The following is a 57,671-nucleotide window of genomic DNA, read 5'->3' as shown; positions in this document are numbered from 1 at the left end:
AGGCCCCGGGGCGGCCCGGGGATCAGGAGACGGTTTCTTCTCCGCGCCACGAATTTTTCGCCTTGCTCCAATGAAGGCACTTAGTCTAAAGTGGCTCAAAAAGATCAGGCAGGTAACCCAAGCATGAAAACCTTCACTCTTGAACAGGTCTTCAACGAAGCAGCATATCCAGAGGTCACGTTTGTACCGCCGAGCAACTTCGCCCACATCCGATCCTCGTTCAAAACGAAGGGGAAGCATGTAACCATATCTGGTGCCTCTGGCACCGGGAAAACCACCCTCGTTACGCATGCTCTCCGGGAACTCGGAATATCCCCCAAAGACATCCTTTGGATCAATGGTCGCCAATTCGCAGGTGTAGATGCCGGCTTATCTGTCCTCGCACGCGCGCTGCGTAGCTCTGAGGATTTCGATGAAATCACCGACCTGCTGAAGCTTGTTTATTTCACCGTGATCGATGATTTCCATCACCTCTCCACTGGAGCTAAGCTCGAAATCGCAAAGCTCCTGAAGTTATGGCACGAGAAGGACGTCCGCTTCGTCGTGATCGGTATTGCATCTTCCGCAGCGGACCTCTACGGTGCGGATCCAGAACTCGGGATCCGGAATGACCCGTTTGAGATGAGGGAGCAAGACGAGGGGTTCGTGCGCACCTTGATCCGCCTCGGAGAAGAAGCCCTCAACGTCAAGTTCGGCGACAGCCTCTGCGGACAAATAATTGCCGCCTCCAATTGCGTTCCGTCCGTCATCCAGGTCATCTGCAAGACTTGCTGCATCGAGGCCGAAGTGGACGAAACCGTTGAAGGCGATCCCAAGGACATCCACTACGACCTGAAAGACCTGAGGGAGTCCGTACTTCGGGTCTTCCACGCGAAGTACATGAACAAGGTTGTGGGGCTGGCCCAAGGGAAGCGCCGAGCTCGAGCCGTTCACAACACGTACTTCGATATTGTCACTTGCATCGCCCGTGACCGTCGCTCCGAGATTCCAACGGCTAGCCTTTACCAGGACGTTGTCGGGGTTGTACCTGAGCGAGAGGAGCGGAAGCGGAAGGCTACATCCTTCTATAACTGCTTGAACAATCTTGAAGAGGTCATCTCTGAGCAAGGCCTGGACGACACGATTCACTTCGTGAAAGGCAAAGCCATTTCGATCGAAGATCCCACCTTCCGCTTCTACATGAACTTGGTGGACATCGAAGAGATCCGCAAGCGCATCACGATCCGGAACTCGCAATACCCCTATGATGTTGCTGTCTCCTTTGCCGGGGAAATCAGGCCGACGGTTGAGGAATTCGTCCGGGCTCTCGAGGATAGGGGTCTTTCCGTATTCTATGACTTCGACCAGCAAGCGCTCCTTTGGGGCCAGGACCTCCGGGTTTTGCTGGCACAAGTCTACTCTTCCGAGGCGTTGTATATGGTCGTGTTTCTGTCGGAAACCTACCCCGAGCGGGACTGGACAGAGTTCGAGGTCTCTATCGGAAAGAGCGCTGCGAAGAAGAGAACACAGGAATACCTCCTTCCGCTCCTTGTTGACGACGTGAAGGTCGTCGGCATTGCCGATACAGTCGGCCATGTCGACCTTCGTAAGGTAGAAATTGAACGTGCCGCTGATATTTTGGCCGAAAAGGTCCAGCTGGCAACGGAGGCGCCTAAGCCAGAGCCTGCACTTACACCTGCACCGGTTGCGGTCGCTGCGGTTGCAGCTGAATAAATGCAAGCCGGCGTGCGTTTACACGCTTAGCATTTAGTGGCAGCAGCCGAAGGTACGGGCCCCACGGCGCCATGATCCCGTAGGATTCTGCCACGGCCGCAACTCCAGGTACCGCTCTGCGGCTTGGTCCTCCAGGATCAGCACGATCTTCGGATCTCGGGGGGGGTGCCCCCTACCTACCCGAAAAGGCGCTGCATGGCCTGATGGACGCCGTCCCAGATGCTTGGCTGCGCTGCAGAGAGGCTAAGCTAAGGGTAGAGGCTAAGCTAAGGGTCGTGTCTGTACATTTTAAATTCCAACGCCTTCCTTACCGTCTCCGCCATCTCTCTCAACCTCGCATCGTCTTCCAACTGCACCGCGAAGCGGCGGCTTCCGGCAGTTATCGCCGCATCCTTTACTCCGAATAGTCCTGCTATCTCACGAAGCTTCGCCCCACTGAAACTGCTAAGGGTCGCGTCTGTACATTTTAAATTCCAGCGCCTTCCTTACCGTCTCCGCCATCTCCCTCAACCTCGCATCGTCTTCCAACTGCACCGCGAAGCGGCGGCTTCCGGCAGTAATCGCCGCATCCTTTACTCCGAATAGTCCTGCTATCTCACGAAGCTTCGCCCCACTGTACCTATGGCAAAAGTGCATCGCTGCCTGACGTGCTTTCTTCTTGCTGTCACCAAAAACTGCTTCAACCGTCCCAACGATTTCTTCAGGCGCAGGCCCTGCCGGTACCAATATCTGCCCCAGCGCAGGCACATTGACGTCTCTCTCGTCCTTATCTAGGTACGCGGCAATGACGGTCTCCGCGAAATCCTCCCTACCCAGTATCGACCCCGCTACCACTCCCGCTAACGGGCTTTCGCACTCACCGTTGAGCGCCTCCTCCACGAAACCGCGGTACTTCACCTGTGCTTCTTTGGTCTTTGTCCCGAAAAACTCCTCGATAAATTCCGTCCGCAACCACCTTGGAACTGGGCCTTCCCCAATGTAGCCTCGGTAACTCGACCACTGGTACTCTTCAGGGCGCTCCACTATGCCTGCCCGTACCGGATTCAGATGAATGTATCGGGAAATCTCAGTGGCATATTGACTTGCCTCGACAAGAATAGCCTTGTATCTCCCTTGGAAGAGATGACCGGACCTTTTTCTTTTGACGTTGAAGTAAGTGGTATAGGCTCCATTCACGTGGTGCATTATCTCTGACAGGTTGCCGCGAGGCGTCTCCAGAAGCAGGTGGTAGTGATTACTCATCTGACACCAGACATGGATGATCGCCCCATCGCGCTCCGTGGCACTCCCAAGATACTCCAGGAACTTCTCCCGATCCTTCTGCGTCTTGAATACCTCTTTCCGTTCATTTCCTCGTGAGGTCACATGATAAAAGGCACCGGGGTATTCCATCCGTAGCGCTCGGGACATAGGTCCTCCTACAGTTGATGAGATGACTACTCGCCATCCACCATACTAAAGGATTAGTTTTTGTAAATGTACAGACGCGACCCCTCGCTCCCCGCCCATGTGCTCTCCCGGTTTCCGTGCAAACAGCTTGCATGCATGCCCTGGCTCTCTGACTCCGCCGAGCCGATTCACCACTCGCGCTATCGCGGCGAACTATGTTGCCTTCCCCGCCGCCCTAATAGGTCGGCACTCGGATTGGGTGGTTTCGGAGCTCAATAGCCATGCGTACATGTCCCCCTGTGAACGCTTCCCTTCCCACCTTACGATGGGCCAACGCACCACTCGGGGCTATGGCTGATCGCTTCTCACTACTATATGGACGACTTGCACCTCCTACTCTTCGCCGGCTTTTACCGGCGCTTTCAGGGCGTCCCCCTCTTCCACAGGGTTGATATGTACCGGAGGGGTCTGGTATAGTCCTTCGCCACACCATGCTGGAGGACGAGGATGATTATCAAGAATAGTGACGACCGCGGAACCGATGTGATGGAATTGCATCGGCTGCTGCAATATCAAATCTCTGCTAAACAGCGGTTCCTGATAGAGCGAGAAGCCAAGTGCATCGGCTCCGGCGTCCGGGGGGAGGAAAGCTCCGCCTACTACATCAATTTCCGGTACCACGACAGCCCCAACTGGGCCATCATTCATGACTTGCGGCTGGAGTTCAAGGGCTTCGTGGCACAAATCGACCATCTGCTCATCAACCGCTTTCTCGATATCTACGTACTGGAATCGAAGAACTACTATTACGGCATTAAAATTTCCCCTGAAGGTGAGTTCCTCGCCTGGAACGGTAAGTCCTACGTCGGAATCGAATCCCCGATTGAACAGAACAAAAGGCATATCAGCCTGCTGGAGAAGGTTGTAAATCAGCGCGAGCTGCTGCCGACAAGACTGGGCATTACCATGCCTGCGGCGTATCACAATTACGTCCTGGTGGCGCCCAATTCCCGGATTGATCGCCCTGCCGCTGCCAAATTTGATGCGAGCATGGTTATCAAGGCTGATGCCCTGGTGGAATCGATCGGAAAGCGTGTCGATGCGATGGGAGTGGTCAATACCCTGGCAACGGCGGCGAAGATGGTGTCGACTGAAACGCTGGAAACCTTCGCCCGGTCCTTGGCTCGCCTCCATCGACCCGCGAAAATCAACTACGCGGACAAGTTCGGTGTGTGCGTCCAGAGTGGCAACGCGGCCGTAAAGGAGGAGCCGGTGACTTATGGGACCGCCAACCAGGCGAAGAACATGAGGTGTGAATCCTGCGGCGTTGAGGTCGAGAGCAAGGTCGTCTACTTCTGCAGGATTAACAAGGTGAGGTTTGGCGGGAAAGTCCTCTGCCAGACTTGCCAGAAGAAGCCGGTATCTGTCGAAGAGCCCGATATCATCGACCTGACGGATATGGCGGACACGGAAGAAAAAGGACACGGGAAATGTGACAGCTGCGGGACTTCAGTGGATAAGAAGGTTGCCTACTTCTGCCGAATGAACAAGAAGCGGTTCGGGGGAAAGGTTCTCTGCCGGACTTGCCAGTCTGCGTGATCATCAGTGCGTGCACTTGTCATCGTTATCGCTCATATCCCAAATGGTCCCCCCTCCAGTTGCTGATGATGCCCTTCTACTGACAGATGATGTTGATCTCGTTGTCAAAGCGCGCACCAGCAGCGTGAATCGAGCGAATGCTTGCATCCTCTCGAAGTGGTGCTCATTCTTTTCATTCACGACGAGCCTGTTTTGTGTTCTCCCTTGAAGGATGTCCAAAACACTCCGCGACCTTTCCAGCTTTTTCCTTCGACCGAGCCCTTTCCTCTGTTATTGCCTACTCTACATTTAATCTATCTAGTTTAGCCTGTGCGCTGCCATCAGTGCCTCTCGGACGCAAGTAAAAGGCAGCCCCAGCGGCTACCCTTGGTACAAGCTTGAGTAAAGGGCCCCCATATGCAGTTGCATCCTCATTACCATGTACTACCCTTTACAGGCGACGCGGGGACCACGGGAAATATCGGTCGAAAAGGAGGTACCCATGACGAAGGCGTTGTTGGGCTTCAGCGGGACGGATTCGGAATTTCTCGCGGAGGCCTTGGGGTGCTACTCGGCGCTGGCAACAATCGAGCTCGTGAAGAGCGCCCCGCCAGGTGTACCAACACTGGAGGAGATAAAGGAAGCTATCGACAACTTTCAGCGAGCTTTTGAGGAGTCAAAGTATCATGACTCGCGCCAGGTCGCCCTGCGGAACAAGTGGCGAGCGGAGTCGAAGAAGAGACTGGGCAAAGTCGCGCTCTTCCTCGAGGCGGTCTCAGATGATGACCTCACACACCTCAAAGAGGCCTTCCGGCTCAAGAAGACAAGGAGCCGCAAAGGGAAGAGTAAAGTGAGTGAAAAGGAGTAGCTGACGAGTATGATACGTTCCTTGCCAGAAGGCACGCCCCGTGGTCTCCATCGCAGGCCCGTCATTTCGCGTGCTCTTTGAAGTGGCGGGCCTTTTCAGGAGGTGGGCTCCCGCTACCTACCGCCGCTAACGGCCTCAACAATAACGAACATTACTCCCGCCGCTGATCCGCTCGTCTATGCCGCAGACCTCATTATGCACCCCGCCGGCACTGTGATCGGAGCCGCAACTATCATCGTCCAACCCGCAGACATCATCACCTACGCCGCAAATATTGCCCTCCATGCCGTAGACTTCATCATCCATTCTGCAGGCATCATTTATTCCACTCCAACGTCGTGTCTTCTACTCTGCATCCATGTAATGGGCGCGGCAGGCATCGTGATATGAGCCGCAGCCCTTGTCATCACAGCTGCAGCGGCGATGAAACCTCCCGCAGACATGATCATCCTTGTTGCAGACCTACGATAGGAGCCCGGAAATAAGCGTTGATCTGGAATCCGGTTAGCCATCTTATCCCAACAATGATGATTGGAGTTGCATGCATCATTATGCGTTCAGCGGTTGTGACTTATTGTGTCACGACCATCTGCTACCATGCGATCCTTAAGCAGCCGCGACTACGGAGGGGTACATGTTTGCACAACCTTTGGAACGACGCCTGGAGATCCTGGCTGACAGCGCCAAGTACGACGTTTCATGCTCCAGCAGCGGCAGCAGCCGCAAGGGAACTCCCGGCGGGGTCGGGGGAACGGCGGCGAGTGGGATCTGTCACAGCTGGACTGCTGACGGCCGCTGCGTCTCATTGCTGAAGATCCTCCTTACCAACAGCTGCATCTACGACTGCGCCTACTGCGTCAACCGCAGCAGCAACGACATCCCGCGCGCCGCGCTCACCCCGGACGAGTTGGTGCGGCTCACGATGGAGTTCTACCGCCGCAACTATATCGAAGGTCTCTTCCTCAGCACCGGCGTGGCTCGATCTCCTGACTGGACCATGGAACAGCTGATTCTTGTGGTTCGCAAGCTGCGCGAGGACGAGAGGTTTAACGGCTACATCCACCTGAAGGTGGTGCCGGGGGCCGATCCCCTCCTGGTCGCGCAGGCGGGAAGCTACGCTGACCGCGTCAGCATAAACATGGAGCTTCCCAGCCAGCGGAGCCTGGCACTGCTAGCTCCTGACAAGCCGCAGGAACTGCTGCTGACCCCCATGCGCCAGATGAGTGAGCTGATTGCCGCCTCCCGTTTGGCGGCAAAGGAGTCCCCCAAGGCGCCGCAGTTCGCCCCCGCGGGACAGAGCACCCAGTTGATCGTGGGGGCGACACCTGAGCAGGACCGGGAGATCATCACGCTCAGCGAAGGTCTCTATAGCCGCCTCGGTCTGAAGCGGGTTTATTACTCGGCTTTCGTGCCCGGCTCGACGGACCGCCGGCTCCCCGAACTCCCCACGCCTCCGCTATTGCGGGAGCACAGGCTTTACCAGGCCGACTGGTTGCTCCGCTTTTACGGCTTCCGGGCCGATGAGCTCCTGGACGACGCGCACCCCAACCTTGACCCGCGTCTTGACCCCAAAAGCGACTGGGCTCTGCGTCACCTGGAAAATTTTCCGGTGGAGGTGAACCAGGCCGGCTACGATACGCTGTTGCGGGTGCCGGGAATCGGCGTCCGCTCAGCAAAGCGCATCGTGGCCGCACGGCGAGAGACCAGATTGGGCGAGGCCGAGTTAAAACGGCTGGGAGTGGTGCTCAAGCGGGCGCGCCACTTCCTGACCGCCGGCGGGCGCCATCTCGGCGGCCCCAAATTCTATGTCGACCGGGTGGCGCGTCTGCTGATGGCGGGGGGAGAGGGGGAAAGACTGAAGCAACTGGACCTTTTCAGCGGCGGGGCGGACCTCTCGATGCTCACGGGGGAGCTGTGACTACGCGCTATCTCTACGACGGCAGCTTCGCGGGGTTTATCTGTGCGGTCGCCCACTCCCTTGAGGGGGGTGTGGAGCCGGACGGCTTCGAGCGGGAAGGGGATCAATGCCAGGGAGGGCTCTTCGCGGAGCTGCGGCACCCGGTGGCGGCGGACGAGGATACTGTGCGCCGTTTCCGTAAGCGGTTCCAGAGTGCTGTTTCGCCGCAAGCGTATGAGACGGTTCGCTACGCCTTCCACAGCGAAAAGGGGGACGTTGAGATGCTCCTCTGGAGCTACCTGCGCCTGGGGCTGACGCTCGGCAGGCGGCTGGACGGCATGCTCGCGGAGGAACCGGTGTATTCGGTGCGCCGTCTGGCGCGTCAGGTGGCGCGTGAGGCCCACCGCTTCCTGGGGCTGCTCCGGTTCCGGGAGGTCATCTGCACCGGATGCACCTTTCTCTATGCCCGCTTCGAACCGGACGCTGACCTGCTGGAGTTCGTAGCTCCCCATTTCGCCGATCGCATCGGAGACCGTCCCTGGATGATCCACGACCTCAGGCGGAATAAGGCCGTCCTCTGGGATCCGGACCACGGGCTGCGCCCAGTGCGGGAGGTTTCGCTTGTGGCCGCACCGGTCACCAGCTCTGACGAGGAAAACATCGCCCGCTACTGGCGGGGCTACTTCCAGCACCTGGCGATTGAGGAGCGTTCCAACCTCTCCCTGCAGCAACAGCACGTGCCGCTGAAGTACCGCAAGCACCTGGTCGAGTTCGAGGCAGTCAAGAACTGCGAGAGCCGAGAGCCCTAAAGGACGCCCTCCATATCTTCACCTCGTCGGCAGATTTGTAACTATTCTGCCCTCTCCTCCTCGTTCCGTACCTTGGCTATTCCACTCTCACCTGGGCGCACCCATAGACTTGAACTGGTACAGCACCGTGGCGCTTCCAATGAAGATGTTGGGACGGCGGTCGCGGTCGGTGTCCTTCACCGCGATGCTGTTCGACCTGCCGAGGGAGGCGCCGAGGTATCCGCTGCGCCAGTAGAGTCCCTGCCCATCGAGGACGGTGAGGATCCCGCCGCTCGCCACCAGCCACTTTCCGGTGCCGCTGCCGTCCAGGTCCGCCACTTTTAGCGCGTCCACCGCCGAGGTGCTGTAGGTGGAGACGGTCCTCTCTATCGCGAAGCTCACGCCGTTGTACACATCGATCTTCCCATCGTCGCGCCCGACCAGGATCTCCTGGACGCCGTCGCCGTCCACGTCCGCCACCTCCAGGGCGCGGGCGGGACTCTCCGCCATGAGCTTCAGTACGTGCGTCGATCCGTCGTAGACGATCAGGCGGTTGTAGGTCGAGGCGATGATATCCATCCTGCCGTCCCCGTCCAGGTCCGCAAGCTTCACGTCATAGACGTGGCTTCCCAGGTCGATGCTCTTCCACTTCTGCCCGAAGGTGGTCCCGTCGAAGACCATCAGGTAAACCCCCGGCGCGCCGCTGTGGGCTCGCCCCTGTCCCGCGACAATCTCCATCTTGCCGTCGCCGTCTACGTCCCCCACCGCGAGGGTCGAGAAGTAGTTCCCGCTGTAGGCGGCGGTCTGCCCGAGCACCGTGCGACTCTGCCCGTCATAGATCCGTATGAAACCGTCGTAGGTGTTGGAGGTTGTCAGCACGAACTCGCTGCGGCCGTCTCCGTTGACGTCCGCTATGCGCACCGCGCGGTTCTCACCCATCCAGTCGGAAAGCCCCAGGTTCTGTTGGGCCAGAAGGTCGTGGCTCTGCGGATCGAAAACCTGGATGACCCCGCCGTCGTATCCGCTGTTGCTGGACTCGGTGATCATGAGGAGACGGTCCACGCCGTCATTGTCCAGGTCGCCGACGGCCAGGGGACTGAGGCCGGCTGAATCGAGGCTCTGCCACTTGATGACCTTGGTCGCCGGATCGGCAACAAAGAGGTGGTCCGCCCACGTAGTGGACCCGCCGCCGCCCCACACGAGCTCCTTCTTGCCGTCGAGGTCCACATCGGCGTAGGCCATACCGGAGACGCCGGCATAATAATTGTTGGACATCGACCACTTCTGCGCGTGGGTTGTGGTGTCTACCGCGTGAATCGTGCCCCCCTGCCGGTCACCATAGAGGATTTCTGGGGTTCCGTCCCCGTCGGCATCGGCCACCAGCACCGCGTCTATGTCCTGGTCCGTGGCGATCTCCCAAGCGGGGCTCCTGATATCGCCATCGAAGATGGTGATCTTGTACCATGCCGAGGCACCGACAATCTCGTCCATGCCGTCCCCGTCCAGATCCGCGAGCTTCACCTGGGCCCCGAAGCCGTTGACATACTCCCATTTCCCCGCGCCGGCGGTGCCGCTCAGGACGTACCCCTTGCCGCCGTACGAAGTGGTCACAATCTCCTTCTCCGGGCCGCCATCGATGTTGCCGACAGCCAGAGAGGTGCCGCCGAAGCTGCTTTTGCTCCACTTGAGGTCGCCACTGGCGGCACCGTACACCCGGAGGGACGACCCGTCCGTCGTCACGAGTTCCTTCTTGCCATCCCCCTCCAGGTCCGTCACCGCGAGATCCCTAAGCCCCGGAGCGAGCGTGTGCCGCGCAAACTCCTTCAGGGTGGGACCGTCATAGTATCGTATCGAGCCGTCGGTCAGGGCGACCACGACATCTTCCTTACCGTCGCCGTTCATGTCGGCGAGGAGTATCCTCGCAATGGAGACGCCATAGTCCTCGCTACGCCAGACCTGCTCGAAGCCGCCGCTCCCCTTCTTCTTCACCACATACCACAGCACGTTGCTACCGAAACCGCCGGCGGAGGCGGCGGCAATCACCTCGGGTGTACCGTCGCCGTCGAGATCTGTCGTGTACAAACCGGCCTGGCCGATGTACGAGCCGTAGTTGCCAAACTGCCAGGTCTGCTGCAGCGCCGACGGCTGGGCCTGGACGGCAGCGGTAACCGTCACCGTAACGGTGTCCTCGGCCGAGTAGTAGCCGTCATAGACCCGGAGTCTCAACTGGTAGGTCCCCGGCTTCTGGGGAACAAAGGATGGGGTGGCTGTGTTGTAGCCGGTGAGCCCGGGGTACCCGGTTCCGGACGGGAATGAGTCGAAGGACCAGTAGTAGGAAAGGATGTCGCCGTTGGGGTCGCTGCTCGCGCTGCCGTTCAACTGCACCTCTGTCTCCGCGACTGCGCTTGCGTCTGGACCCGCGTCGGCGCTGGGGGCCATGTTGATTGGGGGTGCGGTGTTGCCGGGTCGCTCTACCTGCCAGTCTACAACGCCATCTCCGTTAGTCTCCGCCTCGATCCCGTAGGTGGTAGGGTGGAAGGTCAAGCTCACCCACCTCCCGCCGGCCGAACTCATTCTCACCGCCCCCTCGAAGGGCCACTGGCTGTTGTAGGCAACCACCAGGGGAGTGGGTGTTACTATGTCGACGTAGCCGTGATCGTGGTCGTAGTAGCGGCCCGATATGGTCTGAGTTGCGCGGTCCGAACCGTATGCGGTGTCGACGTGGTAGTCGCTGTACCAGTACGTCTTGGAGCTGCTCCCGTCCCTCACCACCAGGTTCATGTTGAGGTCCTCGTTGGAGGAGGGATAGGAGAAGGTCCAGGAGGCCGATCCGGCCAGGGTGTACGCATTGCCCCCCGCCGTGACTGAGAGGGAGCTGAAGGAGAGGGATATCTGCGTGATTTCCTGCAGGTTGAGGTCGAAGGTCCCCAGCACCTCGCACGTCCCGTCTATTACGGTAGTGCTGGAAGTAAAGCCGCTGCAGGAAACGCTGCCGTAGAAATTACCGGTCTCGTCGTTTAGCTGCAGCGAGTACGATGCGGTGCCACCGCCGGGTCCGTTCACCACGAAGGAGTTGTTGCGAATCGCCTTCGCGCGGGCGCCGGTGGCAGTCTGCGGCCTCAGTTGGGCGGCATGCTTGGCGATGTCGAGGTGCCTCGCCAGCGTCTTGAGATCCTGGGCGAGCGGGAGGGCCGGGAGGCCCTTTACCGTGACGGGGGCCGCCGCCTTCCCTCTGCCGATGGAGGACATGGTGACTCCGAAGCCTTCTCCGGCAAGCCCCCCCATCGCCAGCGCCTCCGCATTATCGGCGGAGATAACCGCCTGCGCGCTGCTCCCTTGGTACTTGGCGGCGGGGTCGAACAAGGAGCCGGACTGGACCTTCCCGCCACCGCCGCCGCAGCCGTGGAGGAGGAGACTGAAAAGGAAGATTGCGGCGAGAAAGACGTGGCGGGTGATGTGCAGCGTGGACATTGCTTCCTCCCGGCTCCGGCGGAAGCTGCGCCCCCGGAGTACCATTGCATGACATTGAAGAACAACTCGGACATTTTAGCGTACGCAAACTAATGGGAGTTCATGTACAAGTCAAGCGGATAAGTTGGGTCCCGCGGTGTCTTTCGCCCTAAAGGCGTCGACGGGTCTGTTTGAGATGGTGAAGGAGGTAAGTAAGAGGGACAGAGGATTGACGGGGAGGAGGGTGATCTCCTCAACCCTGCTGCGGCGTTCCCGAGGCAGTTCTACAGCCTTGACTGTTGACCCACTCAGTACGATACTGTGGCGAGGTAGTAGAGCGCGAGGAGTTAGAAGGAAATCTCATCTACGATACAGGAGATGACTTATGGCCGTTGGATGGTCCCGCGATGGTGCCGTGCAGGAACAGATAGACGCTACGGTGGAATCGGAAATAGCCTCGGCGAGAAAGCGACTGCCCGTCGGCGAAAGCCTGACCCATTGTCAGGAATGCGATGCCTCTATACCAGAAGCGCGCCGAAAGGCGATGCCCGGAGTCCGCTACTGTGTCGCTTGTCAGTCGGAACTCGAAAAAAAGCAGAAAGCGGTAGCGCTTTATAATCGAAGAGGGAGCAAAGACAGTCAACTCAAGTGATGCGAGATTTACGGGGCTCAGCAATGAAGAGTTTCCCCGAATTCTCGACCCCCTCTCTATGGAATCATCCCCCTACTCAATTCTCGCTGTCGGTCATCTGGCAGATAACCTGCGGAGGGTGCACATCCTTCCCTTCATGAGTGCCGATGCACAGGTGGATCTTGCACGAAACGGGAAACGATGTGACACATCCAAAACATTGCCTGCGGGGGATTCATGGACGACAATAGCCGCCTGAAGTTGCTGGAGCACACGGATCCCGGCATCATCCTGTTCGACAATGACTATCGGGTGACCCATGTGAACGGGGCGCTGATGCGGATCTTTGCAGAGACTCCTGAAAACACAGTCTTCGAGCAGAGTCTACTGGAGATGCATCGTGCGGAATCTGCCAAACAATTGCAGGCGCTGGTAGCGATGATGCAGGATTCCTCCCGCCAGCAGTCCATCGCCGTCAGGCGCATGAGCGGGGCGCGTGAAATCTTCGTGCTCCTGAAGTTTGTACCGCTCCTCGGGCCACAAAAGACGAATACCCTTCATTGCTGCCTCCTTTTTGACATCACTGCCGACATCTCCACCCCCCAGAGCGGCTTCATCAGGGTGCCGGTCACTGCAGGTGGCGACATCCTGCTGGTCCCTCCGCCAGAAATCCTCTTCATCAAAGCTGACAACATCTACTCACAAGTGGTTACCGCCGAGGGGGAGTTCTTCTGTGACCTCTCCCTCGGTGTTCTTGAAACGGGGCTGAACCCTCAGAGCTTTTACCGCACCCACCGCAGCTATGTCGTCAACCTGGAGAAGGTGCACAAGGTGGTGCGGGACGGAAACGCCATCAGCGTGCAGATGGCAGGGAGCGACCGCCGCCTGCCGGTGAGCCGCACACGCTCGAAAGACTTTCTCGCCCGCGTCGGCCTCAAGTAACCTCCCCCAGTTACCTTTCACAAGCGTATACAACCGCTCACAAGGGTCGTGTTGCGCGCTCCCCTCTCGATCGGCTACCTTCCCCGTATCTTCATCCTGTCACTCAGACACCTCGTCATTGCACCCCGTCAGCACTGGCTTGGACGATGGGGCGAGGAACAGGAATCAACGACAAGAACCACAAGGAGAGCGAGAGATGAGCATCGAGATCAATGAGGAAATCAGCAGAAACTTCCACCTTTTCTGGGACAACTATCCCGCGCCCGTCATGCTGATACAGAAGGACAGGACCATCCTCGGAGTGAACAAGGCAGCCCTTGCCGCTGGCTATCCCGTTGGAGTGAGGTGCATCGACCTGGGGGAGAAGAAACACCACGAAGGTTGTGCAGCGGACCAGGCTCTGCAGGAAGGAAAAGCTGTGCGCGCGGTGGTTTACCTGGCGCACCTGGGGATCGTGGGGGCTGTGAACTGGATCCCGCTGGCAGGCTCCAGTGACCTCTTCCTCCATTTCATCGACGACCTCACCGAGCACGCCTCGGAGCGACTCTTTCCCGCCAAGGCCTAACGGGCGCCATCAGGGGAGCAACTCAGGTTCAAGGACAAGAAGCACAAAAAAGAGGGGGTCGGTTTTCTTCTCCGGAAAGCCCCTAAAGCAGCAAAGGCTGTAACCTCATCAGGTTACAGCCTTTTGCTTTACTGCAAGCTACCTACGCTGACAAACCATTACTTCAGTGGCGCCACCTATTCTTCACCAAGATGCTACAGCCACGTCGTCAGCGAATGACGTACCCCTGCGGCAGCGTTGAGGAGAAATCGACTTCTTTGGTAACCATCTTGTTGACCTGGTTGGTTTGTGCATCAATTTTCTTCACGAAGATCAGCAGCTTGCTGCGATTGTACTCGTAGGTCCCGACAATGACGTGACGTTCCGTGTAGGAATCCTTGTTGACCTCAGCAGCAGAGCGGGTGAGGGCCACAAATCCCTCCCCTGACAGCTTGAAGTATTTGGAAAATTCTCCCTGGATAATCCGACTGCCACAGACTTTCGACAGGCTTCCCCGCATCAGCTCCGCCATCGTCAATCCAGGCTGACCTGGCGTAAAAGACCGAAGGTCGACAAAATCGGTGACAACAACCTTTTCCCCCTCACAAGTGGCACACGTCTGGGTGCAGAGCTCCCCCGCGATCTGGTCGAACATGGTCTTGAGAGCAACCCGCTCCAGACGAGCGTCGAGCGTCTGATAGGCTACCGCCGGGTAGGAGTCATGAAACCCATTGTCGTAGACGCAGCCGGAGATGGTGAGCAGCAGGAGAAGAATGGCCGCAACTTTCACCGGTCGCCCACCACGCGCATGACCGGCATCTTCTCCGGGTTGTGCAACATTGACTCCGCAAAGTTCGACAGCGGGATGAAGGCTTGCGCTGAGGACTGCACCAGGCCGGAGTCGAGATCGATTGCCCGCGCATTGATGATGACGCCGCTTTCAGAGATCGAATATGTGCCGGTCACGACGCCGCCCACCTTATAAATGTCGCGGATCTTTTTGATGTCGCGGCTCAGAGAGAATTCCCCCGCGTCGTTCACCACGATGTCCCGCGTGAGGCGGACGTCCACCACGTTCCAGCGTCGAACCTGCAGCTCGTGGATGATGCTTTCGCCCAACAGTCGCCCGAGCGAGGTTGTTTCGCTAAGGCGGTCGAGGTTGGAAAAGGTAGAGACGATGACGGTGTTGCCCAAGACTTTCCGATCGAGGTTGCGCTCCAATTGGTCTGCCAGGTATATCACCATGCCGTTGAAGTTCCCCACGCTCGTACGCGAACGGTGTACCGGGAGCGGCTCATTGATGATGTAGCGATGCCCTTCGCCGAGGACATGCACCACTTCATCGGCGTAGGCGGCGCCAGCCAAAGTGGATGTAAAAAGGGCGGTTCCGCACAGAATAAGCGAAAGCTTCATTTCAGATCTCCTGATGATTACGGCAGCGTGACTTCGTTGACGGGAATGACGACTCTTTTCTGGTACACGTACTCCGTCCTCTGCGGCGTGATGGCGGTGATGCGAGACCTGAAATCAACGGGAAAGTCTCCGCATTCGAGGTAGTCGACATCATAGAGTCGCTGGCCGCCGCAAAGAGGATCGTTGTCGCAGGCATAGATAACCCTGCGGCCTCGATCATCGGTGTAAATGACCCTCTCCGATTGCACTGCACGATCAGTCGAAAAGACACGTGGTTGGGTTTGAGCCGGAGTGGTATCGGGCATGACATTTACCCCATGGGTCGCGCACCCCGCCAGCATGCCCATGAGTAAGAATAAACCCCAGCAATCCCTTTTTTTCACAAAGACCTCCGAAGATGAGAGTGTGCGGCAGAGGTAACGTCACCTCAGCCGACCTGGAATCGTATTCGGTTTCTTTGGTGATAACTTAAGAACATTGCGCGATCGCAATTAAAAATAACTGTGACATGCTTTGTATCCACAGAAAATCCGGCGGCGGGAAGATGGGATTGAGAAGGAGAAAGGGACGCCTATATACACAACCGGTAACTAGCTCGTGGTTTAATAACTTCCAGGGACCCAGGTTCAAGGACAAGAAAGCACAAGGCAAGGGGGCCACCTCTGTCCCCCATAGGCTCAGTGTAATCTGCAGCTGGTTCGCTGCCGCAGGTTCGCACTCTGCTCTTTCAGTGCGCTAGAGGATCGACGGACTTCGCGAGGCACCCTGCATCTACGATTCAATCACCGGATGCTGCGTTTCTACCTGCATTTGGTGGTGGAGTCGTAAAATGCGCCCGCCCGCTTCAGGTCATCGCAGTGTCCAGCAGGACGTTCTCCATCTGAGCCCCCTGAAAATCCGCCCCAACAAAATCTCACCGGGTGCATTCCTCCAGCAGCTTCGTGCGCTCCATCGCCATCGGATCAAAGGCATGGGCCTGCACACCTTGCCATAGCACCAACGAGACCATTACCGCCGTCCACCTTCTCATGTCCCCTCCTCTTTCTATTCAAGCCGCTCTTTATAAAGGAAAAGATCGAGAGCAGGCAAGCCCGAAACGGAACGAAGCAGGCCCCGGGTGCCGGCCTCCACGGCTGTGCCCCGACAGTCGAAGACCACAGTCCTCACCTCGGCGGCAGATGAGGGCTTTCCCCCTACTCACCCTTCAGGCGGTACCCCACGCCGGGCTCGGTGATGATGAGCCGTGGCCGAGAGGGGTTCTTCTCTATCTTCTGCCGCAGGTGGCTGATGTTCACCCTGAGGATGTTCTGCTGCTCCCCGTATGCCGCTCCCCATATCTTCCGCAGTATCTGGGTGTGGGTGACGACGTTGCCGGCATGGTTCACCAGGAGCCGCAGCAGTTCGTACTCTGTGGGGGTGAGCTGGACCTCCTCCCCCGAGACCGTGACCCGGCGGCGTGACACATCGACCTCGAGGTCGTCGCTTCGATACACCGCCTCGGGCGCCTGCTGCTGCGACCTGCGTAGCGATACCCTGATGCGCGCCTGGAGCTCCGCCACGCCAAACGGCTTGGTGAGGTAGTCGTCGGCGCCGGCATCAAGAGCCGCCACCTTCTCGCTTTCCGCTTCGCGCACCGAGAGGACGATGATCGGCACCTCGGACCACTCCCTTATCCTCTTGATCACCTCCACCCCGTCCAGGTCCGGCAGCCCGAGATCCAGAAGGATCACGTCCGGCCGCTTCGCGCTGGCGGCGGCAATTCCGGTATAGCCGGTCTGGGCCTCGTGCACAGAGAATTCCCCGGTGTCGAGGGCCGCGCGCAGGAAGCGCAGAATGGCCACCTCGTCATCAATGATCAGGATGACCGGCGCGGTTCTTTTCTCATCGGCGTTCATGGCCCCTCCTTGGTGGTATTTCCTTGCTGCAGTTGCGTCCTCAAGCGGTCGGCAGGGCAATGGTCATGGTGAGACCTCCCCCCTTCCTGTTCTCCGCCCTTATCGTCCCGCCGTGCACCTCGACGATCCCCTTGCTGATGGAGAGCCCAAGACCTGTTCCCCCCATACCCTCGGGGACCGGAATACGGTAGAACTTGTCGAAGATTCTGGAAAGATCGTGTTCCGGTATCCCGGGGCCGCGATCCGCTATCTCCAGCACCAGCATCGCGCCGTCGCTTCTGGCGCTGATTTCAATCTCCGACTTCGGGGGGGAGTATTTCAGCGAGTTGTCGAGGACGTTGACCAGCACCTGGGTCATCAGCACGAGATCGATGCGCAAGAGCGGCAGGTCCGGGGGGAGATCGGTGCTGATGCTGCGTCCCTCCAGCCGCGGCTCGAGTGCAGCCAGGGCGCATCCGACCAGATCCTGAACGTCGCACGGCTCCTCCTTCAGCTTCAGCGCTCCCGCCTCCAGGCGCGTCATGTCCAGAAGGTTTCCCACGAAACGGTTCAGTCGTTCCGCCTGCTCCCACGCGGTCTGGACGAGCTCCCGCATGCTGCGCACGGTGAGGTGGGGGTCGGGGGCGCGCAGGGTGTCGAGGACTCCGGAGATGGAGACGAGGGGGGTGCGCAGATCGTGGGAAATAGAGTTGAGCAGCGCCCGTTCGAGCGTCTCCCGCGCCGCGAGGAGCTGCGCCTCTTCCGCCTGCGACGTCAGGTGCACCCGCTCGACCGCCAGCGCCGCCTGGGTGGCGAAGGCTTGCAGCAACCTGCGGCAGTCGGGGGCGTGGTATCTCGCGTCGTCCGCCAGCCTGACTCCGAGGACTCCGCGGACTTCCGCTGCAGTCTCCAGTGGCACGCAGAGGAGGGGCGCCGAGCCCATCGTCTCCGTTCCACGACCGGCAGGGGTTCTGCTGCGAAAGACCCACTCCGCCACCGCCTGTTCCTTCTCGCCATGATACAGACCGGCGCTCACAGCCCGCACAGCCAGATGCTCCCCCTCGGACAAGAGGATCGCCACCCGGGCCTCCAGGCTCTCCTCCACATTCCTCAGCACCGCCTGAACGATTCCTTCGATGTCGGAGGCTCCCGCCAGATCCCGGGTCAGGTGGTATAGGCTCGCAGTCTGCGCCTCCCGCTCACGTATCGCCTCGGCGCGCTCGCGAGCCTGGTAGACCAGCGTGCTGATCACGGCGCCGACGGTGAAGAAAGCGACGAAGGTGACTACATATTCCGTGTCGGAAACCCTGAGGGTGAAGCGGGGCGGGATGAAGAAGAAGTCGAAGGCGACGACGCTCAGCGCGGAGGTGACGATGGACGGCCCCCGTCCGAGTTTCGTTGCCGCGAAGATCACCGCGAACAGGTAGACCATCATGAGGTTGGTCGGCGCCAGAAGCGGTCTCAGCAGCTGACAGAGCCCTGTTGTTCCCGCCACGAGAAAGAGGCTCTTCAGGTACCCTCTCCAGTCCGTGCCTACGGGATGCACCGTCGCTCCCTGCCGTGCGTCTCCTCCTGTGCCGTCGTCCCGGCGCCCTTCCTTCCGCCGCTGCGCGAGATTGAGGAGCGCTGCAGGGAAAGGTCGAGGCATATCTTTGTCGCGGTCGGGCACAGGCACACTCCTTTCCCTGACGAGAGCTTCTACAGGTATTCATCAACGGCACGTTATAGCTCTTCGGGTGGCGAAGTCAACGGGAGGCGAATGGCGCAGGGAATCACCGGTGAAAGGAATTCCCGCTCCGGCCGGCAAGCCGCAGCGCCGGGGCTCGCTCATTTTCCGGGGAGCAGTCCCCCAACGGCAGCATCGGCTTCGGCACAAGCAGGGGGGGAATGACGCTGCAGCGTCCACACTTTCCTCGTGGCGTCAAAGACCGGGACCTCGCCCGGACCTGCCTTGGGTGGCGCGACCGGGGTTGCATCGAGGGGGATGCAGCAGGTCTGCCCCCCTTCATCCGCGAAGTCTTCGCCGAGGTAACACCCTGTCTCAGGATTGAAGAGATAGACTTTCATCGCTTGCTCCGTTTGTGTCCGGGGGCGGTCGCTGGGGCCGGGAATCGCAGCCTTTCTATCTTCACGATACAGCCACACGGATAAAGATAGTGTTAAGATCGCCTCCCGGTCCGTTAACGAACCCTTAAGGACGGCACGACTCCCACGCGCGGCGACAGTGCGGTCAGGGAGCGCGGGGGCGTTACGAAAGTATTAAGGCAAGGGGGGCGGCATGGCCAAACCACTCGACAAGGGAGACACCGCGAGGGCAAATACTACTGTGTTTTCGAATGCTTGAAGCTGAAACCGTGCCGGAGGGGGCAGGTACTCCGGTGCCTTTTCCGGCTCGTATGCGTCGTTGACACCTCTCTGCTTCGGGACGTATAAGGAGAAAAGATGCAGCCGAGATCCGCGCCAGGTCGGGCGGATGCGGGGGACCCAGGTAACAGGGGCGTATTCCTTGAAGAGGATAGGGCACTTCCAGGCCCGAGCCCGTCAGCTAACCTCGCAGGCACTACCGGAAGAGCATGGTCTAGAAAAGCAGAATGCTGCTGTACGCGGGCGTCTTTTTCAGACTGTATCTTTTCCGTCACTTACCGGGGGAGCAATATGGAGTCTGTAAAGAACGTCAGCAACGGCGGTCCGGTACACGTCAACGGCGGGCACAACCAGGGACGCCGTTTCAGCCGCGCCCTTTTCGGCGCACCGAAGGTTCTCAAGGACCCCCGCATATTCCACAGCATGAGCCTCATCCCGATCCTCGCCTGGGTCGGGCTCGGCGCCGACGGGCTCTCCTCCTCGGCCTACGGTCCGGAGGAGGCGTTCCGGGCGCTGGGACAGCACACCTACCTGGCGCTCCTCCTGGCCGCCTTCACCGCCCTCACCGTCTTCATTATCTCCTACTCCTACTCCCGCATCATCGAGCACTTCCCCCACGGCGGGGGTGGCTACATCGTGGCGAGCCATCTCCTGGGGGAAAAGGCGGGGGTGGTGTCCGGCGCCGCGCTCCTCGTCGACTACGCCATGACCATCACCATCTCCATCGCCTCCTGCGTGGACGCGATGTTCAGCTACGTCCCGCAGCAGTTTCACGAGTACAAGGTGCCGCTGGCCTGCGTACTGACGGTGCTTCTCATCATCCTCAACGTGCGTGGGGTGAAGGAGTCGGTTACCCTCCTTGCGCCCATCTTCATGGTCTTTGTCCTCAGCCACCTCATCATGCTCACCTATGCGGTGGCGATCCACAGCGACAAACTGGTGCCGGTGGCGCACGACCTGGGTGCGGGACTGCACCGTGATGCATCCACTATCGGGATCGTGGGGATACTCCTTATCTTCCTGCGTGCCTACTCGCTGGGTGGGGGTACCTATACCGGGATTGAGGCGGTATCGAACGGGCTGCAAATCATGCGCGAGCCGCGGGTGCAGACCGGCAAGCGGACGATGGTGTACATGGCCACCTCCCTCGCCTTCACCGCAGGGGTGCTCCTTCTGAGCTATCTTCTCCTGGGGGTTCACCCGGTGAGCGGAAAGACCCTGAACGCGGTGGTGGCCGACACTCTCTTTTCCAACTGGCCGATGGGTAACAGTATCGCCTTCGTCACCATCTTCTCCGAAGGCGCTCTCCTCCTCGTGGCAGCCCAGGCAGGCTTCGTGGACGGCCCCCGCGTCATGAGCAACATGGCCATCGACTCCTGGTTCCCGCACCGCTTCGCCGCGCTCTCGGAGCGCCTCACCATGAGAAACGGTATCCTCCTCATGGGGGGCGCCGCGCTGGCGCTCCTCTTCTACACCGGTGGATCGGTCTCCGCGCTCGTCGTCATGTACTCCATCAACGTCTTCATCACCTTCTCCCTCTCCCAGCTCGGGATGTCCCGTTTCTTCATCCTGCGCAGGAACGAGGACCCGCAGTGGCGGCGCCACCTCTCGGTGCACCTGGTGGGGCTCGCACTCTGCGCCACTATCCTCGTGATCACGACGGTGGAGAAGTTTGCGGAGGGGGGGTGGGTGACCCTTGTCATCACCGGTGTGGTGATCGGGCTCTGCTATCTCATCAAGAGCCACTACGTCTCAGTGCGCAAGGGAATGGCGCAGTTGGACGATACCCTTCTCGACTTTCCCACCACCGGGAAATACAACGACCAGCAGCTGAACAGAAACGAGCCGACGGCTATCCAGCTGGTCTCGGCCTACAGCGGTTTCGGCGTGCACACCTTCCTCTCCATAATCACCACCTTCCCGAAGACGTACAAGAACATCGTCTTCGTCTCCGTTGCTGTCATCGACTCCGGCTCCTTCAAGGGGGCCGAGGAGATGGAGGCCCTGGAGGCGAACGCCAGGGCGGGGCTGGAGAAGTACGTGGATCTGGCGCGCCGGATGGGATTCGCCGCCGAGTATCGGCTGGCTACCGCCATCGAGGTGGTGGACAGCGTGATAGAGCTTTGCCAGGAGATCGGGGAGGAATTTCCCCGCTCCACCGTCTTCACGGGGCAGCTCACCTTCCGGCTGGAGAAGTTTTACCACAGGATGCTGCATAACGAGACTGCGTTCGCGATCCAGCGCCGTCTTCAGTGGGAGGGGATGACCACAGTGATCCTGCCTATCAGGGTGAGGATCTGATGGAATAGGAGGCCTTCGAGACGCCGGTTCGAAGGATGGTGGAGGGAGAGCAGAAAGAGATGCAGCCTGCGAGGTATTTCTACATTTCTTCTCCGGGATCCGGAAGCGCCTCAGCCGGGGGGCAGCTGTCGACTTCGATGGTGAACTCGGCTCCGCCATCGATGTTTCGCACGGTGAAGGAGCCGTTCATGTGCTTCTCGATGATCGTCTTGGCCATGAAGAGCCCGATGCCGGTCCCCTTCTCCGGCCCCTTGGTGGTGAAGTAGGGCTCGAAGATCTTGCCGATGATGACCTCGGGAATACCCCCGGCATTGTCGGCGATGGTGACAATGGTTCTGGAGCCTGCCGCGACGGCCCTGATGCGTATCACGCATGCCGTTTCTCTCCTGCACTCGAGGAACGCGTCGCGCGAGTTCAGGAGAATGTTGAGGAGCACCTGCGAGCACTCGCTGAGGTAGCCGTACATGGAAGGCTCGCCGATCTCCTCCAATTCCACCTTTATGCCGCACTTCTCCAGCGTCTCAGCAACCAGTGCGAGCGTCTTGTCCAGCAGATCCCTCACCCTGAACACCGCCTTTTCCATGCTCGGCCTGAAAAAGCTCCTGAAGTCCTCGATCGTCTGGGACATGTATGCGATGACTGCCTTCGCCTGGTCGACCCGGGCGTGCAGATACGTTTCCGTAAACTCACCCTGCTCGTACATCAGCGGCATTTCCTGGATGATGAGGCTGATGACGTTGAGCGGCTGGCGCCACTGATGCGCGATGTTGTTGATCATCTCCCCCATCGCGGCGAGCCGGCTCTGATGCACCAGCAACTGGTCCCTCTCCCGCAGAGCCTCCACAGTCTGCATCCGCTCCTCTATCTCCCTCGTCAGGGATTCCAGCGCCTCGTGCAACTCCGCCGTCCGCTCTTCTACCCGTTTTTCCAGCTCGTCGTGCGCCCTCTGCAGCTCCTGCTGCATCTTCTTGCGCTCCGTCACATCCAGGAACGCGCCGATCGCGCCGCGCACATTCCCTGCTTCATCGAGGAGCGGAACGGCGTCGCCGAAAATGTCACAGGAAGTCCCGTCGTTGTAGACCACGGTCATTTCAAAATCCCGCACCTCCTTCCCTTTGGCGGCAAGCTGGACCGGAAGTTCCTCCGGGGCCAGTTCCCTCCCGTCCTTCATGGCACGGAAGCTGTGCGGGCGCTCCTCCTCCGGGGCCGACGCAGACACGCTTCTCCCCTCCGGAATGCGCAGAAGCTGCCGTGACTTCTTGCTCCCCGACATCTGCCGACACTCGGGGTCGCGGGTGATAAAGGTAAAGGCGGGTACGGTGTCCATCAGCAGGGCGAACTCGTCGGCACGTGCACGGGCCTCCGCCTCGCGCCCCCGCAGCTCCTCTTCCATCAGCTTCTGGGAGGTGATGTCGTAGTTTACTCCCCGCATCCGCACCGGCTTCCCCTCCCTGTCCCGGGAAAGGCGCGCCCGCCCTGCCACCCACCGGACTTCGCCGTCGGGACGCACGATCCGGAAATCCTGCGAGAAGTAGGTTCCGCGCTCCAGTACCTCGGCAAGGGCCTCATTGAGCCGCGACTTGTCGTCCGGATGCACCTGCCTGAAGAAGTGCTCCGTCGGCTCATTCCCGTCCCCCCTGGGGAGGCCGAGGAGCTCGTATTCCTGATCGTTCCACTCCGAACGGTCGGAGGTGACGTCCCAGATCCACATCCCCATCCGCGCCCCTTCCAGGGCGAGCCTCAGTCGATGCTCGCTCTCCTTCAGGTTCTCGTCCGCCCTCTGCCGCTCTCTCGCGACGGTGTCTTCCGCTCCGGCAATGCGGGCCCGGCGGATCCGCTCGGCCGCATAGGTGATGATCAGCCCTTCGAGCACGAAAACCGCCACGTATACCTGGTCTTCCACGCGCTCGACGGCAAGCGCGTGTTGTGGCTCCATGAAATAGGCACCGAAGAGGGCAGAGAGGATTGTCGTCGTCACCCCCCCCTCCACTTCCAGATACATCGCCGCCAGGGCCACTACGGGGTAATAGACGAGGAAAGGGTGCCGCACCCCGATCGGCTTCAGGAAAGCTACGAGCACCACGCTCGCCACCGCGACCATAAGGACGGCGGCAACCCCGCGCAGTACACGCTGCTGAGCAACAGAGATCCTCGGCACAAGCTCCTCCCGGTGGTAAGCGAACGGTGTCCCACGCGCGACAGCTGCACGACCGCGTCGGTGGAGGTAATGGATTCACGGCGGCAGGCCGTGGCGGAGTATTCAAAACTGCCGCTTTTTGTCCCCAATCTGGACTGCACACCAAAGACGCCGCTATTTTTTAAGTACAAAGTGTGCAGAAATAAATATAATAATGCTTCCTTAATTTAACCAGCACTTTTCCTCTTTTACAGCATCACGACAGACAGTGGGGCCCGGACAAAATGCCTTCGCTCCTTCACTTCATAATGGCGGTATCGGTGGCGCTGCAATGTGTCGCCGTCTTCATGGCCATCCGCCTGATCCGCCTCACCGGCGCACTCTGCGCCTGGATCCTCTTGTCCTGCGCCTTTCTGATCCAGGCGGTGCGCAGGCTTCTGGCCCTTTTTCTGGTCATGGAAGGGTCCACCCGCGACAGCCTGGCAGTCGAAAGCATGGGGTTGCTCGTCTCTCTCCTCCTGGTGTGCGGCATATGGCGGATCGGGCCCCTCTTCACCCGATTGAAGGAGGCAAAGGAGGAAGTGGAAAGGGGTAGGGACGAACTGGCAAGGAGCCATCAGGAGCTGACGCAAAGCGAAACACGCTACCGCACCGTGGCCAACTTTACCTCCGACTGGGAATTCTGGATCGCGCCCGACAACACCCTGCAGTACATCTCCCCTTCCTGCCAGCAGATTTGCGGGTATTCCGCTGAAGAGTTCTACCGCGACCCCGGCCTAATCTGGAAGATCATTCACCCTGACGATCTCCCCCGCTACAATGCGCACACCCACACCCTCATGGCGAACGGCCAGCCGCAGCCGCTGGACTTCCGCATCACCACCCGCGACGGCGAGGAGCGCTGGATCTCACATCTCTGCCGATTCGTGGTCGATACGGACGGCGCGCCGCTCGGCTCGCGCGCCAGCAACAGGGACATCACGGAGCGAAAAAGGATCGAACAGGTCCTGCACGAGCGCACGGTGGCCCTCGAGGCGGAAGTCGCCGAGCGAAAAAAAGCGCAGGAGGCGCTGGCGGCGAAGCAAGCCCAGCTCGAGGCGCTGAACCTGACCCTCGAGGAGCGAGTGAGCGAGACTGTTGCGGAACTGCGCGAGAAGGACCAGATGCTGGTTGGGCAAAGCCGGCATGCAGCCATGGGGGAGATGATCAGCTACATCGCCCATCAGTGGAAACACCCTTTGAACAACCTCGGGCTGGTGATCCAGAGCATGGGCCACGAGTACCACTCCAAGGCGATGACTCCGGAGCAGATGTCGCTCTACGTCGACAGAGGGATGGAGCTCATCTCCTATATGTCCTGCACCATCAACGACTTCCGGGACTTCTTCCGCGAGGACAAGCGCAAGGTGCCTTTCAGCGTCAGGGAGAGCGTCTATAGGGCGATCTCTCTTGTGGAGGCGAGCCTCAAGGACAACGACATTGCCATTGTGGTCGAACCGGGGGAGGACCTGCAGATCGAGGGGCTGCGTAACGAGTACGCCCAGGCGCTTCTCAACGTTATCGGCAACGCCCGCGAGGCGCTCCTGGAGCGGCGCGTGCCGCAGCCGCTGATCAGGGTGAGGATCTTCGGGGAAAACGGGCGCGCCGTGGTGGCCATAAGCGACAATGCCGGCGGCATTCCGGAGGGGCTCCTGGAGCGGATCTTCGAGCCGTACTTCACCACAAAGGAGGAGGGGAAGGGAACCGGTATCGGCCTGTGGATGTCGAAGACCATAATCGAGAAGAATATGGGGGGGCGCGTGTCGGCACGCAACGCCGAAGAGGGTGCGCAGTTCAGGATCGAGGTGTGAAACCGTCCAATCCCGGTTGTCACAAGACAGAGGGACTATATACTCACTGGGTTCCGCCATCATGTGCACATCAATTGAGGAGGGTTCAGTATGAAGAAAATGTCTCTTTCCGCAGCGCTTTTTCTCTTTATCCTCGGGGTGGCAGGGATCTGCCACGCAGACCTCGCTGGGTTCATGAACAGCGTCAACGTCCAGGCCCATGCCGACATGCAGAACTTCGGCGTGAAGCTGAGCGCACAGTTCGGCGTCCCTCTACCCCAGGTCCAGACGATCATCCGGCAGGTCGACCAGCCGGCGGACGCCTTCATGACGCTCCAGCTGAGCCAGATGTCCCACCGGGCGCCGGACACGGTGCTGCATACGTACCAGACGAAGAAGGGTAAAGGGTGGGGTGTGATAGCGAAGGATTTGGGGATCAAGCCCGGCTCACCCGAGTTCCACGCCTTGAAGCGCGGCGACCTCTACTTCACGGGGGAGCCGGGCGGCGGCCAGGGCGGCCCCGGAAGCGGGCACGGCAAGGGAAAGGGGAAAGGAAAAGGGCACGGCCACAACAAGTGACCGAAAAGGCTCATCCGAGAATTCCGGCGAAGCCGTAGTATGTTTCAATGAAAGACCGCACGAGCCCTTGCGTCCCCCCCCTTTGCGAAGGTTCATCCGGGAATTCCGGGGAAGGCCGCTCTAATCTTTAGAAAGAAGTAGTCATGGTCCCGGAAGCCATAGGCCATTCTCTTGATCACTTTGATCTTGTTGTTGATGCCTTCGAGGATGCCGGTGTGCAGTTGATAAAGGCAGTGATTCAGGATGCCCTGGAGGTAGGGCTGCAACCGCTTTGCAAACGTCGTGAGCTGTTCAATATTGCTTTCCATCGCTCGTCGGTGCCACTGCTCCCAGAACAGCTTCGCTTCCTCGGTACACCTGAAACGCCATAACTGTTTGAGGTCCTCTTTCAGCAGATAAACCGTCAGGAGGTTCTGGTTTGCTTCCAATAGTTCCTGCAAACGAAGCATGTCGTCACCTTTGACATTCCGGCTATTCCGCAGCAACAACCACCGCGAGGTTCTGATTACCTTGCGGGCTTTCTTGTCATCTTTGAGGCGGTCCGCTTCAGCGTTGCGGACCTTGTCCAGGACCTCTCTGCTGTACTTTGCTACGACATGGAAAAGGTCATAGACGATTGCGGCCTGAGGGCAGTTAGCTTTCACCTCCGTCTCAAAGGCACCATTCATATCCATAGCAACGGCTTTGAGTCGTTTGCACCCCTCTTCCCCAAGTTGCTGAAAGAACGGACGAATGCTCTCGCGGCCCCTCCCCGTTGCCACGAACAGCACTTTCCTGCGGTGCGGCTCCACGATGACAGTTGCATAATCGTGCCCCTTTCGAAGGGCAAATTCGTCCATGCCGATTACCTCGACGTCCGAGAGATCAACGCTGCCGAATCCGTTTTGCAGAGACCGTTTGTCGATCTCCTTAACCTGATCCCAGGATAGCCCGTAGAACTCTGCCACCTGCTTTATTGGGAGAACGCAGCACAACTTCGCTACGCTCTCAGCAAGTCTGGCTGTGACGCGAGCGTACTTCTCCAACCATGGCAACGCCTCAAGGACAGGTCCGCATCGGGGACACCAGAGTCTGCGACGCCGAACCCTCAGATACGTTTGGGCATCCAGTATCGGCAGGTCGCGTATGAGTCGGACACTGGTGTCGTGAACCCCTGTGCAGCGCTTACCACAACTGGGGCACAGCAACTTCTCCTGAAACCTTGGAACCAGCACTATCTCGAACCGTTTCTGCTTGTCTGTGCCTGAAGTGGTGACCTTGGCAATACGATATCCTTCCCACCCTCCGAGATATGATATAAGATCGGTTTGCGACAACGGCAGCCTCCTGAGTATTTGATGTTGGGGAACCTCAAAATAACCCAGTGCTGTCGTTGTCGCTTTATTTTTTTTAACTTTCCCCAGAATTCCCAGAAGAACCTTTGCGAAGGGGGGACAGGGGGGATTTGACTTGGCCGGCACCGTCCTGCAAAGTCGCAACTGCTGTGGTCTCAAGCAATTCTTTTGATTCCAGGTTGTAAAAAACTGGTGGTGTCTATGTCGTTGTCTTTAGACTGCCGCAGCACTGAGGTCCGACGACCGAGATGTACTGTTAAAGGGTCTGCGGTTCTGGAGACTTGAAGATCAAATCCCCCCTGCCCCCAGCGTTGTCCGGTTAGGTTCTTGCTCTCTGAAATCTTTGATATTGCTGTACTTTTTGCTTGACATCTGTTGAAGGGTGGCGCGCGCCGCGTTCGTAACTACGTAATTCGGGAGTGGTTACGACATGCGTCCCTTCAGCAGACAAAAGCCGCAGAATCCTTATGAATTTAATAGACTTCTCGACCCAGTAAAGAGATCATGCACCCCTGTTTCTCCACTTACATCGAGAGGTTACCGACCGTTGCAACTGTCATTCGACGATCAGCTAAAGGCCCTTGTCTACTACCATCTCCAGGAATTCTCTTCTGGAAGAGAACTGATCCAGGCCCTGGAACAGGACAATTTCGCCAAGGAATGTGTTGCGCCACCTAAAGGCGTTAAAAAATCCGCCTTTTTTGAGGCTATCAACACACGTGGACTCGAACAACTCACTGAAATCTTTGGAGCACTGGCGAAAGAGGCTCGCAAAGTCATTCCCGCCCAACACGCAGAACTTGGCAACCTTGTTGGCATCGATGGATCTGTCATCGACGCTTTGATGTCCATGGATTGGGCGCAGTACTCAAGCACTCACAATAAAGCCAAAGCCCACGTAGGCCTTGATCTGAACCGTGGTGTGCCGACGAGTGTGGTCGTGACTGACGCTAACCAGGTGGAGCGGCAGTATGTAGACCGTATCCTCCAGCCTGGCGAAACTGCTGTCCTTGATCGAGGGTACCAATGCAACGCCGACTTCGATCAGTGGCAAGAAGACGGCAAACTCTTTATCTGCCGCATCCAGCAGAGAGCCAGAAAGAAGGTCGTCCGTCAAAATCCTCTTCCGCACAGTGACATCGTCTTTTATGACGCCATCGTTATTCTGGGCAAGAAGGGGCTCACTGAAGGGCAGAAAGAGCTCCGAGTAGTTGGCTATCGCGTTGACCGAAAGGAATACTGGGTTGCGACAAACCGCTATGACCTTACCGCTGAACAGGTGGCCGAAGCCTACAAACTACGTTGGAACATAGAGACCTTCTTTGGCTGGTGGAAACGATACCTCAACGTCTACCACTTAATCGCCAGAAGCCAGTATGGCGTGATGGTGCAGGTCCTTAGTGGACTTATCACTTACCTTCTCCTGGCCATTTACTGCCAAGAACAGCATAACGAGCGGGTGAGCATCAATCGTGTCAGAGAGCTAAGAAACAAAATCGCTAGTGAAGCTGCTGGAATGGCAGCTGAAGCCTCTAGACTGCGAAAAAATGAGGCCAAAAAAAACCGAAAAAAGCAGAAACGACGCAAAGCAAAAACCTAACCGGACAACGCTGCCCTGTCCCCCCTTCGCAAAGGGGGGGACGTAACGGCCTCGCCTCGCCCTTCGAGGGAAGACCATACCGGCTCCGGCATTCACCAATGAGCGGCCACGACGAGTATCGTGGCTCCGCGGGATTTAGGAAAAAGCCCTTTGCCACTTCGGAACGTGTGCCTGTGGTCGCGTGCACTAAAGTCGTGGTGGCGTGCACCGAAGCTCGTGGTGGCGAGCACCGAAGCTCGTGTTCGCATGGACGAAGTTCGTGGTAGCGTGGACGAAGCTGGTGGTCGCGTGGACGAAGCTCGTGGTCGCGTGCACGAAGCTGGTGGTCGCGTGCACGAAGCTGGTGGTCGCGTGGGCGAAGCTCGTGGTCGCGTGGACGAAGCTCGTGGTCGCGTGGGCGAAGCTCGTGGTCGCGTGGGCGAAGCTCGTGGTCGCGTGGGCGAAGCTCGTGGTCGCGTGGACGAAGCTCGTGGTCGCGTGGACGAAGCTGGTGGTTGCGTGCACGAAGCTTGTAGTCGCGTGGACGAAGCTTGTAGTCGCGTGCACGAAGCTCGTGGTCGCGTGGACGAAGCTGGTGGTTGCATGGACAGAGCTGGTGTTCCCGTGCACGAAGCTGGTGGTCGCATGCACCAAGCTGCTGGTCGCATGGACGAAGCTCGTTATACTTCGACGAGGCGGTGCAGGAGACCTAGAGTTCCCCCCTTTGCGAAGGGGGGACAGGGCAGCGTTGTCCGGTTAGGTTCTTGCTCTCTGAAATCTTTGATATTGCTGTACTTTTTGCTTGACATCTGTTGAAGGGTGGCGCGCGCCGCGTTCGTAACTACGTAATTCGGGAGTGGTTACGACATGCGTCCCTTCAGCAGACAAAAGCCTCAGAATCCTTATGAATTTAATAGACTTCTCGACCCAGTAAAGAGATCATGCACCCCTGTTTCTCCACTTACATCGAGAGGTTACCGACCGTTGCAACTGTCATTCGACGATCAGCTAAAGGCCCTTGTCTACTACCATCTCCAGGAATTCTCTTCTGGAAGAGAACTGATCCAGGCCCTGGAACAGGACAATTTCGCCAAGGAATGTGTTGCGCCACCTAAAGGCGTTAAAAAATCCGCCTTTTTTGAGGCTATCAACACACGTGGACTCGAACAACTCACTGAAATCTTTGGAGCACTGGCGAAAGAGGCTCGCAAAGTCATTCCCGCCCAACACGCAGAACTTGGCAACCTTGTTGGCATCGATGGATCTGTCATCGACGCTTTGATGTCCATGGATTGGGCGCAGTACTCAAGCACTCACAATAAAGCCAAAGCCCACGTAGGCCTTGATCTGAACCGTGGTGTGCCGACGAGTGTGGTCGTGACTGACGCTAACCAGGTGGAGCGGCAGTATGTAGACCGTATCCTCCAGCCTGGCGAAACTGCTGTCCTTGATCGAGGGTACCAATGCAACGCCGACTTCGATCAGTGGCAAGAAGACGGCAAACTCTTTATCTGCCGCATCCAGCAGAGAGCCAGAAAGAAGGTCGTCCGTCAAAATCCTCTTCCGCACAGTGACATCGTCTTTTATGACGCCATCGTTATTCTGGGCAAGAAGGGGCTCACTGAAGGGCAGAAAGAGCTCCGAGTAGTTGGCTATCGCGTTGACCGAAAGGAATACTGGGTTGCGACAAACCGCTATGACCTTACCGCTGAACAGGTGGCCGAAGCCTACAAACTACGTTGGAACATAGAGACCTTCTTTGGCTGGTGGAAACGATACCTCAACGTCTACCACTTAATCGCCAGAAGCCAGTATGGCATGATGGTGCAGGTCCTCAGTGGACTTATCACTTACCTTCTCCTGGCCATTTACTGCCAAGAACAGCATAACGAGCGGGTGAGCATCAATCGTGTCAGAGAGCTAAGAAACAAAATCGCTAGTGAAGCTGCTGGAATGGCAGCTGAAGCCTCTAGACTGCGAAAAAATGAGGCCAAAAAAAACCGAAAAAAGCAGAAACGACGCAAAGCAAAAACCTAACCGGACAACGCTGCCCTGCCCCCCCTTCGCAAAGGGGGGAACGTTAGGCCTTCTGCAGTGCTTCGTGGCAATGTACCCACGCTTCCCCCGAATTCCCGGATGGACCTCGAAAAAAAGCCTCTCCCGGGAATTCCGGGGAGCCGGCGTCAGGAAGGTCCCCCCTCCCTTGACGGGAGGGGGACAGGGGGTGGGTGAAGCTGCTATGTGGCTGAAATGGTGGCACCTTCCCCCCCACCCTGTCCCTCCCCCGCAAGGGGGGAGGGGACGTCCGACCGGCTGTCCCCGGAATTCCCAGATGATCCGAAAAAAAGGGGCGCTTTTACCGGCGTCCCCCTCGTCACACGACTTTCCCCACCGGGCCAGATCTACGTCTCCAGCCTGAAATGCCCCACCGCGATCCGCAACTCCTCCGCCAGCCCCCTCAGCTCACCTGCAGCCCCCGCCGAATCATGTGCGCCGCGGCTGGTGCTCTGCACGAGATCTGTTATGCGGTGCATGTTGCCGCTTATCTCCGCGGTGGTCGCCGTCTGCTCTTCCGCTGCCGTGGCGATCTGCGCCACCTGCAGCTGGACCGAGCCGATGCGCTCGACGATGTCCAGTAGAGCCGCGCCGGAGCGGGCACCCTCCGCCGTCCCCTGCTCCACCTCCTCGACCCCCTCTGCCATGGAGGCCACCGCCCCCCCCGTCTGGAGCTGGATCGCGCGGATCATCTCGGTGATCTCCCTCGTCGCGCGCCCGGTCCGCTCCGCCAGGGCGCGCACCTCGTCTGCGACGACCGCGAAGCCGCGTCCCTGTTCACCGGCGCGAGCGGCCTCTATCGCCGCGTTCAGCGCGAGGAGGTTCGTCTGGTCGGCGATGTCTTCGATGGTGCCGACGATGGCGCCGATCTGGTTGCTCCGCTCTCCGAGCCCCTCCACTGTCTGCGAAGTCTCCCTCACCCGTCCGGCGACCCGCTGCATGACCACCACCATGTCATCTACGACGCTCGCTCCGGCACGGGCCGCTTCGAGGGCGCCGTCCGCGCTGCTGGCGACCTGACCGCAGCTGTCGGAGATCTCCCCCGAGGTCGCAGCCATCTCCTCACCTGCCGTCGCCACCCCCATCACCTGGTCCAGAGCTTGACCGGCACCGCAGGCAAGTTCCTCGGCCGTTTCGGAGAGCTGCATGGAGGCGCCGGCAACGCGCTCAGCCACCCCCTGGACGTTTCCGACCACTTCCCGGAGGGTCGCCACCATGCCGGTGAGATCCGATGCGAGCCTCCCCAGTTCATCCCCCCCCGCATCCGCTATGGTGACGGCAAGATCCCCCCCCGCGATCCGGTTTACTCCATCGGCGAGGCTTCGTACTGCGCCGGTTATGTAACGCACCACCAGGAGCACGATGGCAGTAACGGCCAGGAATATCACCGCGCCGATGGCAAGGCAGCCGTACAGGGTGCTGCGCATGAGGCCGCCGACCTCGGCCAGCGAGACATCGGCCCCCACGATGTAGGGGACCCCCTTCGGGGAGCGGCACGGTATGAAGACGGAGCGGAAGCTTCCCCACTGGTCCTGGTACTCGTCGAAGTGCGCCTTCCCGTCGGCAAAGGCCGCCTTCAGTCCGTCGCTTGCATCCTCGTACGGGTCGTACAGCTTGTTGAAGTCCCCTTTCTCCTTCTCCTCCTTCGTGTAACTCGATAGGGTGAAGACGATTTTGCCGTCCTTTTGCACCGTGCTGTACAGATAGTTGATGTGCGCCTGCTCCGCATATTCGGAGAAGCGGTCGAGAAGCTCCCGATATTCCCCGGGACCAGGAGCCGCTGCCGCAATGCGGTCGTGGAAGGGGTCGGTCACCAGCCGCAGCCCCAGTGCACCGGTGGTCAGCTGGCGATCGATCCCCGCCATGATGGAAATTTTCTGTTTGTGGTAGAGATAGCCTGTGAACGCGGCGGTACTGGCGAGATTGACGAGGATGATCGGAACGAGGAGCTTGTGAGTCAACCTGAAGGTGGGGCGCGAAAGGGTGATCGGCATAGGTACCTCCTACGGGGAGATACTGTACCTATCGGCACGACCATGAAGCTGTTAAAGAAGAATTATAGGAGAAGCATCATATATCGGATTTTTGCCAAAGACTGAGCAAGAGGAGCCCTTCTCGGGCTCCCCTCCCTCCTAGAGTCCCAGCCTGAAATGCCCCACAGCGATGCGCAACTCCTCCGCGAGCCCCCGCAGCTCACCAGCAGCCCCCGCGGAGTCGTGGGCGCCGCGGCTGGTGCTCTGCACGAGGTCGGTGATGCGGTGCATGTTCTCGCTGATGTCGGTGGTCGTCGCCGTCTGCTCTTCCGCCGCGGTGGCGATCTGCGCCACCTGCAACTCCACGGCCCCGATGCGCTCGACTATATCCAGAAGGGCCGCGCCGGAGCGGGCCGCCTCCGCCGTCCCCTGCTCAACCTCCACGGCCCCCTCCACCATGGAGGCAACAGCTCCGCGCGTCTCCACCTGGATCGTGCGAATCATCTCGGTGATCTCCCTGGTGGCGCGCCCGGTCCGCTCCGCCAGGGCCCGCACCTCGTCGGCGACGACCGCGAAGCCACGTCCCTGTTCGCCTGCACGCGCCGCCTCTATAGCGGCGTTCAGCGCCAGGAGGTTCGTCTGGTCGGCGATGTCCTCGATGGTGCCGACGATGGTGCCGATCTGGTTGCTGCGCTCTCCGAGCCCCTCCACCGTCTGGGAGGAATTTCTCACCCGCCCCGCGATGCGCTCCATGACTCCGACGGTGGTATCGACGACCGTGGCGCCCGCCTTTGCCGCTACGAGCGCACTGTGGGCACTGGCGGCAACCTGCGTGCAGTTGCCGGAGATGTCCGCCGACGTGGTCGCCATCTCCTCACCCGCGCTGGCCAACCCCAGCACCTGGTCGACTGCGCACTCCGCTCCGGCGGCCAGCTGATCGGAGGTTTCCGAAAGCTGCAGCGACGCCCCCGACACCCGCTCGGCCACCCCCTTCACATTTCCCACCACTGAGCGGAGTGTGGCAACCATGCCGTTCATGTCGGCGGCGAGCATGCCGAGCTCGTCACCGCTGTCGTGGGTGATGGCCACGGCGAGATCACCGCCGGCGATGCGGTTGACGCCGTCGGCGAGCCTGCGCACGGCACCGGAGATGGAGCGCACCACGAGAAGGACGATGACCGTCACCGCGATGAAGATGACCGCGCCGATGGCGAGGCAGCCGTAGAGGGTGGTGCGCAGGGCGCTCCCGACCTCGGCGAGGGAGACGTCCCCTCCCACCACGTACGCCACGCCCTGCGGCGAGCGGCACGGGATGAAGACGGAGCGGAAGCTCCCCCACTTGTCCTTGTACTCGTCGAAGTGGACGCTGCCGTCACTAAATGCCCCTTTGAGACCTGGGCTCGCGTCCTCGTACGGGTCGTTGAGCTTCGTGTAGGAACCCTTCTCCTTCTCTTCCTTTGTGTAACTGGAGAGGGTGAAGAGGATCTTTCCGTCTTTCATGACGGTCGTGTACACGTATTTGAGGTGCGACTGCTCCGCGTAACGGGAAAGGCGCTCCAGGAGCTTGTCGTAATCCTGCGGATCGGGGGAGGGGTTGGCGGCAAGCCCGTCGTGAAAAGTGTCGGCGACCAGCTGCATCCCGTACGCGGCGGCGGCGAGCTGCCGGTCGATCCCTGCCATGACCGCCTTCTTCTCCTCCTTGTACAGGTACGCTGTGAACGCCGCCGTGCTTAAGAGGTTCACCAGGATGATGGGGATCAGGAGCTTTTGGGTCAGCGAAAGGGAGCGGGGAGCAAAGGAAAACATGCTTTCACCTCGAGATAGAGAGTACCGAACCTATCGGCTCTATCTTCCGGTACTTTAGGAGATCCGGCACATTCCTTCAGCGGCTATTGCCTTGACACTCCCGTCTCGTTACATGATAGTGTTCCCGCTTTTGGTGGAACCCTTTCCGAAAGGTAGGCCCGTGCGACTGACTTTTACCTCCACAACAGATGAAGAGATCATCAAGGAGCGACTCGGCCTCCTTCTGGTCCCCGGCCCTTTGCACGACCCGGCGCTGGACCGGACGATCGCGCGCATCGCGGACTCCTTCGCCCGCTACGCCGGTGCGTACCCTCTGCCACTGTGGGCTCCTCACCTCCTCATCGACCAGGAGATGCGCTCCCTCACCGAGGCGCTGTTCCCGCTGAAGGAGATCGAGCGCGCTTTCCGCCACCTCCTCTCGCGGGGGTGCCGCTTCGCGCCACTATTGCACGCCACCGCTCTCGGCACGGCGTCGAGCTGGCTCGACGTGCTGCAGGGCCTCCACCCCCTTCTCGAGGCTGCTGATCCCGCACCGGCCCTCGCCGCTCTTGCCGCAGATGACTGCGCCCGCCGCGACTTCCTCTTTTCTCTCTTCCTCCCTCGGCGGTATGGCGCCTCTTTCGAGCGTTACCCTTTGCAGGCGGAGTGGCTCGCCTCGTGGGTGCGCGCCTGCGCTCCGTCGCTAAGGAGGCGGCTGCGGGTTCTTGACTGCGCCTGCGGCAGCGGCGAGGGGACGTGGAGGGTGGGGGAGATCATAGCCCGGTGCGGCACGGACCTCGGCGCCTGCTCCGTGCACGGCTCCACCTTCGAGCCGATCGAGCTCTTCGCCGCTGCCCACGCCTTTTTCCCTCACGACCCTCAACGTCAGTCGGGGTACCGGGAGCGGATTGCGCCCCTTCTCGGGGGGGAGATGGAGGTCCTTTTTTACCTCGACGACGTGGGGTCGGAAGGGGAAGGGGATTACGACCTGATCCTCTGCAACGGGCTTCTCGGTGGGCCGATGCTTTCGGAGCGAAAGGAGGTGGCTCATGTGCTCGCGAAGCTCGCGGGTCGCCTTGCGAAGGGGGGGGTGCTGCTGGCAGCCGACCGCTTCCACGCAGGGTGGAAGAAGCGCCTGCCGAACGACGGACTGATGGAGCTGATGACAGGGTGCGGGCTGGAGCCGCTCCCTGTGCCGGAGGGGGTTGGGGGGAGGAGAGGCCGCTAGTTTCGCCGGCCTGTGTCCCGTCCGCCCCGTCAGACTGGTCCGACAAAAAAAAGGGCACCCCCCGAAGAAGGTGCCCCCTGCAAAACTCTCTGCCGCTGCGATGCTAGAACTGGATCAGCACCCCGCCCCAGGAGAGGCCGCCGCCGAAACCCATCATCAGCACGAGGTCCCCCGGCTTGATAGTCCCGTTGCGGCGGTTTTCATCGAGTGCGAGACCGACCGACGCCGCGGCGGTGTTGCCGAAGCGGTCGAGGTTCAGGAGGAATTTCTCCTTGGGGATCCCGGTCTTCTTGAAGATGTAGTCGATGATCCGCACGTTCGCCTGGTGCGGGATGATGTAGTCGATGTCGTCGGGCTTCACCCCCCCCTTCGCCGCCAGGTCCTCGATGATGCTCGGGATGACGTCGGTGGCAAAGATGAAGACGCTTTTCCCCGCCATCTTGAAGGTGTTTTCCTTCTGGGCGATCGTCTCCGCCGTGATCGGTCTGCGGGAGCCGGAAGAGGGGACCTGGATCAGCTCCCACCCTTTCCCGTCGCTCTTCATGACGCTCTGCAAAACACCCTTCCCGGTCTCGGTTGCGCCGAGGATCATGGCGCCTGCGCCGTCGCCGAAAAGGGGAGCGGACCCCTTGTCGTCGAAATCGAGGATCTTCGAATAGGTGTCGGCACCGATCAGGAGCACCCGGCGGTACTTCCCGGAGCGGATCAGGTTGTCGGCGACTTCGAGACCGTAGATGAAGGAGCTGCACACCGCGTTCATGTCGAAGGCAAAGGCGTTCTCGGCGCCGATGTTCTTCTGCACCATGCAGGCGGTGGCGGGAAGGATCATGTCCGGAGTGGAGGTGGCTACGATGATGCAATCAAGATCGAGCGGGTCGATGTTGCCGTTTTCCAGAGCCAGAAGCGCTGCGGTGGTAGCCAGGTCGGAAGTCGATTCCCCCTCCTCGACAAAGCGTCGCTCGCGGATCCCGGTTCTCGAGTGGATCCAGCTCTCGGCGTCATCGACGAGATAGTTGAAGTAGTCGTTGGAGATGACCCGGGAAGGGACATGCCCCCCGGTGGCTAGAACCTCTGCACGCAGCATATCTTTTTGCTCCATTTCTGCACCCGCCCTCCCTGGGCAGGCTGGTGTATTTATCTCATGTGGGTGTTGCCTTGTCAAACGTTACTGCTCCCCCTTGTCGAGGAGCGCGTCCACCACGCCGAAGGCCCACAGAAAGAGAAAACCGAGGCCGAGCCACCTCACGAAAGGGGCGTCCTGATGCACCGCCTGCACCAGCTGCGCCGCGTCTGGCGCCTCGCTGCGGCCGGCGGCGAGTATCTTCCCGGCGCTGCGCAGCACCACCGCCAGTGCGCCGAGAATGAAGAGGTTGTCCAGGAGGAGCATGATGCCCCCCTTCACCTTGCGCCCGAGGTAGAGCTGTCCCAGCCCGGGGAGGACCAGCGCGGAAAGTACGACGCTTTTCACCTTCTTGTTCATGGCACGCTCTCGAAAGGAAAATAGGTCAAACTGCGCATCTTTAAGGCAAATGCGCGAAAAATGCAAGGGAAACCTGCTCGCGCAGCTCACAGCACGCTCCTGAAGGGCACACCGTTCATTAGCCCCATTCCCGCAGCACCCACAAGTTGCAGCTTTCTCATTTTATGTTGTGCAACGCGGGGAATTTTGCTAGTTAAGGGATATGGATAAGGAAGCGCTCCAGAGAAGATGTCAGGCCATAGCCCCCCTCCTGAAGGATGGGAGCGCGGAGGTGCGCTCGGCGGCGGCCGCGGCGCTGGAAACGCTGGAAGCGGCGCTGAGCCTCGACGACATCCTCCTCTCACTGAGGAAAGGGGACCGCGGCACGAGGATCCGGGCGATCTACGCGCTCGGGGCGATCGGCGGGGACCAGGTGCTACAGCCTCTGCTGTACTGCATCGGGCGGGACGAGGAGGACATAAAGACAGCCGCCATCGAGGCGCTCGGGAAGCTCGCGCATCCGGCAGCCCTCGCTAAGCTCGCGGAAAAGCTGAAGGATCCTTCTCCGTCGGTACGAGCCTGCGCCATCTCGGCCCTCTCCCGCTACCGCGACCCTTCGCTGAAGCCGCTCTTTATCTCTTTTCTCGCCGCAGCGGACGGGATGCAGGATGCCGAGGCGGCGCTCGCCCTCGGCGAGCTCAGGGACCCCTCCGTGGAAGGGGACCTGCTCCCCCTCATCCGGTCACCGCACGAAAAGACCCGGGCGGCGGCCGCACAGGCGCTCGCCCTCCTCCCCGCACTCTAGAAGAAGCGCGCCACATCCACCCCGCGCACCAGCGGGTCCACCAGATCGACAATCCGCTCCCCGCTCTCCGAAAGCCGCCGCATCACCGGCTCCTCGAGGTTTTTCCCGGCCGCGTCCCTGATGACCTTCACCATTACCGCACCGAGTTCGTCGGAACTCGGCAGGTAGACCACCGCGATCTCGTTGGAGTCGAGGCGCACGAGGCTCCCCACGGGATATTTCCCAGCCAGTTCCTCGAAACGCTCCACCACCGTCTCGTGCAGGACGGTGCCGCACAGGCGGCGCATGTTCTCCACCGCCTCCTTCGGGTGCAAGGGGCGCTGGTACACCCGCAGCGTGGTGCTGGCGTCGTAGCAGTCGGCAACAGCCACGATGGAGCTCGCCAGCCCGAAGGAGCGCTCGCGCGCCCACTCGGGGTAGCCGTTCCGGTCGTAGCGTATGTGATGGCCGAGGACGACCTCCGCCACCTCCGTCGGGACCCCCTCCATCTGCCGCACGATCTCCGCGCCGAGCTCAGGGTGCCGTCTCATCTCCGCCATCTCCGTCGCCGAGAGCCGCCCCGGCTTGTTCAGGATCTCCTTGTCTATGGCGGTCTTCCCGACGTCATGGAGAAAACCCGCCATCCCGGTTTCCTCGATCTCGCGGCGGGAATATCCCATCGCCGCGGCGAGCGCCATGGCGAGGACGCCGACATTCACACTGTGGGTGAAGGTGTAGCTGTCGTACTCCTTTATCATGGCAAGCCCCATGAGGGTCGCCGGGTCCTTCACCGCCACCGCGGCCAGGCTGCTCACCGCCTTCATGATGCGGCGCGCGCTCGGGGTGCTGGCATTGTCTATCTCGTGGAAGATGTCGCGGATCGCCTCCAGCGCCTCGCTGTACGTCTGGCGCGGGTCGTCCTGCTCCTCCTCGTCGCTGACTGCGAGTGTGGCAACACCTTCCTCTTCGAGCTTCCGGGTGAGCTCCGCTATCCCCCCGTCGCAGCGCGCCACGAGGCGACAGAAGACGAGGAAGTCGTCCGCGCTGGCGCCGCGGCTCATCGTCACCACCCGCACCCCGCGGTCGCTCAGGCGCCGCCAGAGCTCCTCGAGGGCGGGGGTGGAGGCGAAGAAGACGTGGTCACCGACGGTGAAGATCCCCTCGCCGAGGGTAAGACAGAGTTCCTCCCCCTCCGGGACGAGCTGCTCCGTGAGAGCCGCGAGCTCGCGCACAGGCTGCATCGCCGCGGGGTGCCCCGGGGGGTAGAACCCCCCCCCTTTGAGCCCTGCCGCCAGAAGGGTCGCCAGCCGCTGCGCCTGCTGTACCGTCGCGTTATTCATGGTGCCCCCCGAAGAGCCGCTCGATACCCTCTACCGCCTCGCCGCAGGCGACGGCGAGGCGCCCTCCCCCGGCCGCCTTTTTCCTCAGTACCGGGAGGGCGGTCTCGTCCCCCAGCGTCCCGAGCGCGGAGGCCGCGGCCACGGCGAGCTCTTCCCTGCGGCCGAAGGAGAGCCAGCCGGACAAGGTCCGCAGGAGCGGAGCGGTCGCGCGCCGGTCCCCGATCCGCCCGAGCGCCCCGAGCACCTCCTTCTTCACGGCGAGATCCTTCAGGAGGAGGTCGCGCTTCTCCAAAAGCCTGAGGAGATGCGGTACCGCCTGCCTGCTGCGCATGAGGCCGAGGCAGATGATCGCCTGCTGCAGCACCCCTTCATCCTGATCCTCCAGGAGCTTCACCAAAACCCCTTCGGCCTCGGACCCGCCGCATTTCATGAGGGCGCGGATAGCCTCCCGCTTCACCCTCAGGTCCTCGTGCGCCAGCGCCTGCCTGAGCGCAGGGACGCACTCCTGACACTTCAGCTCGCCGATGATCGCCACCATGTTGCGCACGACCCACCAGCGCTCGTCCTTTAGCATCGCAACGAGCGGCGGGAGCGCGCGGGGGCCGAGGTGCACCAGAGCTGCGGCAAGGACCTTCCTCTCGTACAGCCCCTGCACCAGGCAAACGCGCTGGATGATCCAGTAGGCCCCCTTCCCGCCGAGCGCCTGCAGGATGCGGTGGATCCCCTCCTTCTCCTGGAAGTCGGGGTTGACGAGGCAATCGAGAAGGAGCTCGGCGGCTCCGTCGGCGAGGTGCTCCAGGATGAAGAGGGCGTACTCGCACTGCAGGAGCGTGCGCTCCGAATCGGTATGATGCGCCAGCAGCCGCTCCAGGACCTTCACCTGCGCGACCCCGAGCTTCTTCTGCCGCACTCGCACCACGAGGAGTCGGCCGAGCTCCTGATAGCGCCCGTCGTCCGTCTCGAGATCCATGCGGCGCACGATCTCCTCGACCTCGGGGGGCTCCTCCCCCGCCGGCGACTCCCAGGAGACCGGATCGCCGAAAAGTTCCCGGTCCCTGAGGGTGGCGATCTCCTGCTCGTTAACCTTTATCGTGCTGATCCCCGCCTGCTCGATGCGGCACCCCATCCCGCCGGCGCCCTGCACCTTGTGCGGCTCCTCGTTTAAAAGCTGGATGAAGGCGCCGAGGTCCTGGCGGCGCAGCTCGCGCAGAAAGGTGATGGAACGGATGCGGCGGATCAGGCATTCGCGGGCGAGGTGCACCAGCATGGGGCTTGCCTCCAGCGCCTTCTCGCCGCGGGTGAAACCCTGGCGGTGCACCGAGACGAAGAGCTCCCGCTCCGCGCAAAGAGGTTGCAGCGCCTCGAAGGCGTGCTGCACCGTCTCCAGGCGGCAGGGGTGCCCCGGCGGGTAGAAGGCGCCACCCTTCACGGCCTTGTGCAGCTCCGTCAGCGCGCGGCTGACGGAATCCGAAGTCGGCGCAGGGGGGGGTACGACCTTCAGCTGGCGTTTATTTTCGGCTTCTGCTGCCACGCTCCCTCCTCACTACTCTCCTGGTGCGACCGCGAGATGCGGCAAGGGGCCTGCGGCGTCTGCGGCAGGCCGGAAGGAAAACGCCCCGGCTTCCGCGACGACTCACGAAGGGGGGCAGGAAAAGGCATTCCCGCAGGCGACGCTTCGTGCTGCTTTGGCCCCGAAAAAATACAGAGTTAGCGGCGGCTGATTTTACTCTTCCGGTAGAATTTGTCAATTTATTACGACTTTTCCGCGCAGCCGCTTCCCCCTTACAGCCATTCTTCCGGACGCTCCGAGGCACCAGTATTTGTGCGCCTTGACAGAAGCAGGCGCCGCTACGTCCCCCCCTTTGCGAACGGGGGACAGGGGGGATTTGCCTTCGCCAGGCCATAAGACGACCAGTTGAAGTCCATGGAGCCTGCAGCATACCCGCCACTCGCGCGGAATCATTGACAGTACCGGGTAAAGCGCTTACTATCCGGACGTATACTTTGGCCGCTAAAGTCGCGGCAGGTGGGGGGTTATGGCAAGGGGAAAGGTGAAAACGGGGTACGTCTGCAGCGACTGCGGCGCGGTCTACCCGAAGTGGCAGGGGCACTGCACCGCGTGCGACGCCTGGAACACCGTCGCAGAGGTCAGGCTTGCTGAAAAGGGAGGGCGCCACGACGGCTTCGCCGGAGCGAATTCCACCGTGACACTCCTTTCCCAGACCCCGTGCGATGAGGAGGTCCGCTTCTCCAGCGGCAGCGAGGAGTTCGACCGCGTCCTCGGAGGTGGGTTCGTCCCCGGCTCCGTCCTTCTCATGGGGGGTGACCCCGGCGCCGGGAAGAGCACCATCCTCCTGCAGACCGTCTGCCACGCCGCCACCCAGCGCCCCGTGCTGTACGTCACGGGCGAGGAATCGCTGCAGCAGGTGGCGGGGCGGGCCCGGCGCCTCGCACTTCCGACCGAAAATGTGAAGATGCTAGCGGAGTGTTCCGTCGAACGGGTCCTCGATATCCTGGGAGCCGAGCGCCCCGAGGTCGTGGTCATCGACTCCATCCAGACGATGTACCTCTCCACCCTCGACAGCGCCCCCGGCGGGGTGGCCCAGGTGCGGGAATGCGCCGCCGCGCTGACACGCTTTGCAAAGGTGAACGGGGTCGTCCTCATCCTCGTGGGGCACGTCACGAAGGACCAGTCGCTGGCGGGGCCAATGACCCTGTCGCACATGGTGGACACGCAGATCATGCTCTCCTCCACCGAGGACGCCCGCTACCGCCTCATGCGCACGGTGAAGAACCGTTTCGGCGCGGTGAACGAGCTCGGCGTCTTCGCCATGACGGAGCGCGGCATGCGCGAGGTGAAAAATCCAAGCGCCATCTTCCTCTCACGCACCGAAGGGGAGGTGCCGGGAAGTCTCATATCGGTGCTGTGGGAGGGGACACGGCCTCTCCTCGTGGAAATCCAGGCGCTCGTGGTCGGGGCGCAGTTCGGTTCCCCGAGGAGACTCGGGATCGGACTCGACGGGAACCGGATCGCCATGATACTCGCGGTTCTGGCCAAGCACGGCGGGCTCGTCCTCGCCGACCAGGACGTCTTCGTGAACGTGGTGGGCGGTATCAGGGTCGTGGAAACGAGCGCCGATCTCGCCGTCGCCCTCTCTGTCGCCTCGAGCCTCAGGAACGCGGCACTCCCGCAGGACCTCCTCGTCTTCGGGGAGGTAGGGCTCTCCGGGGAGGTGCGCCCGGTGTCGAACGGAGAGGCGCGCCTGAAGGAGGCGGCAAAGCACGGCTTCACCCGGGCGGTCGTGCCGAAGGGGAACCTGCCGCGGCAGGGTGTGCCGGGACTGGAGCTCGTAGGGGTGGCGAATCTGGGGGAGGCGCTGGAGGCTATTTAGGAAAGGAAAAGGAAGGTCGGCTGCCGAAAGCGCGCCTGGCGGGCGCGGATCGGTTAAGGAGGTGAGATTTTACTTTACTAATAAGGCAAAATCCTCTTTAATACCGATTTGATCTAGGAAGGGTGGGTGTCATGAACACTGAAAAGCTTGAGTACTTCAGAGGTATCCTGCAGGAAGAGAAGCGTTCACTCCTTGAAGAGGCGGGGAAAACCGTCTCCGAAATGACCTCCGACACGACCAATTTCCCCGATCCGACGGACCGGGCGACCCAGGAGGCGGATCGGAGCTTCGAGTTGCGCATCAGGGATCGCGAGCGTAGACTCATGAATAAGATTCAAGAGGCGCTGGCGCGGATCGATGCCGGGACCTTCGGCATCTGCGAGATGTGCGAGGAAGAGATCAGCGAGGCGCGTCTGAAGGCGCGGCCGGTAACTACCTTGTGCATCAACTGCAAGATGGAGCAGGAAAAGAAAGAAAGACTGCGGTAATTCCCTTACCTTAGAGGTAATCTTCCGGAGTTTCCATGACTGCCCGGGGCGGACAGAACCTTTTAAAGGGCGCGGTAAGGATTCACGCGTCCGGCCGTCCGTATGGGGCACGGCTCGACGCATTTCTGTCGTTCCTGGTACGGACACTCCCCCTCTCCTCCGCCACGATTTACCTCCCCGACGAGCGCCGGCGCGTGCTCTCCCGTCGCTTCACCAGTTCCGCTCCCTACAGGAAAACCGGTTGCAACATTCCCTTCGACGAGGGGTGCTCCGGACGTTGCGCCGCCGCGCTGGCTCCGCAGAGCGCCGGAAAGGCGGATCTGCATGCTGACGAGCCGTGCGGCGAAGGTGACTCCCATTTCCTTGCGCTTCCCATCCGTCTCGGTGGCGAACTCCTCGCCGTCTTGTCGGTCGGTGCCACCTCGCCGCTCCCTGCCACATTAAAGAAGGCGATCGGTCCGGTCGTCCCGCTCATCGCCTCACTGGCAAGGGGGGTGCGGCGGGAGGAGGAGGACCAGGAGCGGCAGCGGCACCTCTCCCTTATCGCCGAGCTTTCCCGTCTGCAGTGCATTCCGCTGGCGCCGGGGAAATACCTGCCCAACCTCCTGAGGCTGTGCAACAGCAGAGGGCTCTCCCGCTGCGCATTCGTCCGGCTCACCGGTGGCCCGGAACGGGCGCGGCTCTTCAAGAGTTGCTCCGTGCAGATGCGCCCTCACCTCCCCGCGATTCTCGAGTCCGAGGCGCAGCTTTCCGCCGCTGCACTGGCGCAGGGGAGTCCCGTCACCGAGGAGGTGCTGGAGTCGGCTTCAGCCCCTTCGCTGTGCCTCCCGCTGCAGATAGGCGACAGGGCGCTCGGAACGCTGACACTGTGGGGAGAGCCGACGGTGCACGAGACACAGCAGAGGGAACTTGCCGAGACCGTGAGCCGGCTCGTATCGTGCGCCATGGCGGAAGCCATCAACTCGCAAAGGATCGCCAGCTTCTACTCCAGCAACGAGAAGAAGCTGAAGGAACTATCCCTCCTGTACCGGATGAGCAACACGATGCTCTCCACCATAAAGCTGAACAAGCTGATCCACCTCACACTGACCGCCCTTACCTCCGGCCCGACCCCGTTCTTCGACCGCGCCATGCTCTTTCTGGTAAACGAGCGCTCCGGCGTCCTGCAGGGGATGCTCGGCGTGACCACCGAGACCGCTCCCTCATTGGCGAGCCAGGGAAGCGAGGATATCCTCTCCAGCCGCTGGGACATCTCCGAAGAGGTGATGGCATCGCAGCAGGAGTCCGATTTCAGCAAAGAGGTACGCGGGATGCGGCTGGAGCTGAACAAGACGCTGAACGCCGCCTCGCGGGCCGTGCTGGAAAAAAAGCTCATCTATGTAGGCGACAGCGCAGAATCCACAACCGCCACCTCCTACGCGGTCGCGCCGCTTCTGGCACACGACAAAGTCGTGGGAGCAGTAAGTGTCGACAATGCCCTCACCGGTACGACCATCACCCAGGAAGATTTACGCTTTCTGCAGCTCTTTACCAACCAGGCGGGAATGGCGATCGAAAACTCGATCCTGTACAACAGGCTGGAGGACGCCAATCGTCAGCTGTGCGAGACGCAGGAGCACCTGCTGCAGAGGGAGAGGCTGGCGGCGATCGGAGAGATGGCGGCGGGTATCGCGCACGAGCTGAAGAACCCCCTCGTGGCCATCGGCGGGTTCGCCGGGAGGCTCACCAGAAAGCTCGCCAAGGACAGCGGCGCGTGGGGGGACGCGGACCTCATAGTGCGGGAAGTGATGCGGCTGGAGGCTATCCTTTCCGAGATCCTCTTCTTTTCCAAGAAGAGCGGCACCGCCTACGTGCGCTGCAACCTGAAGCAGATCATCAGGGAATCGCTGCAGGTCATCACGCCGGGTCTCATGGATAGGAAGATCACCGTGAGCACGAGGTTCTGTCGCCACCCCCTGCACCTTCAGGGGGACCCGCAGCAGCTGAAGCAGGTCTTCATCAATATCCTGGGGAACGCGCAGGACGCCATGGCAGGCGGCGGGCAGCTGAAGCTCGCCGTTACGGTGACCGAAGTCGACGGGAGCGAAGGTGTTTCGGTGAAGATATCCGACACCGGAGGAGGCATTCCAGTGGAGGCGCTGCACAGCATCTTCACCCCCTTCTACACCACAAAGGAGAAGGGGACAGGGCTGGGGCTTCCGATCGCCAACAGGATAATCATCAACCACGGCGGGAAGATACAGGTGCACAACAAACCCGGCGTCGGCGCGGATTTCACGGTTTTGTTGCCGTTGCAGCAGTAGATCTCCCTTGTCAGGCGGAATGTCTGCGGTATGAAGGGAAGCGGCTTTAAGGAAGTAGGATGGGGATGTAGCTCAGCTGGGAGAGCGATGCGTTCGCAACGCATAGGTCGAGGGTTCGAGCCCCTTCATCTCCACCAGTGTTCACGAGAGGTTAGCCGCAGAGGCTAACCTCTTCTGTTTTTCGTGGTCACCGAGTGCCACTTCGGTAACACCTGCGGCGAAGATGATGGCCGTGGGAGCCGAAGCTGGTGGTCACGGGTACGAAGCTGGTGGTTACGACGACGAAGCTCGCGGTCGCGTGCACGAAGCTTGTGGTCGCGTGCACGAAGCTTGTGGTCGCAAGGACGAAGCTTGTGGTCACAAGGACGAAGCTCGTGGTCGCAAGGACGAAGCTCGTGGTTGCAAGGACGAAGCTTGTGGTCGTGACGACGAAGCTGGTCGTGGAGGGTGCCTTCGTGGTCGAGGGTACAATGGTGCCGCGCGTAGGTCGGAGGCGTTGACCGCCCGAAAGTTGGGATTGCCCCGCTACAGCCCGAGGATCCTTCCGTGTCACTCCCTACTTCCGTGACGTCGACTGGATGACCCGCTCCTCACATCGTGACTCATTGACATGCCGACAGGGTCGGTGTTACATGTAACACAAAATGGAGGGAGCACCATGCAACCGACAAGACATCGGGTTCAAACACACAGGGAACGCCTTCGATCCGCCGGGCTCAAGCCTGTGCAGATCTGGATTCCGGACCCGCTTGCCCCTGGATTCGCGGCCGAGTGCCGAAGGCAGTCGCTGATCATTCGAAATGATCCTGCTGAGGCCCATGACATCGACCTGCTGGCCGAAATAGCGGACTGGGGTAACGAATGAAACGTGGCGAGCTCGTGGTCATCACCGCTCCCGGTGATGGGAAGCCCCGCCCGGCCCTGGTAGTCCAGACCGACCTCTTCTCTGAGCATCCAAGCGTTACCATCTGTCTCCTCACATCTCACCTGCAACAGACGCCGTTGTTCCGCTATAGCGTCGACCCATCCCCTGAGAACGGCCTTGCTACTACCTCCCAAGTTCAGATAGACAAGATCATGACCATCGCCCGGCACAAAGCGGGTCAGAGTATCGGGAACCTCACGCAAAAGCAGATGAGTGAGATCACGAGGCTTTTGGCGCTCTGGATTGGTGTCGCCGACTAATCGCTCATATCAAGGGATGCGGCAGATGCGTCAACTGCCTCCCACGACTCCTACTTCCGTGAAGTCGGCTGTATGACCCGCTCCTCTTCCATCTTTTTCATCATCTTCTTTACGTACGACTGAACGGTCTTCTGCCCCGATTGGCCGGCGAGGGTGTCGGAATCGGCGGACCAGATCGGTTTGCCGGTGGAGGTCTGATACAGCAAGGTTCCGAAGACGTCGTACTTGTTTTCTACATAATCATACGGCTGCCAGTACATGGGGCCGAAGAAGAAGGAATGCCCGCCGCTCGGGTAGAGGTCGACTTCGGATTTTCTCTCCATGAACCTGCAAACCAGCAGTCCCTCGTGTCCCAGATCCTTCGTCTTGGCCAACGCCGCCTCCTGGGAGGCCTGCTCGGGGAGCTCACTGTACCCGCGGGTGGCCCGGATCCCCCGCTTTTCCAGCTCGGCGACGAAGTCATCTGTGCACTGATGCCCGACGGGGGAATTCATCGGGAGCCCCACGACCATGACCGAGCCGATCCCTTGGCCCTTGTAACCAGGATCTTTCCACGCGTGGTTAACCGTCGTGCTGCTGCAGCCAGCTATCATTATGGCGATGACCGCCAATAGAAACCTCGCTCTCATCTGACACCTCTTTTCCTTAAAGTTCCAGCCCTTATGTTATCAAATTAAAGTGTGAATCAGCCATCGCCAACACGCCTCCATTGTCATCTTCACCCGCGTTGGTGTATAAAGGCTCCATGGTACTCGCTCCGCCACCAATCCAAAAGTCTGCTCCCAGCGCCACTCTATGAACCTTCTCCCGGCATCGTGCCTCGCCAGTTCATTCTCCGTGCTCAAGCTCTTTCTCATTCCTGTCGGGGGCGGGATCCCTGCCGGAGTTCTGCTCGCGCGCGCAGATCGGCTGCCGTGGGCGCTCACCGCAGCGCTCTACCTGGTTTCAGATGTCATCCTCGCGGTTGCCTTTGAGCCGATCCTGCGGCTTCTCGCTGAGATGTGCAGGAGAATCCACTTCCTGTCGCGCCTGAGCGTAGCGATGAAGACTGCAACTGCTCGCAGCACGGCACATTTCAGTGGCACCGGTGCCGGGCCGGTTTCGCTCCTGATGGTCGCGTTCGGTGTCGATCCCATGACGGGACGGGCCGCCGCGCTCGCCGCGGGTCACGGGTTCCTCGCCGGGTGGGCCTTCGCCATTGCCGGCGACATGCTCTACTTCGCGGTCATCGCCCTCACCACCCTTCGCCTCAATGCCTATTTTCACGATCCCGACACGGCGATGCTGATCGTTCTTGCTGCCATGTTCTTCCTCCCTGTCATCATTCGATATTTCCGGGGTACAGTCGTTCCCGTAATGGGACGTCAGTAGCTGGTCGCTGTCCCCTTTCCGCTGCCGAAACTTTTGCATTTCACCTTCCAAAGGCAAAATCCCCCCTGTCCCCCCTTCGCAAAGGGGGGAACGTTTGGCTCCTGCAGTGCTTCGTGGTGCACCCACGCTACTCCCCGGAATTCCCGGATGAACCTTCGCAAAGGGGGGAACGCTAGGTCTCGTGCTGTGCTTCGTGGAAATTCAATGATGAACCCGCGAAATGCCTGATGAAGTCCCTTTAGCGCCATTTTCTGCTTCGGACACCCATCTCCAGCATGCGCGGGTAATGGGGCGTGTTTGATACACTTTCATCAGGGGTGGAGGCCTCTGCGGGAGACGCCGAACGCCTCGAACGGGAGCCAGGAGGTGCCGGGATGAGCGGGACCAGAAAATATGATGCGATCGTTATCGGCTCGGGACAGGGGGGGACGCCGCTTTGCCAGGCGCTTGCCGAGGCGGGGCTTCGGACGGCGCTGGTGGAACGCGAGCACGTCGGCGGGACGTGCGTGAACGAAGGGTGCACGCCGAGCAAAACGATGGTCGCCAGCGGCCGGGTCGCCTACCTCGTCCGCCGCGCCGCTGCGTACGGCATCAACACGGAGGCTGCCCGCGTCAACATGGCGCGCGTGCGCAAGCGCAAGCGGGACATCGTGGAAAGCTTCCGCGGTGCAAGTGAAAGGCGGATCGAGAGCACGCCAAACCTCGACCTCATCGCCGGGGAGGCATCGTTCACCAGTCCGAAGGAGATCGTGGTCGATCCGTGGCAGGACGCGCCGCTCACGCTTTCGGCGGAGCGCTTCTTCATCAACGCGGGGTGCCGCCCCGCAGTGCCCGACTTGGAGGGGTTCCCACAGATCCCCTTTCTCGACAGCACGAGCATCATGGAACTCGATACGGTGCCGCAGCATCTTTTGGTCCTCGGGGGCGGCTATGTCGGCCTCGAGTTCGGCCAGCTCTTTCGACGCCTCGGCAGCGAAGTCACCATCATCCACTCCGGCAGCCAGCTCCTGGCGCGAGAGGATGCGGATGTCGCGCAGGCTGTGCAGGCGATCCTACAGCAGGATGGCATCCACGTGATGCTTCAGGCGAAGGCCGGGAGCGTGCAGCTGCACGGCTCAAGGGTGCACCTGATGGTCGGGGACGAGGAACAGAGCGACGTGAAAGGTTCGCATCTTCTGGTGGCGACGGGGCGCGTGCCCAATACGGACCTGCTCAATCTCCCGGCGGCGGGGGTCGCCACCGACTCCCATGGCTACATCGTGGTCAATGACAGACTGGAAACGAATGTGAAAGGGATCTACGCGCTCGGCGATATAAAGGGTGGGCCCGCCTTCACCCACATCTCGTATGACGACTTTCGGGTCATCCGCAGAAATCTTCTCGAGGGAGGCAGCGCCTCCATTGCGGGGCGGCTGGTCCCCTACACGGTGTTCATCGACCCGCAGCTCGGCCGCGTGGGGCTCACCGAAACGGAAGCCCGTGCCCACGGGCGCCGCCTCAAGGTGGCGAAGATGCCGATGTCGTATGTGGCGCGGGCACTGGAAATGGACGAGACGAGGGGATTTTTGAAGGCTGTGGTTGATGCCGAAAGCGGAGAGATCCTGGGAGCGGCGGCACTCGGGATCGATGGAGGAGAGATTGCCGCGCAGCTGCAGATAGCCATGATGGGCAGGCTCCCGTACACCGCGCTGCGCGACGCGGTCTTCAGTCACCCCAATCTCGCGGAGGCGCTGAACAACCTGTTTTATCACTTCATGGAGACGTAGGAGGGGGCGGGAAAGGGCGGACGCGTCCATCCTTTCCCGCCCTCTCGTTCTCAACGCTCTGTCACGGCTCTTTCCACGATACCGGCTGCGGTTCGTGCTTCACGAGGAGGATCGAGCAGGGGAGCTTCCGTATCAAGGCATCATCCTCGCCGCCAAAGAGCATGTGCTCCAGGCGCCCTTCCTCGTGCGCCAGAACCACCACGAGGTCTATCCCCTCACGCTCCACAATCCGCACTATCTCCTTCACGGGCTGTGTCTCTGCAAGATATTCTTTTATCGGCACCCCGTCCCTCGTTACCTGCTGTACCGCCTTCTCCAGGTCCTCCTTGTACTGCTCCCGGACCGAAAGGTAGTTGCGGTACTGCTCTCCACTGAAGAGGACGCTCGGGGCGTTCACCGCCTCCAGGTCGACCGGATTGGAGATGATGCGGATGACGCTGAGCTCCGCGCCGAAACGCTTCGCCAGCTTCACCCCCACTACGAGGGCGTCGCGGCTGTACTGGGTAAGACGGTTCACCACGAGAATGCGCTTGACGTCTAACATGGTTCTTTCCTCGCTGGCACCTCTTTGAGCGATCCGGAACGGTACTCCCTTTGCGGGATCAGATACCGCGGCGCTTCCTGCGGTGCCTCCGGTGCGCGCCGGTCCGGAGGGCGCATGATCGTTGCAATGCCGGGTCCTCCGTAAACACCTTCCGGTCCTCACCTATAGTATAGCCCTCCGGCACCTTCGTGGCATAAGCGTCGATTGTCACAGAGGAAGATGGAACCACCTTCTTCCATTGCATTGCCCCTCCTCTCCGACAGATTTGTATGGCAGTAGACTTCCTCTCTCTCGGTGTGGAGCAGGGTGATCGCGCCCAATGCCGCCTTTTTGCCGGAAACGCTCCGCTTATTCCGGCCTACATTGCTGCACGTCGTCCGAAGAGACGCAAGGGCAACCCGCGCTGGAGCGCAGGCATCTTGCCTGCGGTGGCGGCGCAGCCGACATGACGGCGCGGCTGCTTCAACGGTTTCATGTAGGCCGGGATAAGCCGCAGGCGTTCCCGGCAGACCCTGGTGATTCCCCTCCAATGCCACCTGTTTGCCGGAAACGCTCCGCTTATTCCGGCCTACATTGCCACATTTGCTTACAGCGCCTTCCCGTTTAACACCACGGTAAACCCTTTTATCCCTTCCTTGTAGCTCGTCGTCCCGTAGAACCGCAGGCGCTCTTTGCCCGGGGCCCACCTGTACTCCGGCTCAAAGGAGAGGGTGTTGCTGCTTCCTTCTGCAAGGGTTATCTCCCGCTCCACGACGACTTTATCTGCGGGTATCGCGAGGACAATCTCGTGCCTCCCCGCCGGGATCGGCACATTGTTGTAGAAGCTGTACAGCATCCCCGCCCCCACCTCGGCGTCCGCGAGGCGCCGCATTTCCGTCTCCTCCTGCCGCAAGGTTGCCGGCAGCGGCACGTCCTTGCCGTCTATCTTTAGCAGCAGCTTGTACTCCGGGGTGCCGTGAAGGTCGGGGGTGGAATGGACTCCGGGGGTGTGGGTCTTCAGGGAGGCGGTGATGCGCAGGTTGCAATACCCCTTCGAGGCCGCGGTGGCAACACCCGCCTCCTGCATGATGCCGCCGCTGCCACCCTTTACCGTCTCTGCGTTCGCGGCGACGCTGCATGTTAATGCCATCGCTATGACAAGTCCCCATGCTCCTCTTTTCATTTTCCTCCCTCCTTTGTCAGAAAAAGCTGCGACCGCCGCTGCAGAAAGGGTCCCCCCTCCCCTACCCCCTCCCGACTGGGAGGGGGCATCAGATGCCGCAGTAAAAGATGCTACCAGATAAAATCGCTCCGGCCTCCCGGGATGCTGTTACCTCTCCGCCGCGGCCCCCTTCTTCTCGAACCACCCGTACAGCGATGGAATGACCAGGAGGGTGAGGAGCGTGGAAGTCACCAGTCCTCCCACCACGACCGTTGCCAGCGGTTTCTGGATCTCGGAGCCGGTGCCGCTCGCCAGGAGCATCGGTACCAGGCTGAAGATGGCGATCGATGCGGTCATCAGGACCGGGCGCAGCCGGTCGAGGCTCCCCTTCCTGATCGCTTCCTGGAGTTCGAGCCCCTCGTCCCGCAGCTGCGAGATGCGCGACACCAGCACGAGACCGTTCAGTACCGCGACGCCGAAGAGGACGACAAAACCGACGGAAGCGGGGACGGAGAGGTACTGCCCCGATATGAAGAGGGAGAAGACCCCGCCGATGAGTGCAAAAGGAAGGTTCGATATGACCAGAAGCGCCAGTCGGATGGAGCGGAAGGTGACGTACAGGAGGAGCAGGATCACGGCGACCGCCACAGGACCGATGATCATCAGCTTCTTCATGGCGCGCTGCTGGTTTTCGAACTGGCCGCCCCAGGTGATATAGTACCCCGGCGGCAGCTTCACCTCTTTCCTGATCTTCTCCTTCGCCTCGGCGACAAAGCTCCCTATGTCGCGGCCGGTGATGTTCATCTCGATGCCGATCCGGCGCACCCCGTCCTGGCGGCTGATCTGCACCGGCCCCTCGACCATCTTCACCTCCGCCAGCTGCGCCAGCGGGACATTGCCCCCGGTCTTTGTAGCGATCATCAGGTTGTTGATCGCCTCCAGCGAGTTCCTCTTCTCCTCCGGCAGACGCACCGATATGGGGAAGCTGCGGTTCTCCTCGTACAGCTCGGAAGCCGCCTTCCCGGCAACGGCGATCTCGATGACTTTCTGCACATCGCTTATGTTCAGGCCGTACCGGGCTATCTTGCCGCGATCGATGTCGACCGTCAGGTACGGCTGCCCCGACACCTTCTCCGCGGCGAGGTCGGTTCCCCCCCGCACCGTGGACAGAACCTTCGCTATCTCGGTGGATTTCCGGCTCAGCGTCTCCATGTCATCTCCAAAGAGCTTCACGATGAGCTGCGCCCGCGTCCCGGCCACCAGCTCGTCGATACGGCATTGGATCGGCTGGCTGAAACCGAGGGTGATCCCCGCGATCGACTCCAGCGACTCGCGCATCTCGTTGGTCAGCTCCTCCTTGGAGATGTCCCGCTTCCACTCGCTCCTCGGTTTGAAGATCCCCACGTACCCGGTCTTGTCCGAGCCCCTGGTGTCCAGCGCCACCCCGGTCTGTCCCGTTCGTGAAACGATCGTGTCGAGTTCCGGAAACGCCTTCAGCTTCTCGGCGGCCCGCTGGTTCACCTCCATCGCCTTCGCGAGCGACACCCCGGGGAGCAGGGAGACGTCCATGTCGAAGGAGCCTTCGTCCATGGCGGGGATGAACTCGGTCCCCAGGCGCGTCAGAAGGAAGATGGAGCTGACCAGCAGAATCCCGGCGACGCCGAGGACCGCCCCTCTCCTCCCCATGGCGTATTCCAGAAGAGGCAAATACGCCTTCGTCGCTTCCCTCATGATCGCGCTTTCCTTCTCCGGCTGCGGCTTCAGGAAGAGGAGGCAAAGAACCGGGATCACGAATATGGAGAGGAAGAGGGAGGCCACCAGAGCGATGGCGACCGTGATCGCCAGCGGCCCGAACATCTTCCCCTCGATCCCCTCCAGGGAGAGGATGGGGATAAAGGTGAGGGCGATGATGAGCTCGCCGAAGATGCTCGGCTTCCTCACCTCCATGACGGCCCGGAGCACGGTGGCGAGTTTGGTGCGGTCTCCTCCCTCTTCGCTCAGGTGCCGCTGGACGTTTTCCACCTGGATAATGGTGGTGTCGATGATCATGCCGATGGAGATGGCGAGCCCCCCCAGCGACATGAGGTTCGCGCTGATCCCGGTGAGCTTCATGACGATGAAGGTCGCCAGGAGCGACAGGGGGAGGGCGATAAGGACCACCATGCTCCCCCTGATGCTGTTCAGGAGGAGGTAGAGGACGATGAGCACGAGGATGGACCCCTCGATGAGCGCCTTGTTCACCGTGGAGACGCTTTCCTTCACGATGTCGCTTCTGTCGTAGTAGGGGACGATCTTTATCCCGTCGGGGAGGACGTTGTTCTCGTTGATCTCCCGCACCTTTTCTGCGACCCGGCGCACGACCTCGCGGCTGTTTTCGCCGCGCAGCATCATGACGATCCCGCCGACGCACTCGTCCTTGCCGTTCTTCATGGCGGCACCCATGCGCACCGCCTCCCCGACCTTCACGGTGGCAACGTCACGGAGATACGTCGGTGTCCCCCCCGGAGACTTAAGGACGATTCGCTCGATGTCGGAGACGTCCTTGATGAGCCCGACGCCGCGAACGATGTACTGGTCGGTGCCGCGCTCCAGCAGGTTGCCGCCGACGTTCTCGTTGTTGCTGCCGATCGCCTCGTAGACGTCGTCCACCGTCGTGCCGTACTTCAGGAGCTTCTCCGGCGAGACGAGGACCTGGTACTCCTTGAAGTACCCGCCGTAGGAGTTGATCTCGTTCACACCCGCCACGCTTTTCAGCTGCGGGGTCACTATCCACTCCTGGATCGTCCGCAGGTTCGTGAGATAGGTGGTCTTTTGCTGCGGGTCCTGCGGCATCTTCCCTTCGAGGGTGTACTGGTAGATCTCCCCCATGGCGGTGCCGATCGGCCCCATGGCGACCTCCACCCCCTTCGGGACCTTCTCCCGGGCCTCGGCAAGGCGCTCGAAGACGAGCTGGCGCGCGAAGTAGATGTCCACGTCATCCTTGAAGACGATGGTGACGATGGAGAGGCCGAACTTGGTGACGGAGCGCATCTGCTCGATCCCCGGCAGTCCGCGCATCGCCATCTCGATGGGGTAGGTAACGTTCCTCTCGATCTCTATTGCCGAGAGGCCGTCGGCATGGCTCACCACCTCCACCTGGATGTTCGTCACATCGGGAAAGGCGTCGATGGGGAGCTTGATGTAGGAGTAGGCTCCGAAAATGACGATCAGCAGGGCGAGGAAGAGGATCATCCCCTTCTGCCGCAAGGTATAAGCGATGACCCTTTCCAGCACCGTTACCTCTCGTCCGCCGCTTGCGCTCTCCCTCGCATCACTTGCCATGATTGTGCTCGTCCTTTATTTCGCCCTTCTTCACCTCGGATTTGAGGATGAAGGCGCCCTTGGCGGCGTACTTTTCCCCAGCCTCCAGCCCCGAGACGATCTCCACCATGCCGCCGCCGCTCCGGCCGGTCTGGACCGGGCGCGCAGCGAAGCGGGAGTCCCCTTCGGCGATGAAGAGCACTTTCTTCCCGTCGAGGTCCTGCAGGGCGTCCTCGGGAACCGCGAGGACAGGAGGTGCGTCGGGAGCGAGCGCGAGCTCCACCGTGGCGAACATCTCCGGCTTCAGCTTCCGCCCGGGATTGGCAACCTCCACCCGCGCCTTCACCGTGTGGGTGGACTCGTCTACCTGGTCGGCGATGTAGGTGATGCGCCCCTTCAGCCTGAGATCGGGGAATGCCCCGACGGAGACGGTGGCGACCTGCCCCCGGCGCACCTTGGCGAGGTCCTTTTCATTGACGTCCACCACTACCCAGACGGAGGAAAGATCGGCGACGGTGAAGAGGCTCTTTGTGGGGTCGGCAAGTTCGCCCACGATCGCGTGCTTTTCGGTGATGATCCCGCTGATGGGAGAGGTGACCGGCAGGACCGGCTTTTTGCGCCCCCCCTTCTGGAGATCGGAGACGGAGACGCCGTACAGCGCAAGGCGCTCCCCGTCCGTGTGCAGCTCCGTCTGGGCGTACTTGTACTCCGTCTCCGCCTGCAGGATCTCCTTTCGTGCCGCTATCTTCTTCTCCACCAGCGCCTTGACCCGTTCCATGTTGGACTGGGCGAGCGCGAGCTTCGTCCTCGACTGATGGTAGCGATTGAGGGAGTCGGCGAGTTCGACGCTGTCCAGCGTCACGAGCGTCTGCCCGGCCCCGACGGCGTCCCCGAGCGATCCCCTGACGGAAACAACCTTTCCCGAGATGCGGGGGGAAACGTGGGCGATGCGGTCGGCATTGGCCTCCACCTTTCCGGTGGCGCTGATGACGCCGGCGATACGCTCCGCCTTCGCTCCCTGGACGGCGATGCCGTTTGCCTTCTGTGCCTCGAGCGTCATGGCGACCTCAACCTCTTCACCGTGTGCCTCATGTTCTTCTGCACCCTCTGCGTGCGCCTCCTCCTTGTGGGTCTCCACCTTGTGAGTCTCCTCCTCGTGCTGCGCGGTGCCATGCTTTCCCTCACCGCCGCCGTCGAGTTTCGCGAAGCGGTACCCGAGCCCGCAGCCGAGCGCTATAGATCCGGCGACGGCCAGGATTACCAATTTGCTCTTCATTTCTCACCTCCGGTAAGGTCCGACGCGCTCGCGGACATGAGTCTGACAAAGGCCGTCTGCCGCGCATGGAGCGCCGCAAGATACCCTTCACTCACCTCGAAAAATTTCCTCTGCTCCTCAATGATGCTGAGGATACCCACCTCGCCGAGCCGGTATGCCTCCTGGGTCAGCTTCACGTTTTCCTCCAGCTGCGGAATGATCTCGCCCTTGTAGAGGGAGAGTACGGAAGTGGCATTCTCGAAGGCAGCGTAGGCGGTGCCGACTTCCCGCTCCACATTTCTTGCTGCTGCCGTGAGGCGGGTTTCGCTGCTGTTTCGCCGCCCCCTCGCCTCCTGGAGCGCTGCCTGGTTTTTGTCGAAGACAGGAAGAGGGACCGAGAACCGGAGCGCTACCGTGTACGCGGTCTCCTTCCCCTCCACCCCGCCGATCTCCATCGTTGTGGTGTCGCGGCGCAGCGCGAGTCCTGCCGTGAGGTTCGGGATCCTCTCCGCCCGGGCGAGCGATATCTCCGCTTCCCCCCGCCGTCTTTCCGCGTCGAGGACCTTCAGATCCGGCCGCCTCTCACGCGCCAGGAGCTTCAGCTCGGCGAGGGGCTTCGGCATGTCCGCGATGCCATCCTCAAGCTTTCCGTATGGGGCGGCTTCACCAGCGCCGGGTGCGCCGGAAAGGGAGGCAAGACGCGCCTCCTTTTGCAGGAGGTCCCTTGCCGCCTCCAACCGTACCCCCTCACTGCGCCCCACCTCCACCTTGACGAGGTTCATCTCCAGCTCCGGGATGTCCCCCGCCTGGAGCCTCTCTTTCGCCACATCGAGGAGCTGGCGGCTCAGTGCGATGGAGCGGTCGCCGAGAGACACCCGCTCCCGCGCGGCAAGGACGTCGTAGTAAGCGAGGGCGACTTCCTCGCGCACCCCCCGCTCCCGTTCGGCGACCTGCCAGCGATACAGGTCCAGATCGCGCTCGGCAACGGCAAGGCGTTTCTCTTTTTTGCCCCACAGGAGAAACTCCTGGGAGATGCCGAGCTCCAGGTTGTTTTCTTCGCTGCCGCTGAGGGCACCGGTTCCGGCCTCCAGG

The 57,671-nt window shown here is 60.7% G+C and carries 46 protein-coding genes, 1 tRNA gene and 1 riboswitch (1 of these 48 only partly in view); of the genes, 24 read left to right on the top strand and 23 right to left on the bottom strand.

All coding sequences use genetic code 11. The features are described 5' to 3' along the window. Positions 1 to 123: 123 nt before the first annotated feature. Positions 124 to 1,713, top strand: a complete 1,590-nt coding sequence (locus LPW11_RS08755) for a TIR domain-containing protein (RefSeq protein ID WP_230997741.1) — start codon at positions 124 to 126, stop codon at positions 1,711 to 1,713. Between the two features lie 444 nt (positions 1,714 to 2,157). Here the strand turns inward: LPW11_RS08755 and LPW11_RS08750 are convergent, their stop codons facing one another. Beyond that, positions 2,158 to 3,123 (bottom strand): REP-associated tyrosine transposase, encoded by a 966-nt coding sequence (locus tag LPW11_RS08750; RefSeq protein ID WP_230997740.1) that lies wholly within the window; start codon positions 3,121 to 3,123, stop codon positions 2,158 to 2,160. Between the two features lie 486 nt (positions 3,124 to 3,609). Between LPW11_RS08750 and LPW11_RS08745 the strand changes: the two genes are divergently transcribed. The 4 genes from LPW11_RS08745 to LPW11_RS08730 all read left to right on the top strand — a co-directional run bounded on the left by LPW11_RS08745 (position 3,610) and on the right by LPW11_RS08730 (position 8,254). Then, positions 3,610 to 4,701 (top strand): nuclease-related domain-containing protein, encoded by a 1,092-nt coding sequence (locus LPW11_RS08745; protein ID WP_230997739.1) that lies wholly within the window; start codon positions 3,610 to 3,612, stop codon positions 4,699 to 4,701. 481 nt (positions 4,702 to 5,182) lie between these two features. Continuing rightward, the gene (locus LPW11_RS08740) at positions 5,183 to 5,548 is read left to right on the top strand and encodes a hypothetical protein (protein ID WP_230997738.1); all 366 of its coding nucleotides are present in this window, start codon (positions 5,183 to 5,185) and stop codon (positions 5,546 to 5,548) included. A gap of 634 nt (positions 5,549 to 6,182) precedes the next feature. Beyond that, positions 6,183 to 7,466 (top strand): putative DNA modification/repair radical SAM protein, encoded by a 1,284-nt coding sequence (locus tag LPW11_RS08735; RefSeq protein WP_230997737.1) that lies wholly within the window; start codon positions 6,183 to 6,185, stop codon positions 7,464 to 7,466. Then, on the top strand, positions 7,463 to 8,254 hold the full coding sequence (locus LPW11_RS08730; RefSeq protein ID WP_230997736.1) for a TIGR03915 family putative DNA repair protein: 792 nt from the start codon (positions 7,463 to 7,465) through the stop codon (positions 8,252 to 8,254). The genes LPW11_RS08735 and LPW11_RS08730 overlap by 4 nt, the downstream gene beginning before the upstream one ends. Before the next feature lie 87 nt (positions 8,255 to 8,341). On the opposite strand, the gene LPW11_RS08725 is transcribed toward LPW11_RS08730, so the two are convergent. Continuing rightward, positions 8,342 to 11,704, bottom strand: a complete 3,363-nt coding sequence (locus LPW11_RS08725; RefSeq protein ID WP_230997735.1) for an FG-GAP-like repeat-containing protein — start codon at positions 11,702 to 11,704, stop codon at positions 8,342 to 8,344. A gap of 364 nt (positions 11,705 to 12,068) precedes the next feature. Between LPW11_RS08725 and LPW11_RS08720 the strand changes: the two genes are divergently transcribed. From LPW11_RS08720 to LPW11_RS08710, 3 genes are all read left to right on the top strand, one after another. Next, entirely contained in the window at positions 12,069 to 12,335 is a 267-nt protein-coding gene (locus LPW11_RS08720; RefSeq protein WP_230997734.1) for a DksA/TraR family C4-type zinc finger protein, read from the top strand. 216 nt (positions 12,336 to 12,551) lie between these two features. Continuing rightward, entirely contained in the window at positions 12,552 to 13,256 is a 705-nt protein-coding gene (locus LPW11_RS08715) for a PAS domain-containing transcriptional regulator (RefSeq protein ID WP_230997733.1), read from the top strand. A 196-nt stretch (positions 13,257 to 13,452) separates the two neighbouring features. Then, entirely contained in the window at positions 13,453 to 13,821 is a 369-nt protein-coding gene (locus LPW11_RS08710; RefSeq protein WP_230997732.1) for a hypothetical protein, read from the top strand. Positions 13,822 to 14,029: 208 nt separating this feature from the next. On the opposite strand, the gene LPW11_RS08705 is transcribed toward LPW11_RS08710, so the two are convergent. From LPW11_RS08705 to LPW11_RS08680, 6 genes are all read right to left on the bottom strand, one after another. Then, positions 14,030 to 14,590, bottom strand: a complete 561-nt coding sequence (locus tag LPW11_RS08705; protein WP_230997731.1) for a FlgO family outer membrane protein — start codon at positions 14,588 to 14,590, stop codon at positions 14,030 to 14,032. Next, positions 14,587 to 15,213: a FlgO family outer membrane protein gene (locus LPW11_RS08700; RefSeq protein WP_230997730.1), complete on the bottom strand. Its 627-nt coding sequence runs from the start codon at positions 15,211 to 15,213 to the stop codon at positions 14,587 to 14,589. Before LPW11_RS08700 ends, LPW11_RS08705 begins: the two co-directional genes overlap by 4 nt. A 17-nt stretch (positions 15,214 to 15,230) precedes the next feature. Next, the gene (locus LPW11_RS08695; RefSeq protein WP_230997729.1) at positions 15,231 to 15,461 is read right to left on the bottom strand and encodes a hypothetical protein; all 231 of its coding nucleotides are present in this window, start codon (positions 15,459 to 15,461) and stop codon (positions 15,231 to 15,233) included. 945 nt (positions 15,462 to 16,406) lie between these two features. Next, positions 16,407 to 17,108, bottom strand: coding sequence for a response regulator (locus LPW11_RS08690; protein WP_230997728.1), 702 nt, complete (start codon positions 17,106 to 17,108; stop codon positions 16,407 to 16,409). A gap of 40 nt (positions 17,109 to 17,148) precedes the next feature. Continuing rightward, positions 17,149 to 18,756 carry a DUF4118 domain-containing protein gene (locus LPW11_RS08685; RefSeq protein ID WP_230997727.1) on the bottom strand — a complete coding sequence of 536 codons (1,608 nt, stop codon included), beginning with the start codon at positions 18,754 to 18,756 and terminating at the stop codon, positions 17,149 to 17,151. A gap of 158 nt (positions 18,757 to 18,914) precedes the next feature. Next, positions 18,915 to 19,154 (bottom strand): hypothetical protein, encoded by a 240-nt coding sequence (locus tag LPW11_RS08680; protein ID WP_230997726.1) that lies wholly within the window; start codon positions 19,152 to 19,154, stop codon positions 18,915 to 18,917. 369 nt (positions 19,155 to 19,523) lie between these two features. Then, positions 19,524 to 19,662, top strand: a riboswitch (cyclic di-AMP (ydaO/yuaA leader). A gap of 80 nt (positions 19,663 to 19,742) precedes the next feature. Here LPW11_RS08680 and LPW11_RS08675 point away from each other — a divergent pair. After that, positions 19,743 to 21,752: an APC family permease gene (locus tag LPW11_RS08675; RefSeq protein ID WP_230997725.1), complete on the top strand. Its 2,010-nt coding sequence runs from the start codon at positions 19,743 to 19,745 to the stop codon at positions 21,750 to 21,752. Positions 21,753 to 21,831: 79 nt separating this feature from the next. On the opposite strand, the gene LPW11_RS08670 is transcribed toward LPW11_RS08675, so the two are convergent. Next, complete coding sequence (locus LPW11_RS08670; protein WP_230997724.1) at positions 21,832 to 23,910, bottom strand: PAS domain-containing sensor histidine kinase; 2,079 nt, start codon at positions 23,908 to 23,910, stop codon at positions 21,832 to 21,834. Between the two features lie 263 nt (positions 23,911 to 24,173). Here LPW11_RS08670 and LPW11_RS08665 point away from each other — a divergent pair, with 263 nt between their 5' ends. Continuing rightward, positions 24,174 to 25,739, top strand: a complete 1,566-nt coding sequence (locus LPW11_RS08665; protein ID WP_230997723.1) for a PAS domain-containing sensor histidine kinase — start codon at positions 24,174 to 24,176, stop codon at positions 25,737 to 25,739. Between the two features lie 90 nt (positions 25,740 to 25,829). Next, positions 25,830 to 26,297, top strand: coding sequence for a hypothetical protein (locus LPW11_RS08660; RefSeq protein ID WP_230997722.1), 468 nt, complete (start codon positions 25,830 to 25,832; stop codon positions 26,295 to 26,297). Between the two features lie 92 nt (positions 26,298 to 26,389). On the opposite strand, the gene LPW11_RS08655 is transcribed toward LPW11_RS08660, so the two are convergent. Beyond that, a complete protein-coding gene (locus LPW11_RS08655) occupies positions 26,390 to 27,613 on the bottom strand; it encodes an ISL3 family transposase (RefSeq protein ID WP_230996936.1) in 1,224 nt (407 codons plus the stop codon). 448 nt (positions 27,614 to 28,061) lie between these two features. Between LPW11_RS08655 and LPW11_RS08650 the strand changes: the two genes are divergently transcribed. Next, positions 28,062 to 29,231, top strand: a complete 1,170-nt coding sequence (locus LPW11_RS08650; RefSeq protein ID WP_230996629.1) for an IS4 family transposase — start codon at positions 28,062 to 28,064, stop codon at positions 29,229 to 29,231. A gap of 186 nt (positions 29,232 to 29,417) precedes the next feature. On the opposite strand, the gene LPW11_RS08645 is transcribed toward LPW11_RS08650, so the two are convergent. Beyond that, a complete protein-coding gene (locus LPW11_RS08645; RefSeq protein ID WP_230997721.1) occupies positions 29,418 to 29,861 on the bottom strand; it encodes a hypothetical protein in 444 nt (147 codons plus the stop codon). 216 nt (positions 29,862 to 30,077) lie between these two features. On the opposite strand from LPW11_RS08645, the gene LPW11_RS08640 reads away from it, so the two are divergent. Next, positions 30,078 to 31,247 (top strand): IS4 family transposase, encoded by a 1,170-nt coding sequence (locus LPW11_RS08640; RefSeq protein WP_230994165.1) that lies wholly within the window; start codon positions 30,078 to 30,080, stop codon positions 31,245 to 31,247. A 365-nt stretch (positions 31,248 to 31,612) separates the two neighbouring features. Here the strand turns inward: LPW11_RS08640 and LPW11_RS08635 are convergent, their stop codons facing one another. Continuing rightward, positions 31,613 to 33,259: a methyl-accepting chemotaxis protein gene (locus tag LPW11_RS08635; protein WP_230997720.1), complete on the bottom strand. Its 1,647-nt coding sequence runs from the start codon at positions 33,257 to 33,259 to the stop codon at positions 31,613 to 31,615. Between the two features lie 138 nt (positions 33,260 to 33,397). Then, complete coding sequence (locus LPW11_RS08630) at positions 33,398 to 35,044, bottom strand: methyl-accepting chemotaxis protein (protein ID WP_230997719.1); 1,647 nt, start codon at positions 35,042 to 35,044, stop codon at positions 33,398 to 33,400. Between the two features lie 160 nt (positions 35,045 to 35,204). Between LPW11_RS08630 and LPW11_RS08625 the strand changes: the two genes are divergently transcribed. After that, positions 35,205 to 36,251: a chemotaxis protein CheR gene (locus tag LPW11_RS08625; protein WP_230997718.1), complete on the top strand. Its 1,047-nt coding sequence runs from the start codon at positions 35,205 to 35,207 to the stop codon at positions 36,249 to 36,251. A gap of 103 nt (positions 36,252 to 36,354) precedes the next feature. Here LPW11_RS08625 and LPW11_RS08620 read toward each other — a convergent pair whose 3' ends face one another. Further along, a complete protein-coding gene (locus LPW11_RS08620) occupies positions 36,355 to 37,335 on the bottom strand; it encodes a 3-oxoacyl-ACP synthase III family protein (protein WP_230998265.1) in 981 nt (326 codons plus the stop codon). Between the two features lie 81 nt (positions 37,336 to 37,416). Next, positions 37,417 to 37,731, bottom strand: coding sequence for a hypothetical protein (locus tag LPW11_RS08615; protein ID WP_230997717.1), 315 nt, complete (start codon positions 37,729 to 37,731; stop codon positions 37,417 to 37,419). A 202-nt stretch (positions 37,732 to 37,933) separates the two neighbouring features. Here LPW11_RS08615 and LPW11_RS08610 point away from each other — a divergent pair, with 202 nt between their 5' ends. Next, on the top strand, positions 37,934 to 38,515 hold the full coding sequence (locus tag LPW11_RS08610; protein ID WP_230997716.1) for a HEAT repeat domain-containing protein: 582 nt from the start codon (positions 37,934 to 37,936) through the stop codon (positions 38,513 to 38,515). On the opposite strand, the gene LPW11_RS08605 is transcribed toward LPW11_RS08610, so the two are convergent. Both LPW11_RS08605 and LPW11_RS08600 read right to left on the bottom strand, forming a co-directional pair. After that, on the bottom strand, positions 38,512 to 39,834 hold the full coding sequence (locus LPW11_RS08605; protein ID WP_230997715.1) for an HD-GYP domain-containing protein: 1,323 nt from the start codon (positions 39,832 to 39,834) through the stop codon (positions 38,512 to 38,514). The genes LPW11_RS08610 and LPW11_RS08605 overlap by 4 nt on opposite strands. Beyond that, positions 39,827 to 41,365 carry a HEAT repeat domain-containing protein gene (locus LPW11_RS08600; RefSeq protein WP_230997714.1) on the bottom strand — a complete coding sequence of 513 codons (1,539 nt, stop codon included), beginning with the start codon at positions 41,363 to 41,365 and terminating at the stop codon, positions 39,827 to 39,829. Before LPW11_RS08600 ends, LPW11_RS08605 begins: the two co-directional genes overlap by 8 nt. Before the next feature lie 505 nt (positions 41,366 to 41,870). Here LPW11_RS08600 and radA point away from each other — a divergent pair. The 7 genes from radA to LPW11_RS08570 all read left to right on the top strand — a co-directional run bounded on the left by radA (position 41,871) and on the right by LPW11_RS08570 (position 47,202). After that, positions 41,871 to 43,226, top strand: coding sequence for a DNA repair protein RadA (gene radA / locus LPW11_RS08595; RefSeq protein ID WP_230997713.1), 1,356 nt, complete (start codon positions 41,871 to 41,873; stop codon positions 43,224 to 43,226). 131 nt (positions 43,227 to 43,357) lie between these two features. Beyond that, the gene (dksA, locus tag LPW11_RS08590) at positions 43,358 to 43,714 is read left to right on the top strand and encodes an RNA polymerase-binding protein DksA (protein ID WP_230997712.1); all 357 of its coding nucleotides are present in this window, start codon (positions 43,358 to 43,360) and stop codon (positions 43,712 to 43,714) included. Positions 43,715 to 43,749: 35 nt separating this feature from the next. Next, positions 43,750 to 46,017, top strand: a complete 2,268-nt coding sequence (locus tag LPW11_RS08585) for an ATP-binding protein (protein ID WP_230997711.1) — start codon at positions 43,750 to 43,752, stop codon at positions 46,015 to 46,017. 61 nt (positions 46,018 to 46,078) lie between these two features. Beyond that, positions 46,079 to 46,154 (top strand) — tRNA-Ala (locus LPW11_RS08580). Positions 46,155 to 46,370: 216 nt separating this feature from the next. Beyond that, positions 46,371 to 46,517 (top strand): hypothetical protein, encoded by a 147-nt coding sequence (locus tag LPW11_RS08575; protein WP_230997710.1) that lies wholly within the window; start codon positions 46,371 to 46,373, stop codon positions 46,515 to 46,517. A 110-nt stretch (positions 46,518 to 46,627) separates the two neighbouring features. After that, positions 46,628 to 46,882 (top strand): antitoxin MazE family protein, encoded by a 255-nt coding sequence (locus LPW11_RS22500; RefSeq protein ID WP_442899808.1) that lies wholly within the window; start codon positions 46,628 to 46,630, stop codon positions 46,880 to 46,882. Further along, positions 46,879 to 47,202: a type II toxin-antitoxin system PemK/MazF family toxin gene (locus LPW11_RS08570; RefSeq protein ID WP_230997709.1), complete on the top strand. Its 324-nt coding sequence runs from the start codon at positions 46,879 to 46,881 to the stop codon at positions 47,200 to 47,202. Before LPW11_RS22500 ends, LPW11_RS08570 begins: the two co-directional genes overlap by 4 nt. Positions 47,203 to 47,252: 50 nt before the next feature. Here the strand turns inward: LPW11_RS08570 and LPW11_RS08565 are convergent, their stop codons facing one another. Beyond that, positions 47,253 to 47,831 carry a hypothetical protein gene (locus LPW11_RS08565; RefSeq protein ID WP_230997708.1) on the bottom strand — a complete coding sequence of 193 codons (579 nt, stop codon included), beginning with the start codon at positions 47,829 to 47,831 and terminating at the stop codon, positions 47,253 to 47,255. 166 nt (positions 47,832 to 47,997) lie between these two features. On the opposite strand from LPW11_RS08565, the gene LPW11_RS08560 reads away from it, so the two are divergent. Continuing rightward, positions 47,998 to 48,573: a hypothetical protein gene (locus LPW11_RS08560; protein WP_230997707.1), complete on the top strand. Its 576-nt coding sequence runs from the start codon at positions 47,998 to 48,000 to the stop codon at positions 48,571 to 48,573. A gap of 374 nt (positions 48,574 to 48,947) precedes the next feature. Beyond that, positions 48,948 to 50,339: a mercuric reductase gene (locus LPW11_RS08555; protein WP_230997706.1), complete on the top strand. Its 1,392-nt coding sequence runs from the start codon at positions 48,948 to 48,950 to the stop codon at positions 50,337 to 50,339. 61 nt (positions 50,340 to 50,400) lie between these two features. Here the strand turns inward: LPW11_RS08555 and LPW11_RS08550 are convergent, their stop codons facing one another. From LPW11_RS08550 to LPW11_RS08530, 5 genes are all read right to left on the bottom strand, one after another. Next, on the bottom strand, positions 50,401 to 50,883 hold the full coding sequence (locus LPW11_RS08550) for a universal stress protein (RefSeq protein ID WP_230997705.1): 483 nt from the start codon (positions 50,881 to 50,883) through the stop codon (positions 50,401 to 50,403). Between the two features lie 586 nt (positions 50,884 to 51,469). After that, positions 51,470 to 52,045 (bottom strand): hypothetical protein, encoded by a 576-nt coding sequence (locus tag LPW11_RS08545; protein WP_230997704.1) that lies wholly within the window; start codon positions 52,043 to 52,045, stop codon positions 51,470 to 51,472. A gap of 147 nt (positions 52,046 to 52,192) precedes the next feature. Next, on the bottom strand, positions 52,193 to 55,297 hold the full coding sequence (locus tag LPW11_RS08540; RefSeq protein WP_230998264.1) for an efflux RND transporter permease subunit: 3,105 nt from the start codon (positions 55,295 to 55,297) through the stop codon (positions 52,193 to 52,195). Between the two features lie 37 nt (positions 55,298 to 55,334). Then, positions 55,335 to 56,600 (bottom strand): efflux RND transporter periplasmic adaptor subunit, encoded by a 1,266-nt coding sequence (locus tag LPW11_RS08535; protein ID WP_230997703.1) that lies wholly within the window; start codon positions 56,598 to 56,600, stop codon positions 55,335 to 55,337. After that, a protein-coding gene (locus tag LPW11_RS08530) for a TolC family protein (RefSeq protein WP_230997702.1) crosses the window boundary here: on the bottom strand, positions 56,597 to 57,671 show its 3' portion. 221 nt of this gene lie beyond the right edge of the window; the window shows 1,075 of its 1,296 coding nt (coding positions 222-1,296); its start codon lies off the right edge, out of view — the gene reads right to left on this strand; it ends in the stop codon at positions 56,597 to 56,599. Before LPW11_RS08530 ends, LPW11_RS08535 begins: the two co-directional genes overlap by 4 nt.

Origin of the sequence: Geomonas sp. RF6 (assembly GCF_021044625.1) — a bacterium.
Lineage (GTDB): Bacteria > Desulfobacterota > Desulfuromonadia > Geobacterales > Geobacteraceae > RF6.
This window is presented reverse-complemented; position numbering and strand designations above follow the sequence as displayed.

Excerpts from the sequence above, each read along its gene's own strand:
- LPW11_RS08755 (WP_230997741.1), top strand. The coding sequence starts at position 124 with ATGAAAACCTTCACTCTTGAACAGGTCTTCAACGAAGCAGCATATCCA.
- LPW11_RS08750 (WP_230997740.1), bottom strand. The coding sequence starts at position 3,123 with ATGTCCCGAGCGCTACGGATGGAATACCCCGGTGCCTTTTATCATGTG.
- LPW11_RS08745 (WP_230997739.1), top strand. The coding sequence starts at position 3,610 with ATGATTATCAAGAATAGTGACGACCGCGGAACCGATGTGATGGAATTG.
- LPW11_RS08740 (WP_230997738.1), top strand. The coding sequence starts at position 5,183 with ATGACGAAGGCGTTGTTGGGCTTCAGCGGGACGGATTCGGAATTTCTC.
- LPW11_RS08735 (WP_230997737.1), top strand. The coding sequence starts at position 6,183 with ATGTTTGCACAACCTTTGGAACGACGCCTGGAGATCCTGGCTGACAGC.
- LPW11_RS08725 (WP_230997735.1), bottom strand. The coding sequence starts at position 11,704 with ATGTCCACGCTGCACATCACCCGCCACGTCTTTCTCGCCGCAATCTTC.
- LPW11_RS08720 (WP_230997734.1), top strand. The coding sequence starts at position 12,069 with ATGGCCGTTGGATGGTCCCGCGATGGTGCCGTGCAGGAACAGATAGAC.
- LPW11_RS08715 (WP_230997733.1), top strand. The coding sequence starts at position 12,552 with ATGGACGACAATAGCCGCCTGAAGTTGCTGGAGCACACGGATCCCGGC.
- LPW11_RS08710 (WP_230997732.1), top strand. The coding sequence starts at position 13,453 with ATGAGCATCGAGATCAATGAGGAAATCAGCAGAAACTTCCACCTTTTC.
- LPW11_RS08700 (WP_230997730.1), bottom strand. The coding sequence starts at position 15,213 with ATGAAGCTTTCGCTTATTCTGTGCGGAACCGCCCTTTTTACATCCACT.
- LPW11_RS08690 (WP_230997728.1), bottom strand. The coding sequence starts at position 17,108 with ATGAACGCCGATGAGAAAAGAACCGCGCCGGTCATCCTGATCATTGAT.
- LPW11_RS08680 (WP_230997726.1), bottom strand. The coding sequence starts at position 19,154 with ATGAAAGTCTATCTCTTCAATCCTGAGACAGGGTGTTACCTCGGCGAA.
- LPW11_RS08675 (WP_230997725.1), top strand. The coding sequence starts at position 19,743 with ATGGAGTCTGTAAAGAACGTCAGCAACGGCGGTCCGGTACACGTCAAC.
- LPW11_RS08665 (WP_230997723.1), top strand. The coding sequence starts at position 24,174 with ATGCCTTCGCTCCTTCACTTCATAATGGCGGTATCGGTGGCGCTGCAA.
- LPW11_RS08660 (WP_230997722.1), top strand. The coding sequence starts at position 25,830 with ATGAAGAAAATGTCTCTTTCCGCAGCGCTTTTTCTCTTTATCCTCGGG.
- LPW11_RS08650 (WP_230996629.1), top strand. The coding sequence starts at position 28,062 with ATGCGTCCCTTCAGCAGACAAAAGCCGCAGAATCCTTATGAATTTAAT.
- LPW11_RS08640 (WP_230994165.1), top strand. The coding sequence starts at position 30,078 with ATGCGTCCCTTCAGCAGACAAAAGCCTCAGAATCCTTATGAATTTAAT.
- LPW11_RS08635 (WP_230997720.1), bottom strand. The coding sequence starts at position 33,259 with ATGCCGATCACCCTTTCGCGCCCCACCTTCAGGTTGACTCACAAGCTC.
- LPW11_RS08630 (WP_230997719.1), bottom strand. The coding sequence starts at position 35,044 with ATGTTTTCCTTTGCTCCCCGCTCCCTTTCGCTGACCCAAAAGCTCCTG.
- LPW11_RS08620 (WP_230998265.1), bottom strand. The coding sequence starts at position 37,335 with ATGCTGCGTGCAGAGGTTCTAGCCACCGGGGGGCATGTCCCTTCCCGG.
- LPW11_RS08615 (WP_230997717.1), bottom strand. The coding sequence starts at position 37,731 with ATGAACAAGAAGGTGAAAAGCGTCGTACTTTCCGCGCTGGTCCTCCCC.
- LPW11_RS08610 (WP_230997716.1), top strand. The coding sequence starts at position 37,934 with ATGGATAAGGAAGCGCTCCAGAGAAGATGTCAGGCCATAGCCCCCCTC.
- LPW11_RS08605 (WP_230997715.1), bottom strand. The coding sequence starts at position 39,834 with ATGAATAACGCGACGGTACAGCAGGCGCAGCGGCTGGCGACCCTTCTG.
- radA (WP_230997713.1), top strand. The coding sequence starts at position 41,871 with ATGGCAAGGGGAAAGGTGAAAACGGGGTACGTCTGCAGCGACTGCGGC.
- dksA (WP_230997712.1), top strand. The coding sequence starts at position 43,358 with ATGAACACTGAAAAGCTTGAGTACTTCAGAGGTATCCTGCAGGAAGAG.
- LPW11_RS08585 (WP_230997711.1), top strand. The coding sequence starts at position 43,750 with ATGACTGCCCGGGGCGGACAGAACCTTTTAAAGGGCGCGGTAAGGATT.
- LPW11_RS22500 (WP_442899808.1), top strand. The coding sequence starts at position 46,628 with ATGCCGACAGGGTCGGTGTTACATGTAACACAAAATGGAGGGAGCACC.
- LPW11_RS08570 (WP_230997709.1), top strand. The coding sequence starts at position 46,879 with ATGAAACGTGGCGAGCTCGTGGTCATCACCGCTCCCGGTGATGGGAAG.
- LPW11_RS08565 (WP_230997708.1), bottom strand. The coding sequence starts at position 47,831 with ATGAGAGCGAGGTTTCTATTGGCGGTCATCGCCATAATGATAGCTGGC.
- LPW11_RS08560 (WP_230997707.1), top strand. The coding sequence starts at position 47,998 with ATGAACCTTCTCCCGGCATCGTGCCTCGCCAGTTCATTCTCCGTGCTC.
- LPW11_RS08555 (WP_230997706.1), top strand. The coding sequence starts at position 48,948 with ATGAGCGGGACCAGAAAATATGATGCGATCGTTATCGGCTCGGGACAG.
- LPW11_RS08550 (WP_230997705.1), bottom strand. The coding sequence starts at position 50,883 with ATGTTAGACGTCAAGCGCATTCTCGTGGTGAACCGTCTTACCCAGTAC.
- LPW11_RS08545 (WP_230997704.1), bottom strand. The coding sequence starts at position 52,045 with ATGAAAAGAGGAGCATGGGGACTTGTCATAGCGATGGCATTAACATGC.
- LPW11_RS08535 (WP_230997703.1), bottom strand. The coding sequence starts at position 56,600 with ATGAAGAGCAAATTGGTAATCCTGGCCGTCGCCGGATCTATAGCGCTC.